This window comes from Bradyrhizobium sp. Mp19 (assembly GCF_029952935.1).
Lineage (GTDB): Bacteria > Pseudomonadota > Alphaproteobacteria > Rhizobiales > Xanthobacteraceae > Bradyrhizobium > Bradyrhizobium elkanii.
In genome coordinates this window covers 1-53,704 of sequence record NZ_JASAUT010000013.1, presented here as the reverse complement: position 1 = coordinate 53,704, position 53,704 = coordinate 1, and the positions used below count along the sequence as shown (strand labels likewise).

General features: G+C 64.5%; 59 protein-coding genes (1 of these 59 cut by a window edge). 28 read left to right on the top strand and 31 right to left on the bottom strand.

Translation table 11 applies throughout. From position 1 onward, the window contains the following. Positions 1 to 220: the 5' portion of a hypothetical protein gene (locus tag QJT82_RS17125; protein WP_155258491.1), read on the bottom strand. The gene continues 137 nt to the left of window position 1, outside the view; the window shows 220 of its 357 coding nt (coding positions 1-220); it begins with the start codon at positions 218 to 220; its stop codon lies off the left edge, out of view. A 240-nt stretch (positions 221 to 460) separates the two neighbouring features. Here QJT82_RS17125 and QJT82_RS17120 point away from each other — a divergent pair, with 240 nt between their 5' ends. Next, positions 461 to 592 (top strand): hypothetical protein, encoded by a 132-nt coding sequence (locus QJT82_RS17120; RefSeq protein ID WP_259243485.1) that lies wholly within the window; start codon positions 461 to 463, stop codon positions 590 to 592. A gap of 366 nt (positions 593 to 958) precedes the next feature. On the opposite strand, the gene QJT82_RS17115 is transcribed toward QJT82_RS17120, so the two are convergent. The 6 genes from QJT82_RS17115 to QJT82_RS17090 form a co-directional block, all read right to left on the bottom strand. Then, positions 959 to 1,264, bottom strand: a complete 306-nt coding sequence (locus tag QJT82_RS17115) for a hypothetical protein (protein ID WP_281446651.1) — start codon at positions 1,262 to 1,264, stop codon at positions 959 to 961. Between the two features lie 76 nt (positions 1,265 to 1,340). Further along, positions 1,341 to 2,246 (bottom strand): ribonuclease Z, encoded by a 906-nt coding sequence (locus QJT82_RS17110; protein WP_028340722.1) that lies wholly within the window; start codon positions 2,244 to 2,246, stop codon positions 1,341 to 1,343. A gap of 215 nt (positions 2,247 to 2,461) precedes the next feature. Beyond that, positions 2,462 to 2,656, bottom strand: coding sequence for a hypothetical protein (locus tag QJT82_RS17105; protein ID WP_016846119.1), 195 nt, complete (start codon positions 2,654 to 2,656; stop codon positions 2,462 to 2,464). 525 nt (positions 2,657 to 3,181) lie between these two features. Further along, positions 3,182 to 3,652 carry a hypothetical protein gene (locus QJT82_RS17100; RefSeq protein ID WP_245288713.1) on the bottom strand — a complete coding sequence of 157 codons (471 nt, stop codon included), beginning with the start codon at positions 3,650 to 3,652 and terminating at the stop codon, positions 3,182 to 3,184. 35 nt (positions 3,653 to 3,687) lie between these two features. Continuing rightward, entirely contained in the window at positions 3,688 to 3,849 is a 162-nt protein-coding gene (locus tag QJT82_RS17095) for a hypothetical protein (RefSeq protein ID WP_196238157.1), read from the bottom strand. A gap of 88 nt (positions 3,850 to 3,937) precedes the next feature. Beyond that, a complete protein-coding gene (locus tag QJT82_RS17090; protein WP_028340725.1) occupies positions 3,938 to 4,198 on the bottom strand; it encodes a DUF3551 domain-containing protein in 261 nt (86 codons plus the stop codon). Positions 4,199 to 4,539: 341 nt separating this feature from the next. Between QJT82_RS17090 and QJT82_RS17085 the strand changes: the two genes are divergently transcribed. Further along, positions 4,540 to 5,331 (top strand): hypothetical protein, encoded by a 792-nt coding sequence (locus QJT82_RS17085; RefSeq protein WP_028340726.1) that lies wholly within the window; start codon positions 4,540 to 4,542, stop codon positions 5,329 to 5,331. Positions 5,332 to 5,486: 155 nt separating this feature from the next. Here the strand turns inward: QJT82_RS17085 and QJT82_RS17080 are convergent, their stop codons facing one another. Beyond that, a complete protein-coding gene (locus QJT82_RS17080) occupies positions 5,487 to 6,338 on the bottom strand; it encodes a 3-hydroxybutyryl-CoA dehydrogenase (RefSeq protein ID WP_018271573.1) in 852 nt (283 codons plus the stop codon). A 935-nt stretch (positions 6,339 to 7,273) separates the two neighbouring features. On the opposite strand from QJT82_RS17080, the gene QJT82_RS17075 reads away from it, so the two are divergent. From QJT82_RS17075 to QJT82_RS17050, 6 genes are all read left to right on the top strand, one after another. Continuing rightward, positions 7,274 to 7,489 carry a hypothetical protein gene (locus QJT82_RS17075; RefSeq protein WP_028340727.1) on the top strand — a complete coding sequence of 72 codons (216 nt, stop codon included), beginning with the start codon at positions 7,274 to 7,276 and terminating at the stop codon, positions 7,487 to 7,489. A gap of 128 nt (positions 7,490 to 7,617) precedes the next feature. Then, complete coding sequence (locus QJT82_RS17070) at positions 7,618 to 7,875, top strand: hypothetical protein (RefSeq protein ID WP_028340728.1); 258 nt, start codon at positions 7,618 to 7,620, stop codon at positions 7,873 to 7,875. A 304-nt stretch (positions 7,876 to 8,179) separates the two neighbouring features. After that, on the top strand, positions 8,180 to 9,469 hold the full coding sequence (locus QJT82_RS17065; RefSeq protein WP_028340729.1) for a hemolysin family protein: 1,290 nt from the start codon (positions 8,180 to 8,182) through the stop codon (positions 9,467 to 9,469). A 132-nt stretch (positions 9,470 to 9,601) separates the two neighbouring features. Next, positions 9,602 to 10,201: a formyltransferase family protein gene (locus tag QJT82_RS17060; protein ID WP_028340730.1), complete on the top strand. Its 600-nt coding sequence runs from the start codon at positions 9,602 to 9,604 to the stop codon at positions 10,199 to 10,201. A gap of 192 nt (positions 10,202 to 10,393) precedes the next feature. After that, positions 10,394 to 10,753, top strand: coding sequence for a hypothetical protein (locus QJT82_RS17055; RefSeq protein WP_245288714.1), 360 nt, complete (start codon positions 10,394 to 10,396; stop codon positions 10,751 to 10,753). A gap of 67 nt (positions 10,754 to 10,820) precedes the next feature. Then, on the top strand, positions 10,821 to 11,252 hold the full coding sequence (locus tag QJT82_RS17050) for a hypothetical protein (protein WP_245288715.1): 432 nt from the start codon (positions 10,821 to 10,823) through the stop codon (positions 11,250 to 11,252). A 70-nt stretch (positions 11,253 to 11,322) separates the two neighbouring features. Here the strand turns inward: QJT82_RS17050 and QJT82_RS17045 are convergent, their stop codons facing one another. Continuing rightward, positions 11,323 to 11,721, bottom strand: a complete 399-nt coding sequence (locus QJT82_RS17045) for a RidA family protein (protein WP_028340732.1) — start codon at positions 11,719 to 11,721, stop codon at positions 11,323 to 11,325. Between the two features lie 232 nt (positions 11,722 to 11,953). Here QJT82_RS17045 and QJT82_RS17040 point away from each other — a divergent pair, with 232 nt between their 5' ends. Then, a complete protein-coding gene (locus tag QJT82_RS17040) occupies positions 11,954 to 12,829 on the top strand; it encodes a DMT family transporter (protein WP_028340733.1) in 876 nt (291 codons plus the stop codon). An 87-nt stretch (positions 12,830 to 12,916) separates the two neighbouring features. On the opposite strand, the gene QJT82_RS17035 is transcribed toward QJT82_RS17040, so the two are convergent. Together QJT82_RS17035 and cysK are read right to left on the bottom strand one after the other, a co-directional pair. Further along, positions 12,917 to 13,156, bottom strand: a complete 240-nt coding sequence (locus QJT82_RS17035; RefSeq protein WP_028340734.1) for a BrnA antitoxin family protein — start codon at positions 13,154 to 13,156, stop codon at positions 12,917 to 12,919. 18 nt (positions 13,157 to 13,174) lie between these two features. After that, a complete protein-coding gene (cysK, locus tag QJT82_RS17030; RefSeq protein WP_028340735.1) occupies positions 13,175 to 14,149 on the bottom strand; it encodes a cysteine synthase A in 975 nt (324 codons plus the stop codon). Positions 14,150 to 14,375: 226 nt separating this feature from the next. Between cysK and QJT82_RS17025 the strand changes: the two genes are divergently transcribed. After that, positions 14,376 to 14,591, top strand: a complete 216-nt coding sequence (locus QJT82_RS17025) for a hypothetical protein (RefSeq protein WP_028332087.1) — start codon at positions 14,376 to 14,378, stop codon at positions 14,589 to 14,591. Positions 14,592 to 14,600: 9 nt separating this feature from the next. On the opposite strand, the gene tgt is transcribed toward QJT82_RS17025, so the two are convergent. Beyond that, complete coding sequence (tgt, locus tag QJT82_RS17020; RefSeq protein WP_028340736.1) at positions 14,601 to 15,734, bottom strand: tRNA guanosine(34) transglycosylase Tgt; 1,134 nt, start codon at positions 15,732 to 15,734, stop codon at positions 14,601 to 14,603. 248 nt (positions 15,735 to 15,982) lie between these two features. Here tgt and QJT82_RS17015 point away from each other — a divergent pair, with 248 nt between their 5' ends. The 4 genes from QJT82_RS17015 (at position 15,983) to QJT82_RS17000 (ending at position 20,211) form a co-directional block, all read left to right on the top strand. Continuing rightward, positions 15,983 to 17,116 carry a patatin-like phospholipase family protein gene (locus QJT82_RS17015; RefSeq protein ID WP_028340737.1) on the top strand — a complete coding sequence of 378 codons (1,134 nt, stop codon included), beginning with the start codon at positions 15,983 to 15,985 and terminating at the stop codon, positions 17,114 to 17,116. Between the two features lie 96 nt (positions 17,117 to 17,212). Beyond that, positions 17,213 to 17,962, top strand: a complete 750-nt coding sequence (locus tag QJT82_RS17010) for a TetR/AcrR family transcriptional regulator (protein WP_028340738.1) — start codon at positions 17,213 to 17,215, stop codon at positions 17,960 to 17,962. Between the two features lie 262 nt (positions 17,963 to 18,224). Continuing rightward, on the top strand, positions 18,225 to 18,842 hold the full coding sequence (locus QJT82_RS17005; protein WP_051447863.1) for a PepSY domain-containing protein: 618 nt from the start codon (positions 18,225 to 18,227) through the stop codon (positions 18,840 to 18,842). A 331-nt stretch (positions 18,843 to 19,173) separates the two neighbouring features. Next, positions 19,174 to 20,211 (top strand): aspartate-semialdehyde dehydrogenase, encoded by a 1,038-nt coding sequence (locus QJT82_RS17000; protein WP_028340740.1) that lies wholly within the window; start codon positions 19,174 to 19,176, stop codon positions 20,209 to 20,211. A 192-nt stretch (positions 20,212 to 20,403) separates the two neighbouring features. Here QJT82_RS17000 and queA read toward each other — a convergent pair whose 3' ends face one another. The 5 genes from queA to coaD form a co-directional block, all read right to left on the bottom strand. After that, positions 20,404 to 21,480 carry a tRNA preQ1(34) S-adenosylmethionine ribosyltransferase-isomerase QueA gene (gene queA, locus QJT82_RS16995; protein WP_028340741.1) on the bottom strand — a complete coding sequence of 359 codons (1,077 nt, stop codon included), beginning with the start codon at positions 21,478 to 21,480 and terminating at the stop codon, positions 20,404 to 20,406. Positions 21,481 to 21,615: 135 nt separating this feature from the next. Next, positions 21,616 to 22,080 (bottom strand): peptidylprolyl isomerase, encoded by a 465-nt coding sequence (locus QJT82_RS16990; RefSeq protein ID WP_028340742.1) that lies wholly within the window; start codon positions 22,078 to 22,080, stop codon positions 21,616 to 21,618. Continuing rightward, positions 22,056 to 22,496: a hypothetical protein gene (locus QJT82_RS16985; RefSeq protein ID WP_028340743.1), complete on the bottom strand. Its 441-nt coding sequence runs from the start codon at positions 22,494 to 22,496 to the stop codon at positions 22,056 to 22,058. The genes QJT82_RS16990 and QJT82_RS16985 overlap by 25 nt, the downstream gene beginning before the upstream one ends. Before the next feature lie 6 nt (positions 22,497 to 22,502). Next, positions 22,503 to 23,066 carry a peptidylprolyl isomerase gene (locus tag QJT82_RS16980; protein ID WP_028340744.1) on the bottom strand — a complete coding sequence of 188 codons (564 nt, stop codon included), beginning with the start codon at positions 23,064 to 23,066 and terminating at the stop codon, positions 22,503 to 22,505. Positions 23,067 to 23,112: 46 nt separating this feature from the next. Then, positions 23,113 to 23,610, bottom strand: a complete 498-nt coding sequence (gene coaD, locus QJT82_RS16975; RefSeq protein ID WP_028340745.1) for a pantetheine-phosphate adenylyltransferase — start codon at positions 23,608 to 23,610, stop codon at positions 23,113 to 23,115. A 267-nt stretch (positions 23,611 to 23,877) separates the two neighbouring features. On the opposite strand from coaD, the gene QJT82_RS16970 reads away from it, so the two are divergent. The 3 genes from QJT82_RS16970 to QJT82_RS16960 all read left to right on the top strand — a co-directional run bounded on the left by QJT82_RS16970 (position 23,878) and on the right by QJT82_RS16960 (position 27,291). Further along, a complete protein-coding gene (locus tag QJT82_RS16970; RefSeq protein ID WP_028340746.1) occupies positions 23,878 to 24,135 on the top strand; it encodes a hypothetical protein in 258 nt (85 codons plus the stop codon). Between the two features lie 199 nt (positions 24,136 to 24,334). Further along, positions 24,335 to 26,200 carry a KUP/HAK/KT family potassium transporter gene (locus tag QJT82_RS16965; RefSeq protein WP_028340747.1) on the top strand — a complete coding sequence of 622 codons (1,866 nt, stop codon included), beginning with the start codon at positions 24,335 to 24,337 and terminating at the stop codon, positions 26,198 to 26,200. A 119-nt stretch (positions 26,201 to 26,319) separates the two neighbouring features. Next, the gene (locus QJT82_RS16960; protein WP_028340748.1) at positions 26,320 to 27,291 is read left to right on the top strand and encodes an aminoglycoside phosphotransferase family protein; all 972 of its coding nucleotides are present in this window, start codon (positions 26,320 to 26,322) and stop codon (positions 27,289 to 27,291) included. A gap of 105 nt (positions 27,292 to 27,396) precedes the next feature. Here the strand turns inward: QJT82_RS16960 and gyrA are convergent, their stop codons facing one another. From gyrA to QJT82_RS16945, 3 genes are all read right to left on the bottom strand, one after another. Beyond that, positions 27,397 to 30,123 (bottom strand): DNA gyrase subunit A, encoded by a 2,727-nt coding sequence (gene gyrA / locus QJT82_RS16955; protein ID WP_028340749.1) that lies wholly within the window; start codon positions 30,121 to 30,123, stop codon positions 27,397 to 27,399. 224 nt (positions 30,124 to 30,347) lie between these two features. Continuing rightward, entirely contained in the window at positions 30,348 to 30,746 is a 399-nt protein-coding gene (locus QJT82_RS16950; protein ID WP_028340750.1) for a DUF2306 domain-containing protein, read from the bottom strand. 243 nt (positions 30,747 to 30,989) lie between these two features. Then, entirely contained in the window at positions 30,990 to 31,481 is a 492-nt protein-coding gene (locus QJT82_RS16945; protein ID WP_028340751.1) for a single-stranded DNA-binding protein, read from the bottom strand. A gap of 448 nt (positions 31,482 to 31,929) precedes the next feature. On the opposite strand from QJT82_RS16945, the gene QJT82_RS16940 reads away from it, so the two are divergent. From QJT82_RS16940 to uvrA, 3 genes are all read left to right on the top strand, one after another. Further along, the gene (locus QJT82_RS16940) at positions 31,930 to 32,676 is read left to right on the top strand and encodes an outer membrane beta-barrel protein (RefSeq protein ID WP_028340752.1); all 747 of its coding nucleotides are present in this window, start codon (positions 31,930 to 31,932) and stop codon (positions 32,674 to 32,676) included. 257 nt (positions 32,677 to 32,933) lie between these two features. Continuing rightward, on the top strand, positions 32,934 to 33,593 hold the full coding sequence (locus QJT82_RS16935) for an outer membrane beta-barrel protein (RefSeq protein ID WP_028340753.1): 660 nt from the start codon (positions 32,934 to 32,936) through the stop codon (positions 33,591 to 33,593). Between the two features lie 371 nt (positions 33,594 to 33,964). Further along, complete coding sequence (uvrA, locus tag QJT82_RS16930) at positions 33,965 to 36,952, top strand: excinuclease ABC subunit UvrA (RefSeq protein ID WP_028340754.1); 2,988 nt, start codon at positions 33,965 to 33,967, stop codon at positions 36,950 to 36,952. A gap of 268 nt (positions 36,953 to 37,220) precedes the next feature. Here uvrA and QJT82_RS16925 read toward each other — a convergent pair whose 3' ends face one another. The 4 genes from QJT82_RS16925 to QJT82_RS16910 all read right to left on the bottom strand — a co-directional run bounded on the left by QJT82_RS16925 (position 37,221) and on the right by QJT82_RS16910 (position 40,216). Next, complete coding sequence (locus QJT82_RS16925) at positions 37,221 to 37,553, bottom strand: PRC-barrel domain-containing protein (RefSeq protein WP_028340755.1); 333 nt, start codon at positions 37,551 to 37,553, stop codon at positions 37,221 to 37,223. 272 nt (positions 37,554 to 37,825) lie between these two features. Continuing rightward, a complete protein-coding gene (locus QJT82_RS16920) occupies positions 37,826 to 38,764 on the bottom strand; it encodes a cytochrome D1 domain-containing protein (protein WP_028340756.1) in 939 nt (312 codons plus the stop codon). A gap of 2 nt (positions 38,765 to 38,766) precedes the next feature. Continuing rightward, entirely contained in the window at positions 38,767 to 39,306 is a 540-nt protein-coding gene (locus QJT82_RS16915) for an SRPBCC family protein (RefSeq protein ID WP_028340757.1), read from the bottom strand. A 157-nt stretch (positions 39,307 to 39,463) separates the two neighbouring features. After that, complete coding sequence (locus tag QJT82_RS16910; RefSeq protein ID WP_028340758.1) at positions 39,464 to 40,216, bottom strand: AAA family ATPase; 753 nt, start codon at positions 40,214 to 40,216, stop codon at positions 39,464 to 39,466. Positions 40,217 to 40,390: 174 nt separating this feature from the next. On the opposite strand from QJT82_RS16910, the gene QJT82_RS16905 reads away from it, so the two are divergent. Then, a complete protein-coding gene (locus QJT82_RS16905) occupies positions 40,391 to 40,714 on the top strand; it encodes a hypothetical protein (protein ID WP_028340759.1) in 324 nt (107 codons plus the stop codon). A gap of 282 nt (positions 40,715 to 40,996) precedes the next feature. On the opposite strand, the gene QJT82_RS16900 is transcribed toward QJT82_RS16905, so the two are convergent. From QJT82_RS16900 to QJT82_RS16885, 4 genes are all read right to left on the bottom strand, one after another. Next, positions 40,997 to 41,872: a DUF296 domain-containing protein gene (locus QJT82_RS16900; protein ID WP_028340760.1), complete on the bottom strand. Its 876-nt coding sequence runs from the start codon at positions 41,870 to 41,872 to the stop codon at positions 40,997 to 40,999. Between the two features lie 4 nt (positions 41,873 to 41,876). Next, the gene (locus tag QJT82_RS16895; protein WP_051447864.1) at positions 41,877 to 43,517 is read right to left on the bottom strand and encodes an acyl-CoA synthetase; all 1,641 of its coding nucleotides are present in this window, start codon (positions 43,515 to 43,517) and stop codon (positions 41,877 to 41,879) included. A 210-nt stretch (positions 43,518 to 43,727) separates the two neighbouring features. Beyond that, complete coding sequence (locus tag QJT82_RS16890) at positions 43,728 to 44,129, bottom strand: SPW repeat protein (protein WP_028340762.1); 402 nt, start codon at positions 44,127 to 44,129, stop codon at positions 43,728 to 43,730. A 180-nt stretch (positions 44,130 to 44,309) separates the two neighbouring features. Next, a complete protein-coding gene (locus tag QJT82_RS16885; RefSeq protein ID WP_028340763.1) occupies positions 44,310 to 45,254 on the bottom strand; it encodes a tetratricopeptide repeat protein in 945 nt (314 codons plus the stop codon). 100 nt (positions 45,255 to 45,354) lie between these two features. Here QJT82_RS16885 and QJT82_RS16880 point away from each other — a divergent pair, with 100 nt between their 5' ends. Continuing rightward, a complete protein-coding gene (locus QJT82_RS16880) occupies positions 45,355 to 45,627 on the top strand; it encodes a GNAT family N-acetyltransferase (RefSeq protein WP_028340764.1) in 273 nt (90 codons plus the stop codon). A 116-nt stretch (positions 45,628 to 45,743) separates the two neighbouring features. On the opposite strand, the gene QJT82_RS16875 is transcribed toward QJT82_RS16880, so the two are convergent. Together QJT82_RS16875 and QJT82_RS16870 are read right to left on the bottom strand one after the other, a co-directional pair. Continuing rightward, the gene (locus tag QJT82_RS16875; RefSeq protein ID WP_028340765.1) at positions 45,744 to 46,535 is read right to left on the bottom strand and encodes a fumarylacetoacetate hydrolase family protein; all 792 of its coding nucleotides are present in this window, start codon (positions 46,533 to 46,535) and stop codon (positions 45,744 to 45,746) included. A 105-nt stretch (positions 46,536 to 46,640) separates the two neighbouring features. Continuing rightward, positions 46,641 to 47,054: a DUF3597 domain-containing protein gene (locus QJT82_RS16870; protein WP_028340766.1), complete on the bottom strand. Its 414-nt coding sequence runs from the start codon at positions 47,052 to 47,054 to the stop codon at positions 46,641 to 46,643. Positions 47,055 to 47,342: 288 nt separating this feature from the next. On the opposite strand from QJT82_RS16870, the gene QJT82_RS16865 reads away from it, so the two are divergent. Further along, positions 47,343 to 48,254 carry a DUF2189 domain-containing protein gene (locus QJT82_RS16865; protein WP_028340767.1) on the top strand — a complete coding sequence of 304 codons (912 nt, stop codon included), beginning with the start codon at positions 47,343 to 47,345 and terminating at the stop codon, positions 48,252 to 48,254. A gap of 231 nt (positions 48,255 to 48,485) precedes the next feature. Then, a complete protein-coding gene (locus tag QJT82_RS16860; protein ID WP_028340768.1) occupies positions 48,486 to 49,301 on the top strand; it encodes a lytic murein transglycosylase in 816 nt (271 codons plus the stop codon). Between the two features lie 134 nt (positions 49,302 to 49,435). Here the strand turns inward: QJT82_RS16860 and QJT82_RS16855 are convergent, their stop codons facing one another. After that, entirely contained in the window at positions 49,436 to 49,720 is a 285-nt protein-coding gene (locus tag QJT82_RS16855; RefSeq protein WP_028332121.1) for a hypothetical protein, read from the bottom strand. Between the two features lie 733 nt (positions 49,721 to 50,453). On the opposite strand from QJT82_RS16855, the gene QJT82_RS16850 reads away from it, so the two are divergent. The 4 genes from QJT82_RS16850 (at position 50,454) to QJT82_RS16835 (ending at position 53,631) form a co-directional block, all read left to right on the top strand. Next, a complete protein-coding gene (locus QJT82_RS16850) occupies positions 50,454 to 50,606 on the top strand; it encodes a DUF1127 domain-containing protein (protein WP_016846063.1) in 153 nt (50 codons plus the stop codon). A 110-nt stretch (positions 50,607 to 50,716) separates the two neighbouring features. After that, on the top strand, positions 50,717 to 52,150 hold the full coding sequence (trmFO, locus tag QJT82_RS16845; protein WP_028340769.1) for a methylenetetrahydrofolate--tRNA-(uracil(54)-C(5))-methyltransferase (FADH(2)-oxidizing) TrmFO: 1,434 nt from the start codon (positions 50,717 to 50,719) through the stop codon (positions 52,148 to 52,150). 5 nt (positions 52,151 to 52,155) lie between these two features. Further along, complete coding sequence (locus QJT82_RS16840; RefSeq protein ID WP_028340770.1) at positions 52,156 to 53,259, top strand: serine/threonine protein kinase; 1,104 nt, start codon at positions 52,156 to 52,158, stop codon at positions 53,257 to 53,259. A gap of 87 nt (positions 53,260 to 53,346) precedes the next feature. After that, positions 53,347 to 53,631: a DUF1488 family protein gene (locus QJT82_RS16835; RefSeq protein WP_028340771.1), complete on the top strand. Its 285-nt coding sequence runs from the start codon at positions 53,347 to 53,349 to the stop codon at positions 53,629 to 53,631. The last annotated feature ends 73 nt before the right edge of the window (positions 53,632 to 53,704 follow it).

Sequence of the window (53,704 nt, the reverse complement as noted above, 5' to 3'; positions counted from 1 at the left end):
ATTTTGTGTGAACCAAGCCACAGTTGTTCAGCGTGATCTTTAGTAGGTTTTCGGCGCTGGGGATTTCAGGGCCCAGAGGCTGGAAGAACAGGGCGCCGCCGGGACAAACCATTTCGGGCCCGGCGGCGTAATTTTTCGGAATGGTCACCGCAACCCCGATGCTCGGATCAGATGCATTCGGACGCCAACGGCTCGTTGCTCTCCCTGTCGCGGTCATCATGCTCGGCGTCGCCCACGTCGAGCCCGCCTCCGGTTCTCCGGACCGGTCGGCGGCGGGTGTATTGCGGCATAAGCCTTGCTCTTTAGGTGGCGCAGGGAATTTCAGTGTCCCGGTTCAGGAACAAGCTGTCGCCGGATGTGTCTTTTGGAGACGGCCAGCTGGATTCATTGGGAGGTATCGTTGAGATACGCAGCGCCCCTACCGTCAAGGTTTATCGTTCGGAGAGGAAGCACCGACTGGATGGTCTATGATCGAGAGCTCAAGGGGCCAGCGCAGTTGAAGAAAGACGGCCGCTTCGCCGAGAAGCTGACGAAGGAACAGGCCGAACACATCAAGCAGGCCTTGACGGACGCCCTGAAGCCCGAGCCATAGGCAGAGCTAGCTCGAATACCCCGATCGGTGGCGACACAAACCACGAACAGATGACATCTGTGTTACCTCGTAAGGTATATGAACAGAGTTGGGCAAAGCGAACGAGGCGCGGCAAAACCGCGGCGCATCAGTGGAGCAAATTAGGCCGTTGCGGAATTCAGCTTTGACTACCGGCCATTTAGTCGAGCCACCGCGCGTCGCCGCGGAGGAACGATCAGTGAACAGCTCAAAGGCATAGCGGAAGCCGCCCGCGCCGGCGAAGACCACCTGCGCACCAAGGGGAGCGCAAACGCAGGATGCCGAAAGCGCACGAAGGTCAGCGGGCAATTCGGAGCGAACATTCGGAGCGCTGCGAGAGTTCAGCCATCAAGCCAACGGCAATTCGCCCTGACCGCCTGTCCAGTCGATGATGTCGATCTGAAGTCCGCGCTTCAGCATCTCTGCCTCGAGACTGCCGGCATGCCGTTTCCATTCGGGCGTTGCGCGGACGCGGAATCTTGGATCTTCGCCGGCCGCCTCGAATTGGTCGTCGGCCTTGAGCGCACCGCGGACGGCTTCATACATCATCTTCAGGCTGGCGTCGGTGAAGGCGCCGTAATCCATCGGTCGTCTCCCTTGGCACTGTGACACGCAAAAGGCCGCCACGTAGTCACTCGTGGCGGCCTTCTGCAAGCGGCCCATCCAGACGGCCTGGGATGACGTTGCGTGAGTCGGGTTAATGAAACGTTGTTCGTGCGGCGGCGCGCACTCAGATCGCGATGCGATCGAAGTCGACGGCTATCCGGCTGTTCGAGAAAATCCTCGTCGCTTCCGCCAGAATGTCCTCGTCCGGGTAGCGGCCGGAGATGTGCGTGAGGATGAGCTGCTTGACCCCGCTCCGCGCCGCGAGCGCGGCGGCTTCGCTGGCGGTCAAATGTCCGTAGTCGCGCGCGATGGCTGCGTCACGCTCGAGAAACGTCGCTTCGATCACCAGCAGGTCGGCGTCCCCGACGTGTTCGGCGAGGCCCTCGGTGGTTTCGGCATCACCGACGATGACGAGCTTCCTTCGCCCCTGGGTGGGACCAAGCACCAGTTCCGGATCGATGGTGCGACCGTCGTCCAACTTCACCTGCCGTCCCTCCGCCAGCTCCCGCCGAACGGGCCCATCGGGCACGCGCAGCGCGAGGAGCCGGTCCGGGAGGAGATGCCGGCGCATCGCGCTCTGAAAGGAGAAAGCGAAGCTGTCCGTATCCCGGTGGCGGACCGGAAAGCAATCGATGGTGAATTCGCCGGCGTCGAGGACTCGCCCCTCGCTCAACGGCACCAGATCAAGCGGGATCGGCGCTCTGCCCTCGCCCCAAAGGCCTGCCAGCATGCGGACGACGACGTCGAGCGTGCCGGGTCCGGCATGAATCGTCATCGCATCCGAGCTTTGCCGCAACCGGAGGGTCGAAAACAGCCCGGGGATACCGAGCACATGATCGAAATGCCCGTGGGTCAGCAGCAGGCGATCAAGCCGTCGAAAGCCGGCGCCACTCCGCAGCAGCTGGCGCTGCGTTCCCTCGCCGCAATCGACCAGAATACGACTGCCGGCTGCCTCGACGAGGATGCCCGGGTGATTGCGCTCGGGAGACGGCACACTTGCCGAGGTTCCCAGAAAAGTCAGCGAGAACATCGCAGCACCTCGCCTTCCGACTGCCGACGGCGCCATGCCGCCGAGACCGCGCAATCTGATGGCAGCGTCGCCCGGTGTGTTCAAGCATTTCGATGCCGACGGCGTGGGACCAAAGCGTCCCGAAGTCGGCGGCTTAAAGGGCAAGCCGCATCTGCGCCATCGGGATCGGTTGTCATGACCGGCGCACGCGGCGCCCTTGTCACGCCCTCAACCGGTCACAGCCTCAAACATCGAAACAGCTGCGCGAGCGCGGTGTTGGCGGATTGCGCGCGCCGTTCGACGATTTCGGCCGCAGCGGCATAATTGCGCGCCAGGATCTGAAGCGCTCGGCGAGCATCCGGCAGCGTGGATTGCTCCGCCATCTCCAGGCACTGATGCTCGAAATATCTGAGCTCCTCAAGTTCGGTCATTCGCGAATCGTCCGATCGGTTCCTGCATTTTCGAACTCAGTGCGCCGGCGACCTAGTGAAAGTTTGGCAAGTTTGTTGCGGGGGTCGGGCAATCTGGTCGGAGTGTTTCTGGACGCATGATTTGATAGTCACCGCTCCGTGACCGATGCGAGGGTGAGCTGCGCGGATCGACAAGCGCGTGCAATCGTTTCACAATGCGGCTGTCTCGCTTGGCGAGCTTTGGAACATGCGCGGTTGATGCGGTATCGAATTGGCTTTGTTGGACCGATGAGGAAACGCGATTGGGCTTTCGTGGCGGCCTGTGTGGCAGGCGCACTGCTGTTCGGCGTCTGGAGTTTCCAGATGGGTATCGCGTTTCATCGATCCCAGCACGGCGCGACCGACCTCTCCAGTTCGCACCGGCGGAGCCAGGACGGCGCTTCCGCGCGCAGCCCGGCCCGGCTCCAGGCGGATGACGGCGATCAGCAGGCCGGACAGCCGCGATAGGCGCCGCGATCGCGTTCGTCACCACCACATCGCGTCGAACTAGGCCCACGCCAAGCTTGCCATGCCGGCGGCGCCATCGTCATCTATCTTGGCATGGGTGAGCCGCCTGCGGCGCGTGCTGTCCTTGGCACGACGGTGACGAACGCCAAATCTGTGCAGCGCCATCGGCACATGCCGCATCACGCCGCGGACGAGATCGATGGCCTGCCTGACAACGGCCACAACCGTCGCAACGCGAGTAAAGAAGCCGATCAGGAAGATCATTGAGAAGATGTCGATATAGGCCAGCACATCGCCAACAAGCATCAACTCGGGAGGGAGCGGAATCCGGTGCCAATAGGCGCCGATCACGATGGCAACCGGGATCAGCGCGATCAGCTTCCGTAACGTCAGCCGATCGAGCAAGGCGGCGAGCTCAACGACCAGGATCTGCCACAGCCAATCGCCAAGCGCGGCCGGCTTGTCGATCGTCCAAGTTTGCCATGACCGCTGCCACAAACGCTGCCACATCGCCGCTCCGCCTCCCCTTGCGCGCATGACCTGCGCTACGGCTTCGACGACGCCTCGCCGCTGCCCTCGTCTGCGGCGCCTTGCGCATCAGCCGGATCGGCCGATGGAAAGATGCGCTCATAGTTCGCACGCGCCTCGCGGATCAGACGCGCGCGCTCGCGTTCGGACTTCGAGATGAACCTGATGATCTCGCCCATGTTCGCTCCAAGGCAAAAAAAATGATCCGACCGTCAGCTATGCAACCATCGTGCCCGACGGTCGCTTGGCCCGACCTCCTCACACCGCTCAGCGGAACGCCCGCGGTGCCATCCGCTGCTGGCTGAAGGCAACGCGCGGATTGATGCCGCAATAGGCGTCACGGCCCGAGGCGGATGCCTGGCACTGCTGATAGGTCTGGTAGCCGCAATAGCCGGGATATCCCTCCTGCCGGCCCTGGATGCACCAGGGATACTCATAGGGATCGGCCGCCGCAGGCGACGCGGAACCGACAATCCAGCTCGTTCCGAGCGCCGCGAACGCCAGAATTGCCCAATTCGTCCTGCGCATGATCGTGTTTCCTTGCTCAATCGGCACCCAGCCGCTGATCTAGGTACGCCGGCACGATCTGCGAGGTTTCCGGGGACCGCCTCAAGAAGCTGTGACGATCGTTCAAAGCCCGCTCGCGGCACGGTGAGCACCGGCTGACCGGTCATCGGCCCTCGCGGCCTCCACACCCCGCTGGCCCGCTGCCCGCCGGGCCATCCCAGCGCATGTAGTTAACCGACGCCTAATCGGGGATACGCGGTTGAAATGTACGACTTAAGCGCGCCGCAAGGCGGCTGCCCTAGTCTCCCGCGCGGCTCAATGGACGACGACACCCGGAGAGGCTCGTCGCACGGGGGATAATCATGCGCAGCGCGCTCATTGCTTCAATGATCCTGTCACTTGCGGTCGGGCCGGCCGTTGCCGGACCACGAACGTCGGGGCCGTCCGAGGCGGCACCGGGCAGCGTCGAGAAATATCGCGGCTACGTCTTCGATCTATCCGAGAACGCCGACCGCAAGGACGTCACCAGCATCGCCGATATGGTCCGCCGCCAGCTCGACGTCGTGGAAACCGCAGGCTTCAGCCCGAAGGTGCTGCAGTTCTTCCATCGCGTGCCGATCGTTGCCAGCGAGATGGCGTGTCTCGACGAAGGCGCGGCAGCGGCCTGCTATGGCCTGACGCCACCGGAATGGGACCGCGGCACGACGCGCGACGTCACCATCTGGGATCACGACAAGCAGCAATGGACCAATTCGGATCCGCTCGCGCTTGCGCTCGATTCCGGCATCGGCATCATCAGGATGCGTCCGAACATGATGCGCTACGCGAAGGAGCCGGTACTGCTGCACGAATTCCTTCATGCCTATCACGCCCGGCTGATGCCGAACGGCTATGAGAACAAGGGCATCAAGGCCTTCCTCAGCCAGGCGAAGTCGAAGGAGCTGTTCGCCAAGGAGGCCTACGCGCTGAAGAACCAGCAGGAGTTCTTCGCGGTGACAGCGAGCATCTTCCTGGCCGGCAAGGATTCCGAGCACGAACCCTATACGCGCGCCACGCTGAAGGAGAAGATGCCGGACTACTACAAGTATCTCGTCGGCCTGTTCGGCGCCGATCCCGAGGAAACCAGCATCACGCCGGTCGCATCGGCCGACTGAGTCCGGTATCCCACAAAAAACGAGGCCCGGTGTGCCTAGGAGACCGGGCCTCGTTTCTGATGTCCCCCGCCTCGTGGCGGATCAGGTCTTGTCGATACGCGACCTTGTCCGCGCGATCCATCCCGGATGATTACGGGGTCAGGCGCGCGCCGGCCTCACTTGCTGTAGCTGTAGAACCCCTGCCCGGTCTTGCGGCCGAGATGGCCGGCATCGACCATCTCCTTCAGCAGCGGCGCCGGCCGGTATTTGGGGTCGTTGAAGCCGGTGTAGAACACCTCCATCACCGACAGCATGGTGTCGAGCCCGATCAGATCGGCAAGCGCGAGCGGGCCGATCGGATGATTGCAGCCGAGCTTCATGCCGGCATCGATCTCCTCGGCGGTCGCAATGCCTTCCTGCAGCGCGAAGATCGCCTCGTTGATCATCGGGCACAGGATGCGGTTCACCGCGAAGCCGGGGCTGTTCTTCGCCGTGATCGCCACCTTGCCGACCCGCTTGGCGAAGGCTTCGGCCTTGGCGACGGTGTCGTCGGAGGTCTGCAAGCCCCGGATCAATTCGAGCAGCGCCATCACCGGCACCGGATTGAAGAAATGCATCCCGATGAAGCGGTCGGGACGATCGGTCGAGGCCGCAAGGCGAGTGATCGAGATCGAGGAGGTGTTGGTTGCGACCAGCGCGCTCGGCTTCAGCCCCGCACAGAGATCCTTCAGGATCTTGATCTTCAGCTCCTCGTTCTCGGTCGCGGCTTCGATCACGAGATCGCAGGCGGCGAGCTTGGCCTTGTCGGTGGTCGCGTTGATGCGCCCGAGCGTCGCGTCGCGGTCGGCCGCGGTCATCTTCTCCTTGGCGACCAGCCGATCGAGACTGCTTCCGACCGTCTTCAGGCCGCGCTGGACCGCCGCGTCGGAGATATCCACCATGGTCACGCCGAGGCCTGCTGCCGCGCAGATCTGCGCGATGCCGTTGCCCATGGTCCCGGCGCCGATAATGCCAACCGTCTCAATCATCGCATTCGTCCCTCGTCGCTTGCGCGGCCGCGCGGCCGCATCGTCAAAAACGGCGGACCGGAGGGGTCCGCGGATGGCGCATGAATAGCAGTCCGGCCGCGCGGCCGATACAGCGGAAGCCGGTATTCCGGTGGGGTCTATTCGGGGCGCGGCGGGACAGGTCGCCGTGGCGGAACGGCTGGCCGCGGCGGCAATTGGGTGCGCGGTGGTTCGGCGGCGCGCGACGGTTCGAGCACGCGGTTAAGTCGTACAATCCACCAGGCCAGCTGTCCGTAGCTGCGGCGCAGCGCCGATCCGAATCCCTCGTCGATGTCCTGATCACGATCCATACCCCTATCATTAACGTGCATCCTTGAAGGAACGGTGAGCGCCATCACGCGCAGCGCCGGCAATCGTTAGCAACCTGGCAACCATCCACGCGCAGGCTGTACGCGGGTGCCGGTAGTCTCCCGGATTGCACCGGGAAGTCTCCGCGCTGCAACATCGCGGTGCCGGTCCGACTCGCATTTTGTTGATCGAATTTTCCGCCGAGCGCCGCGACATAAGGACATTAGACGACGAGGGCTACGCCCATGCTTGCCGAGAAATTCATTCTGTTGCTCGAGACATTGCTTAACGGCCAGACCCATTCCGACGGAAGCCCCCGCGTGGTGAGCACCTCGCCCCACATTCCGGTGAAGCTTCCCGGTGGAAGCCAACCGCAAGGCAGCCTGCCTCGCTAGGCTTCTGCTGCCGGCAGGTTAGGTCGCCGCGAGATTCTCAAGGGCGTCGCAGCCACGTCGCTGCGGAATGCTGGTCGCGACATTTGTCTCCGCCAGTTTTTCCTGTCGTGACGCACGAAGCCATTTGGACGGCGCAACCCCTCGCCCGTGATCCAGCTCATAGGTGGTGAAGCCGAGCCACGCTACACCCTCCGGCAACGACGTGGTGCCGCCGTGGACGATAAGACCGACAGCAAGACCGATTTCGGAAGCATCGCCGTCGCAATCTGCGTCGCCGCCTACATCGCGATCATGCTGGCCTATCTCGCCCAATACGATCTCGGCCTGACCGCCGCGCAGACGCGCCATCTCTCGATGCTGGCAGCGCTGTTCCTCGCGCTGCCGGTCGCGCTGGATTTGCTGCGCACCGGACCCGGCGACGCTCGCTGACGCGGACACGAACGCGCCCGCCGCCGCCGATCTCCCCTGGCGCAAACACGCCTGCGCAACATAGCGCTAGGTGAAGCGACGCGAATCAGCGTTACTTTGCAACTGATCGCTTCGTGGGATTTGGCGGCATGACCCAGCCCGACGTGTTTGATCAGAAGGTTCTGGATCAGAACATTCGCGAACTGCAGGAATGGCTGCGCAGGGCCTGGCAGCAACTCGCGGACCCCTCGCTCACCGCCTTCTCCCGCCGCGAATTGCGCAACCAGATGAAGCAATGCAACGCCGATTTGCGCGTGCAACTGCAAGCCGCCTCCAAACGAATGCTGGTGCAGCCCGCCTCATCGGGCAGGACGTTCGCCAAGCCGGCGCTGCGGATCCTCGCCTAGAGCACGATCCGGAAACGTGCGAAGCGGCTTTCCCTCGCGACAAAGGCAGGGCGTTTGCGCTGAGATCATGCTCAAACAATGGGCTGAAGCGCGATGACGATTCAACCCAATCTCATCGCGCCTCAGCGTTTGTCTGGCTGTCACACATGCCAGCGCGCCAAAATGCCGCGATCTCCTGCTGCATGCTGGCCATACGCACCCTCTGCTTGTGCAGGAACGCCCGACAAGGCACAGCAAAACCGCTCCGGTATGCCTATATTGGGCGTCGTGTAGCGGCCAATGCCGCCAATGTTTAGGGACTCCCGTGTTATATCTGGAACTTGCGATCGTGGCGGTCTTGATCGTCGTCAACGGTCTGTTGTCGATGTCGGAGCTCGCGATCGTCTCCTCCCGTCCGGCGCGCCTTGCGGCGCTGGTCGAACGAGGCGTCAGCGGTTCGCGCCGCGCACTTGCACTGGCCTCCGATCCCGGCAAGTTCCTCTCCACGGTGCAGATCGGCATCACGCTGATCGGCGTGCTGTCGGGCGCCTTCTCGGGCGCAACGCTTGGTCAGCGTCTGACCCAATGGCTGCTTGAGCTCGGGGTGTCCGCAGGCATCGCCGACGCGGCCGGCGTCGGCCTCGTCGTCGGCGTGATCACCTATGCCTCGCTGATCGTCGGCGAGCTGGTGCCGAAGCAGATCGCATTGCGCGATCCCGAGTCGATCGCGGTCAAGGTCGCTCCGGCCATGACCATGATGGCGCGGCTGTCGCTGCCGCTGGTGTGGCTGCTCGACCGTTCCGGCAAGCTGCTGCTGTGGGTGCTCGGCCATCGCGAGGATGCGCAGGACCGCATCAGCGAGGACGAGATCAAGACGCTGGTGGTGGAGGCCGAGAACGCCGGTGTGCTCGAGCCCGGCGAAAAGGAGATGATCGCCGGCGTGATGCGCCTCGGCGATCTGCCGGTCGGCGCGGTGATGACGCCGCGTCACGAGGTCAGCCTGATCGACCTCGCCGCCCCCGCGGCCGAGATCCTGGCGACGCTACAAAAGAGCAGTCACTCGCGCTGCGTGGTGTTCGACGGCAACCGCGATCATGCGCTCGGCATCGTGCAGGCCAAGGACGTGCTCGACGTCTACCTCGCGGGCCAGACGCCCGACATCCGCGCGCTGACGCGCGATGCGCCGATCATTCCGGAGACCGTCGACGCCCGCGACGTGGTTGCGATCCTGCGCGACTCCAGAGTGCATATCGGCCTCGTCCACGACGAGTACGGCACCTTTCAGGGCGTCGTGACCAGCGCCGACATCCTCGAGGCCATCGTCGGCGCCTTCCACACCGAGGAAGGCCCGGCCGAGCCCGCCTATGTCCGGCGCGCCGACGGCTCCTATCTGATCTCGGGCTGGATGCCGGCGCTGGAATTCAGCGAACTGCTCGGCATCACGCTGCCATCGCCGCGGCCGTACCAGACCGCGGCCGGCTTCCTGCTGCATGAATTCGGCGCGATCCCCGATGTCGGCGCGAAAACCACAGCGCAGGGCTGGGAATTTGAGATCGTCGACCTCGACGGCCGGCGCATCGACAAGGTTTTGGCCAGCAAGCAGCCGGCGGCCTGACATTTGCCACCGGGCCGTCCTGTTGATAAGCGGCAAGACAGCGAAACAGGCGGCCGCGGTGTGCTATCGGCATAGCGGCGGCCCGAGCAATCCCCGAGTAAACCCCGAGTAAACCCCACGGAATAGATCCCCATGCGCATTACCCTTGTCGGTTCCCGCCATTTCGGCGTGACGACCCTGAACATGCTGCGCGAACACCACGTCACGCTGGTCAGGGTGGTCGTGCATGACGGCGAGGACCGGCTGGCGGCAGCGGCCAGGGCGGCCGGCATCGAGGTCGTTGTCCAGGCCGATCCCAAGCTGGTGACGGCCGCCGAGATTGCGCCGGATACCGACCTGATCGTGACCGCCCACAGCCACGCCCGGGTCAGCAGGGAGGCGCTTGCCGCGTCCAAGCTCGGCGGCATCGGCTACCACCCGTCGCTGCTGCCGCGCCACCGCGGCATCGCGGCGGTGGAATGGACCATCAAGGAAGGCGATCCGATCGCCGGCGGCAGCATCTATCACCTCGCCGACCGCATGGACGCCGGCGCGATCGCCGCGCAGGACTGGGTGTTCGTCAAGAAAGGCGAGACCGCCCGCGAGCTGTGGGAGCGCGCGCTGGCGCCGCTCGGTTTGCGTCTGCTCGCCCAGGTCATCGACTATGGCAAGGTCAACGGCGCGCTGCCGGCCAAGGTCCAGGATGAGCAGTTTGCGACCAAGGCGCCGAATCTGAGCCCTGGCAAACACTAATCCGAGCTAGAGTATATAAATACCTCGTTCGGAAAAGCCACGCTCGGATTTTCCGTTCCTGATCCGGAACCGAATTCACTATGATGTGTTTGAGTTCACAGGAACATTTGGGGACCCCGCGACGCAGCAAATTTTGAACACATTGTGACAGGATAAGCCGCGTCATCACACGAAATTACAGGGATTTGATTCATGCGTTCGATCCGCATTCGCGACCTGATTTTGGTCACTACGGTCGCCTCGGCCGCCGCCCTCACCGCTGCTCCCGTGTCCGCTCAGCAGCCTTATGACGGCCTTTGGAACGTCACCGTCGTCACCAAGACCGGCAGTTGCGAACCGTCGCAGAGCTCGACCGTGACCGTCGCTGAAGGAAAGATCTCGGCCCAGGGCGCGGCGATCTCCGGCACCGTCGGCAGCGGGGGACTTGTGCGAGTCTCGATCAATGGTGCATATGCGAACGGACAACTCAGTGGCAACTCCGGATCGGGGAAGTGGAATGGGGCATCAGCTGGCGTACCGTGCAGCGGCCGATGGGAAGCGTCCCGTCAGTAAGATCACCAGCCTATCAAGTTTCTTCGCCATCGCGCGGCGGCCAGCATTTGCAGCCGCCGCGTTTTTCGTGACCACACTCGCAAGCACCACGGGCCATGCCCAGTCCGGCCCGTTCGCCGGCATGGCAGGCACCTGGTCGGGCGCCGGCTCGGTCATGCTGGATGACGGCTCCAGCGAGCGCATCCGCTGCCGCGCCACTTATCACGTCGGTGGGCCCCGCATGACCATGAGCCTGACCTGCGCCAGCGACGCCTACAAGTTCAACCTGGCGGCCGATGTGCAGGCCGAAGGCAGCGCGGTCAGCGGCAATTGGAGCGAGTCCAGCCGCAATGTCAGCGGCTCGTTGCAGGGTCGCGGCGGCGGCGGCAACTTCCAAGTCGTTGCAAGCGCTCCCGGCTTCAATGCCGACATCTCGATGCGCACCACCGGCAACAAGCAGGCCGTTACCATCAGGGCCGACAGCCAGTTCCGCGGCGCCAGCATCGTGCTGTCGAAGTAATCGATCCGCGCTCCAACGTGCAAAGCCCTCGGGTCATCCCCGAGGGCTTTTTGTTTACTCCCCAGCGGTGCTATGCCGCAGGCACGAATGCCGTGACCTCGATCTCGACCTTGGCCCGCTGATCGACCAGCCCGCCGATATAGAGTAGCGTCGACGGCGGGAAATTATGCCCGAGCGTCTCCTTCCACGCCGCGCCGATACCGGCGCCCGCGGCCTCATATTCGCTGCGACTGGTCAGGTACCAGGTCAGGCGGACGATGTGCTCGGGGCCGGCACCGGCTTCGTTCAACAGTTTGATGATGCGCTTCAGCGCGGTGCCGACCTGGGCGGCCATGTCGGGGGCGTAGTCGCCCTTCTCGTCGCCGCCGGTCTGCCCCGCCAGCACGATCCACTTGCCGGGCGCGTCGAACGCGACACCGTGCGAGAAGCCGCGGGGTTTCGACCATTCGGCCGGTTGCAAAACACGCATGAGCAGATCCTCCTTTATGGCGTTAGTCATTCCGGGATGGCTCGCAGAGCCAGACCCGGAATCTCGAGATCCCGGGTTCGCCCGTTTCACGTGCGCCCCGGGATGACAGCGTAGTCGATGCTGCTTAGCAGAGATCACGTGGGTGACGCATCACCGCGCAGGCAGAATTGCGCGTTGCAAATTCATGGCAGCTCGCCGATACCGGGCACCCCTCCTCCGCTCGTTCCCCATCATGGATCGCACGCCCTCAAAGACCCGCGCAGCATTGTGGATGTCCGGCTGGCTCGCGCTGATGCTGATCGTGGCGGTGGCCGGCCGCGAGGCGACGCGCGAGGTCAACGTCTTCCAGCTGATGGCCGTTCGCGGCGTGCTCGGCTTCGCGATGCTCTATCCGCTGATCTACATGAATGGCGGGTTTGCGATCGTGAAGACGGCACGGGTGCACGTCCATATCGCGCGCAACCTGATCCATTTTTGCGCGCAGCTCGGCTGGTTCTTTGCGCTGACATTGATCCCGATCGGCCAGGTGGTTGCGATCGAGTTCACGATGCCGATCTGGACCGCGATCCTTGCGGCGAGCTTTCTCGGCGAGCGGATGACGGCGTGGAAGATCGTCGCGATCGTGCTTGGCCTTGTCGGCGTATTCGTGATCGTGCGGCCGGCGGCCGGCGCGATCAATCCGGGCCAGCTGATCGCGCTTGCCGCGGCGGTCGGCTTCGGCATCTCGGTCGCTGTGGTCAAGTCGCTGACGCGGACCGAGCAGACGCTGACGATCATGTTCTGGATGCTGGTGGTGCAATCGCTCGCGAGCATCGGGCCTGCCCTCTACGTTTGGACCTGGCCGCCGCTCTCGACCTGGGGCTGGCTCGTCGTGATCGCGTTCTGCGGCACCTTCTCGCACTATTGCATGGCGCGCGCCCTGCTCCACGCCGACGCGACTGTCGTGATCCCGATGGATTTCGTCCGCGTGCCGCTGACGGCGATCGCCGGCTGGCTGATCTATGCCGAAAGGCTCGACGTCTACACGGTGCTCGGCGCGGCCATGATCCTGGCGGGCAACCTCATGAACCTGAAACCAACCGCAAGGAAGCCGGCGCGCGCAAGGTGACGCCCGCGCCGTGCGCGCGTAGCGCCGCCGCGCCCTGCCAGCCAAATGCCCGGGGATCATCCCGGGCCTCCTGGTTTCGAAAGCGCGTTACTTTCCGGCGGCCTTGCGCAGCGCCGCGTTGATGCGGTCCTGCCACCCGGGGCCGCCCGCCTGGAAATACTCCAGCACGTCCTGATCGATCCGCAGCGTGACTGGCTCGCGGACGCCGGGGACAGCGACGGTCTTTGGCACCGCGTCCGCGACCTTGGTGGTGGCGCGCTTGAACGCCGCCTCGGCTTCGCTGCGGGCATCGCTCAGGGTTCGCGGTCGCCTCGGCTGGTCGGCCATATGTTGGATTCCTGTGTCTCAGATTCCTTCAAACAGTACCGTGGAGAGATAGCGCTCCGAGAATGACGGCACAATCGCCAGAATGGTTTTGCCGGCCGCTTCCGGCCGCTTGCCGATCTGCAAGGCGGCTGCGATCGCGGCGCCCGACGAGATACCGCCGGGGATGCCTTCGTTGCGCGCCAGCTCGCGCGCGGTCTCGATCGCGGTCGCGCTGTTGACCTTGACGATCTCGTCGATCACGGAGCGGTCGAGGATGTCAGGGATGAAGCCTGCGCCGATGCCCTGGATCTTGTGCGGCGTGTGCTGGCCGCCCGACAGCACCGGGCTCTCTTCCGGCTCCACCGCGACGACGCGCAATGACGGCTTGCGCGGCTTCAGCACCTGACCAACGCCGGTGATGGTGCCGCCGGTGCCGACGCCGGCGACGAAGTAATCGATGTTGCCGCCGGTGTCGTTCCAGATCTCCTCGGCGGTGGTGCGGCGATGGATCTCGGGATTGGCGAGGTTCTTGAACTGCTGCGGCATGACAGCGTTGGGCGTCGTGCGCACCAGTTCTTCCGCGGTCGCGATCGAACCCTTCATGCCCTGCGCGGCCGGCGTCAGCACAATCTCCGCGCCGAGAAAGGCGAGCATCCGCCGCCGCTCGATCGACATCGATTCCGGCATGACGAGCTTGAGCCGATAGCCGCGCGAGGCCGCGACATAGGCGAGCGCGATCCCGGTGTTGCCCGAGGTCGGCTCGATCAGCACCGTGTCGGCGTTGATGATGCCGGCCTTCTCCATCGCCACGATCATCGCCGCGCCGATGCGGTCTTTCACGCTGGCCGCTGGATTGAAGTATTCCAGCTTGGCGAGGATCGTCGCGTTGATGCTAGCCGCCTGCGGCAATCTGCGCAGCCGCACGATCGGCGTAGAGCCGATCGCATCGACGATGGAGTCAAAGACGCGGCCGCGTCCGGGTTGCACTGCACTCGTTGTCGACGGCGCGTCCATCAAGCGGCTCCTGTAGCGGGATGTGCTGAAAATATGCGGTCTTGTCTCATTAGAAGCAGCGCATCATGACGCGCAAGTGAGAAACCGCCGTGGCGCGGATTCGTTGCATCGCAAAATAAGAACCTACGCAAATTACGTAAAACCTACGCATTTGTGTTGCGACAAGGTCAAACAAATGCGTCTATATACTTTCGTCAGGTGCAGCTCAGAACGCAAAGGAGGTCACATGCCAGCTCTCGCTGAAGTTCTGTCGACCACAGCGTCCAGGCCCGATCCGCGCGGCTGCGATTTGCCGACCTGTCCGGTGTGTGCTGACTCCATGGTAGCGGCGGAAGCCTCCGCGTACCTGTTCGACAATCTGATCAGCTATCTCTGGACCTGCGACAACTGCGGTTACGGGTTCGTGACCAAGCACGCGGTGAAACCGATCGTGTGCAACTGATCACACAGCTCATCTTGGAGCGATGTCACCGCGCGCCCAACCGGCGCGCGTTTTCGTTCTGAAGTCCTCGAACGTGCCGTTCGCCACCGCATCGCGGATGCCCCGCATCAGCTGCTGGTAATAGGCGACGTTGATTTCGGACAGCAGCATTGCCCCAAGTGTTTCGCCCGATCGCACCAGATGATGCAGATAGGCGCGCGAATAGCCGTTCGCCGCCGGCCACGGACTCTCGTCGTCGAGCGGACGCGGATCGTCGACGTGCCGGGCGTTGCGCAGGTTGATCTGCCCGAAGCGGGTGAACGCCATGCCGTGGCGTCCGTTCCGTGTCGGCATCACACAGTCGAACATGTCGACGCCGCGCGCCACCGCCTCGAGGATGTCCTCCGGCGTGCCGACGCCCATCAGATAACGCGGCCGATCGACCGGGAGCGCCGGCGCGGTCTCCTCGATCATCGCCAGCATCACCGCCTGCGGCTCGCCGACCGCGAGCCCTCCGATCGCGTAACCGTGAAAGCCGATGTCGGTCAGCCCGCGCGCGCTGGCGTGCCGCAGATCCGGGACGTCGCCGCCCTGTACGATGCCGAACAGCATGTAGCCGTCCGGTGCCGCCTCGAAGGCGCGCTTGGAGCGCTCGGCCCAGCGCAGCGACAGCTGCATCGCGCGCTCGATGTCGGCGCGCTCGGCCGGCAGCCGGACGCACTCGTCCATCTGCATGGCGATATCGGAGCCGAGCAGCCGCTGCACCTCGATCGAGCGCTCCGGCGACAGCTCGACCTTGGTGCCGTCGATATGCGAGCGGAAGGTCACGGCCTTCTCGGTCACCTTGCGCAGCTCCGACAGCGACATCACCTGGAAGCCGCCGGAATCCGTCAACATCGGGCCGCCCCAGCCGGTGAAGCGCTGCAGGCCGCCAAGCCCGGCAATGCGCTCGGCGCCGGGCCGCAGCATCAGGTGATAGGTGTTGCCGAGCACGATATCGGCGCCGGCATCGCGCACCTCGCGCCAATGCATGCCCTTCATCGCGCCCGCGGTGCCGACCGGCATGAAGGCCGGCGTCCGCACGAGGCCGTGCGGCGTGGTCAGGCGCCCGGTGCGGGCGGCGCCGTCGGTTGCCAGCAGTTCGAAATGATTGGGAAGATTCATGCGGCTGCTTATTGCGTGTCGCCGGTGCCCGATCAACCCGTCGGATAACGGCCCTCGCGCGACTTCGTGAACACGGGCAACCGGCCGGACGCTTGCCTTGCATCGTCCGCCCCGCTAAACAAAACGAAACAGTGTCGTTTTATTACGACAATATGGCAACCGGCTTCCGCAGCGACGTCAATCCGCGAACGTGACTGGCAGAGATGGTCTCACCCCCTAGCGCCCGGCCCGCCGGCGCCGGCCCTCGGATGACGGCCGCCCGCACGATCCGGCAAGCGGTCCTGCTGTGCGGCCTCGCCTTGGCGCTGGCGGCCTGCAGCTCGCTGCCGCGGATGCCCTACACGGCCGCCGATGCCGCCAATGCGCGGGTGCTCGACCTCGACGGGCTGCGCCGCTATGCCGACGAGCCGGCGTCAAAATTCAAGCTCGAGAAGAGCGACCTCGCCCCGATCAAGACCTATCTCGCCCTCTCCGGCGGCGGCGCCGACGGGGCCTATGGCGTGGGCGTCCTCAACGGATGGACTGCGGCCGGCAACCGCCCGGCCTTTTCGGTTGTTTCCGGCGTCAGCACCGGCGGGCTGATTGCGCCCTTTGCCTTCCTTGGCCCGCGCTACGACGACACGCTGAAAGAGGTCTACACCTCGGGCGTCGCGGAAAGCCTGCTGCAGGATCCGAGCCTGATGCAGGTGCTGTTCGGCTCCGGCCTGTTCGGCAACAAGCGGCTGCGCGAACTGGTGGCGCGCTACGTCGGGCCGGAGATCCTGAGCGAGGTGGCGCGCGAAAACGCCAAGGGCCGAAAGCTCCTGATCGTCACCACCGATCTCGACACCCAGCGCACGGTGATCTGGGACATGGGACGGATCGCCGCGGTCGGAACGCCCGAGGCGCTGCAGCTGTTTCGCGACGTGATGGCCGCCTCCGCCAGCATCCCGCTGGTGTTTCCGCCGATCATGATCGACGCCGAGGGCCAGGGCCGCCGCTTCCAGGAGATGCATGTCGACGGCGGCGTGACCGCGCCGGTGCTGACGCTGCCAGACGCGCTGCTGTTCCGCGAGCGTAGCTGGCCCGCCAACGGCCGCATGAACATCTACATCCTCGTCAACAAGAAGCTCGAGGGCAACTTCGAGCTGGTGTCGAACTCGACGATCGACGTCGCCTCGCGCAGCATTTCGGCGATCACGCAGGCGCAGACGCGCTCCGTCATCCTCTCGACCTATGATTTCGCCCGGCGCAACCGGCTGGGTTTCCATCTGTCCTACATCGAACGCGACTATCCGGCGCCGGAAACGCAGGGCTTCGACACCGCCTATATGCGCGCGCTTTACCAGTACGGATACGACAAGGCCGCCGCCGGGCAGGCCTGGACCGCGACGCCCCCGTAAGCGGCCTGCTACCGGTACCGCCGAATGGACGAATCCGCTCCGCGCGGGTTATAGACCGGACAGACCCGTCCGACGCACAACGAGATCAATGGGCAAATGGGATTGACGGCAACCAAGGCCAAAGCGGCCAAGCGCAGCGTGATCAAGTCACGCGGCGGCCGGCCGACGCGGGACGCCGCGATCGAGCGCGACCAGCGGCTGATCGAGGTCGCCACCCGCTTGTTCCTCGAGCGCGGCTTCGATGCGACGTCGATCGACGCGGTGGCCGAGGCCGCCCGCGTCAGCAAGCCCACCGTCTACGGTCAGTATGGCGACAAGCGCGGCCTGTTCGCCGCGGTGCTCCGCCGCGAGATCGCCCGCTGGCTGGCCCCGCTCGCCGCCGCGGCGGCCGAAGCGCAGACCGGCGGCAACTGCGACGGTTCGGTCGAGGAACGGCTGACCGAGCTCGGACGCCAGCTACTGGTGCTGAATTGCAGCGCCGACTCCATCGCCTTCAGCCGGATCCTGACCGCGCAGGCGATCAATTTCCCCGAGGTCGCCAAGCTTGCCGTCGACGAGGGCTGGTCGAAGGCGGTTTCCACCACGGCGGATTTCTTCGACCATCTGGTCGATAAAGGCGTTCTCGACCTCGAGGACACCACGATCGCGGCCGAGACATTCCTCAACATGGTGGTCGGCCACACCCACCGGATGGCGACATTCGGAATTCCGATCGACATGAAGACCGCCGAGACCCGGATGGAAGTCTCGATCCGGCTGTTTCTCGCCGGCGCCGTCGGGCCGCAGGACCGGCTTCGCGAGGCGGCCAAGGAAGCGACGAAGGCGCGCCGCCGCCCGGCCCGCTAACAGTTTTAGGATCGTTGCATCGCCTCACACGTTGTCGTGATGAGCCTTGAAGGAAACAGAACGAAACCGTATTGTTTAGTTGCAATGAGACGCGGAACCCAAGTTCAGCCCCCCAACGGTTTCGTGTCGCCTTGTAACTTCGATCGTCACGACGGAGCTGCCGCCATCGCTCCGTCTGAACGTTCGGCGGCCGACCTCTGACTAACAAAGGTCGGCCGCACTTTCTCTGCCCGGGCGGCGGTTCGACGCGACGGATGCGACCATGACGACGGGACGATTACACGCACTGCGGCATTGGGCATTCGGCACGCGGCTGCTGGCAGCCGCACTCATTGCCCTGCCCTTCGCGACGCCGGCCTACGCGATCACGAGCTCAACTGCCACGGCGCTCACCCCGCAGGACAACGACACCGCGCTCGACGTGCACGCGGTTCGCCGCGAGCTCGACAGCTTCCAGGCCGCCCAGATCTCGCTGCGCAGGGCGATGGCGATTGCGGAGGCGCTGCACTCCGGCTCGATCACCGCCGACATCAGCTTCGACGGCGCGTCGGAGCCCGCGGTCTACCGGGTCAAGACCATGCAGCAGGACCGCATCTGGCGGCACGCCATTGACGCGGCGACCGGCGAAGTGGTGGGTGGCGAGGCCGCCGCGCCGCTGAAATCGCTCGGCGCCGAAGACCGTGACAACCTCGCCGTGCTCAGGGCGCTCCGGCATCGCCTCGCCGACGCCGTGCGGGTGGCCGAGCGCACGACCTCGGGAAAGGCGATCAGCGGTGGCCTGATGCGCGAACGCGGCAAGCTCAATTTCGTCATCGTCGTGCTCGCCGGCAGCGATCTGAAAGAGGTGATCCTCGAACCGCCCGGCGCGCGCAGGCGCTGAGGCCGGCGCGGGACTTGCCAAGCTTTCCCTTTCCAAGCTTTCTCTTGCCAAGCCTTCCGTCGCCAAGTTTTCGCCCAAAAGCCGTTGACGGACGCCGATCTGTCCCGCATAAGTCCGAGCCATGATCACCGCGACCAAACGCACCAGCAAAACCACCAAGCCCTCCGGGGCCTCGGGAGGCGTGCGCGCGTAGTCGGTCGAACCGCATCATCTCTACCCGAAGCCCCGCCTGATGAAGGTCCGGGGCTTTTTTATTGCCTGCAGCACAACAGCATGATCCGGAAAAGTGGGAACCGGTTTTCCGATCAGATCATGCTCAACCGAGACTGAAATGGAGGACAAAGTGAGTAACGATCCCGTCGTCGCGATTGTCGGCGTCACCGGCGCCGTCGGCGCCGAATTCATCGCCACCATGGACAAGCGCGGCTTCCGCGTCGGCAAGCTGAAGGCGCTGGCGAGCGCCCGCTCGGCCGGCAAGACCGTCAGCTTCCGCGGCAAGCCGGTCGTGATCGAGGAGCTGACCGAGCGCGCCTTCGAGGGCGTCGACATCGCGTTGTTCTCGGCCGGCAGCGGCATCTCCAGGAAGTTCGCGCCGCTTGCGGTGAAGTCCGGCGCCGTCGTGGTCGACAACTCCTCAGCGTTCCGGATGGATCCGAACGTGCCGCTGGTGATCCCCGAGATCAACGCCAACCGCATCCGCGACCACAAGGGCATCATCGCCAACCCGAACTGCGCCGCCATCACCGCGCTGGTGCCGCTGTGGCCAATCCACCAGAAGAACCGCATCAAGCGCGTGATCATCTCGACTTACCAGGCCGCGAGCGGTGCCGGCGCAGCCGCGATGGAGGAGCTCGTCGAATCGACCCGCGCCAATCTCAACGGACAGGTCTACACCCCGAAGGTGATGCCGCACCCCTACGCCTTCAACCTGTTCAACCACAACACCGCTGTCGATCCGGAGACCGGCTACAACGACGAGGAGACCAAGGTCATCAAGGAGACCCACAAGATCTTCGAGGACGAGAAGATCGCGGTCGGCGTCACCTGCGTGCGGGTGCCGGTGCTGCGCGCGCATTGCGAGGCGATCACCTTCGAATGCGAGAAGCCGATCACCGAGGACCAGGTGCGCGCGATCATGGCGCGGGCGCCGGGCGTCAAGGTCGTGGACGATCGCGCCAAGAACTACTTCCCGATGCCGATCGACGCCTCCGGCCAGGACGACGTGCTCGTCGGCCGCATCCGCAAGGATCTCAGCGATCCCAGCGGCCACTCGATCTCGATGTTCGTCGCGGCCGATCAGCTGCTGAAGGGCGCGGCCCTCAATGCGGTGCAGATCGCCGAGCTGCTGCCCGAACGCGCCATGGCGTGAATGCAAGAACCGTCATCCCCGCGCAATGGCGCAGCCATTGTCGCTGGAGGAGCCCGCGCGGCGGGCGTCTCGAAGGATGCATCGACCCCAGTCGGGCGTCGCCCTTCGAGGGCCGCTGAAGAAGCGGCCGCCTCAGCGACAAAGGCGAAGCCTTTGCGCGGGGGTGACGGTGAAGCAGCCGTGCTTGCGGAGCTAGCCTCGCGCGCGAAACAGCAAACACGCATCGCCGTACGAATAGAACCGGTAGCCGTCCCTGATCGCGTGGGCGTAGGCGCGTTGCATCGTCTCGAGGCCGGAGAAGGCCGAAACCAGCATGAACAGCGTCGAGCGCGGCAGATGGAAGTTGGTCAGCAAAATATCGACCGCGCGGAAGCGGTAGCCCGGCGTGATGAAGATCGAGGTTTCCGCCGCAAACGGCTCGATAGTGCCGTCGGCATTTGCCGCACTTTCGAGGAGCCGTAGCGACGTGGTACCGATCGCGACGATCCGGCCGCCTCTTGCGCGCGCGGCATTCAAGGCGGACGCGGTCTCGGCGGTGATGCAGCCCCATTCGGCGTGCATCTTGTGCTCCGAGGTCTCCTCGGTCTTCACCGGCAGGAACGTTCCTGCCCCGACATGCAGCGTCAGGCGGTGCAGCTCGACGCCGCGGCTCTTCAGCGCGGCCTCGAGCGCCGGCGTGAAATGCAGCCCCGCCGTGGGCGCTGCGACCGCGCCTTCATTGGCGGCGAACATGGTCTGGTAGTCGCTGACGTCCTGGTCGTCAGGCGTGCGCTTGGAAGCGATGTAGGGCGGCAGCGGGGTGGCGCCGACATCGGCGATCGCCTGGTCGAGCACCGGACCATGGAACGAGAATGACAGCGTCACCTCGCCCTCCTGCCCCTTGGCCTCGACCTGTGCATCGAGATTGCCGAGCAGGCAGACCCTGCCCTCATTGCCGAAGCGGATGGTGTCGCCGAGGCTGAGCTTCTTCGCCGGCTTCACCAGCGCCTGCCAGCGCGAGCCGTCGAGCCGCTTGATCAAGGTCGCCTCGATCTTCGGCTCGGTGTCGCGCCCGATCCGGCGGCCCTTGAGTTGCGCCGCGATCACCTTGGTGTCGTTGACGACGACCTGATCACCCGGCTCCAGCCACTGCGGCAGGTCGGCGATCGCAGCGTCGCGCAGCACGCCGTCCGGATGCACCACCAGCATCCGCGCGGCATCGCGCGGGCTCGCGGGGCGAAGCGCGATGCTTTCCGGGGGGAGTTCGAAGTCGAAGAGATCGGTGCGCATGGCGGTGACTAATACTTCAGCGCCGTCATTCCGGGGCACGCGAAGCGTGAACCCGGAATCTCGAGATTCCACAATGCGCAATTGCGCATTGGGGTTCGATGCTGCGCATCGCCGCGGAATGACGGGGTGTTTAACTTACGCCGCGTCGACGGCCATGCGCGCCTTGACGATCTTGTCCGGATCCTTCACCGGCTCGCCGCGTTTGATCTTGTCGACGTTCTCCATGCCCTCGGTGACCTTGCCCCAGACGGTGTACTGGCCGTTGAGGAACGAGGCGTCGTCGAAGCAGATGAAGAACTGGCTGTCGCCGGAATCCGGATTGGCGGCGCGGGCCATCGAGGCGGTGCCGCGGACATGCGGCTCCTTGTTGAATTCGGCCTTCAGCTTCTTGCCGGAGCCGCCCATGCCGGTGCCCTGCGGACAGCCGGTCTGCGCCATGAAGCCGTCGATCACGCGGTGGAACACGATGCCGTCGTAGAAGCCCTCGCGCACCAGTTCCTTGATCCGCGCGACGTGGCCCGGCGCGAGATCCGGGCGCATCTCGATCGTGACCGGGCCCTGGGTGGTTTCGAGGATCAGAGTATTTTCGGTAGCAGCCATGCTCGCTTCTCCTGGCTTCGGGGTGGATACTTCTTATTCCTGAACGGGATTGCGAATGGGCGGCCGGCCACCGCGCCGCCTAGGCTCTCGGTAAATGGCAACGGCGTGCAGCGTTGCAACGTCTCCATCACCGCGATCCGGTATGCAATCCGGTCGTTGTCGGTCGCCTCCTGCGATTCATAGCTGATCCTGGGATGTCCGAGGATCGCGCCCTCGCGGTTGAAGCTGACAATGACGGTGATGTCGATCGGGCCGGCCTTGTCTGCCGGCGGCGGCCGCCAGCAGCGGTGGATGGCAAGAACAACGTCCTTGATCGTATTGAGTTGCTCCGGCTCGGCCGCCGCTGATCCGGTCAGCGCGAGCCACACCAGCAGCGGCGCGGCGAACCAGGCACGTGGTTTGCTGCGCGCCGCCATCGCGGATCACTTGATGTCGGATGCGACCTGCACCTTCACCATCTTGTCGGGATCGGTGACGGCTCCGCCAGGCGAGCCCGCAGATGCCTTCTTCAGCTTGTCGACCACGTCCATGCCCTGCACCACCTCGCCGATCACGGTGTACTGGCCATTCAGGCTCGATCCGTCGGCGAACATGATGAAGAACTGCGAATTGGCGCTGTCGACGCTGTCGCCGCGCCGGGCCATGCCGACGATGCCGCGCTTGAACGGGACCTGGGAGAATTCCTGCTTCAGGTTCGGATATTTCGAGCCGCCGGTGCCGTTGAAGTTCTGGCCGTCGCCGGTCTGCGCCATGAAGCCGTCCATCACGCGATGGAACGGCACGTTGTTGTAGAAGCCCTCGCGCGCCAGCTGCTTGATGCGCTCGGCATGCTTGGGCGCGATGTCGGTGCGCAGCTTGATGACGATGCGGCCCTTGGTGGTGTCGATCACGATCGCATCGGCCTTGTCGAGATTGGCCGGCAGCGGCTGCGCGACCGCGGGCACGACGCAGAGCAGCGCGGCAACGAATGCGAGAATGCGGATCATGGCAACTCCGGAGCTTTAACGTTCGGGGTGTGGCAGGCCGCCGGGGTCAGCCGGCGAACTTGGCCTTCAGGCTAGCGGCGACCGATGACGGCACGAATGAAGAGAAGTCGCCGCCCATCTGGGCGATTTGGCGCACCAGTGTGGCGGTGATCGGGCGGACCGCAACCGACGCCGGAACGAACACGGTATGCACCTCGGGCGCCATGGCCTCGTTCATGCCGGCCAGCTGCATCTCGTAATCGAGATCGGTGCCGTCGCGCAGGCCGCGAATCATCAGCGTGGCCTTGGACGCACGCGCCGCCGCGACCGTGAGATTGTCATAGGTCGCGCTCTCGAAGGCGCAGCCCGCCTGCTGGGCGATGGGGCCGAACACCTCATGGACCATGGCCAGCCGCTCCTCGGTGGAAAACAGCGGCTTCTTGCCGGGATGGACGCCAATGGCGACGATCAGGCGGTCGCAGAGGAAGACGGCCTGTTTCACCACGTCCAGATGGCCGTTGGTGACAGGATCGAAGGAGCCGGGATAGATCGCGATACGGGACATGGTCCCTCCTAACCCGCCCGGCTCTCCCCGGCAAGCCGCCCGGGTTCCGCCCGTCGCGCGAAATAAATCTCCCCTCGTCCAGTGAACGAGTCCTGGGATGCCAGCGTCTACGGGGATGAATGTTTCGTCGGCCGTTGGCGGACGAAACAAAACCGGCCCGCGACGAAACCATTTCCCGCGGTGGCGAAGACATCAGGAAACTGGCGGCCGGTAGACATTGGACAACGAAACGACGGGCCCGGGCGGCCCGATCAACTGGGGACCGTCATGATCAAGGCACTTTCCGCCATCGCTGTTGCCGCGTTCATTGCCGCCGCGCTCACCGTGCTGCCGGGCTTTGCGCCGCAGGTCGAAGCTTCCACCCCGCAGCCGCTGGCCAAGAGCGACCGTCTCGACGTCCACCCGGTCGGCAAGGACTGCTCGCAGCAGGCCTGGCCGAATTTCGAGGCCTCGTGCCTGCGCAGCGCCGGCAACAAGACGGTGGTTCGCGAAGCCCGCCTGGTCACCGCCGACCGTACCCCGTAGCGAGCATTCAAGCGAAGTCGATCGTCAGCCTGGCGTAAGGCCAGGCCGTCACACAAAACCCAATGGTAATTTGCGACGTCCCGTCGCAGACTATCGTCTAAGGCGCCCGGCCGGATGATCCGTCGGGCGCAGCCATCGGGGGATTGCCGTGACGAGTACGCCCGCCATCGTTTCTTCTGGCCACCCCCCGTCCAGTCCGATCCCGGTTGCCGTCACGCTCGGTGCCCTCGGCGTCGTCTATGGCGACATCGGCACCAGCCCCCTCTACGCCCTGAAGGAAGCCGCCAAGGCCGCCACCCATGGCGGTCCGCTCACCGAGAGCGCGGTGCTCGGCGTGGTCTCGCTGATCCTGTGGGCGCTGATCCTCATCATCTCGATCAAATATGCGATGCTGATCCTGCGCGCGGACAACCGCGGCGAAGGCGGCATCGTCGCGCTGTTGGCGCTGCTCTCGGCGCGCAACGCGGCGCCCGGCACCTGGCGCGCCCACCTTCTGGTGGTCGGCCTGATCGGCGCCGCCCTGCTCTATGGCGACGGCGCGATCACGCCGGCCATCTCGGTGCTGTCGGCGATCGAGGGCCTCAAGGTCGACGCGCCCTCACTGACCCCTGCGGTGGTGCCGATCACCGTCGTCATCCTGATCGGCCTGTTCATGATGCAGAAGCAGGGCACCGGCTTCATCGGGAGGATCTTTGGCCCGGTGATGCTGTTCTGGTTCGCCGTGCTGGCAGCGCTCGGCATTCACGGCATCGTCAAGGCGCCCGGCGTGCTGGTTGCGCTGAGCCCGCTCTATGCATTCGATTTCCTGATCCATCAGGATTTTCACGTCAGCTTCGCCATCCTCGGCGCCGCCTTCCTCGCGGTGACCGGCGGTGAGGCGATGTACGCCGACATGGGACATTTCGGCCGCTTTCCGATCCGGCTCGCCTGGTTCGCCGTCTGCCTGCCCGCCTTGGTGCTGAACTATTTCGGCCAGGCCGCGCTGTTGATCACCGACCCGACCGCGATCGAGAACCCGTTCTTCCAGCTCTCGCCGGACTGGTCGCATTACCCGCTCGTCTTCCTTGCGACCATTGCCACGGTGATCGCCTCGCAGGCCATCATCTCGGGTGTGTTCTCGCTGACCCAGCAATCGATCCAGCTCGGCTTCCTGCCGCGCATGCACATCGAGCACACCACGAGCGATGCGATCGGGCAGATCTACGTGCCGCTGGTGAACTGGCTGCTCGCCGCCGGGACACTCGGCGCGGTGCTGGCCTTCGGCAGCTCCGACGCACTCGCCGGCGCCTACGGCATCGCGGTGTCGCTGTTGATGGCGATCACCACGCTGCTTGCAGCGCTGGTCGCGATCCAGTGGGGCTATTCGCCGATCATCGTGATCGCGGTGAACGGGTTCTTCTTCGTGATCGACGCGATCTTCTTTGCGGCGAACTCGACCAAGCTGTTCGAAGGCGGCTGGTTCCCGCTGCTGCTCGCCGCTGCGGTGGCCTTCCTGATGCTGACCTGGCGCGGCGGCGTGAAACTGGTCGAGACGGCGCGCAGCAAGCTGCGTCAACCGGAAGAAGATCTGATCGAGACCGCGGTCAACAAGTGCCACAGCCGGCTGCCGGGCACCGCCATATTCCTCGCCTCCGCCCCTAACGGCGTGCCGCTCGCCTTGACCCAGTTCGTCAAGCACAATCACGTGCTGCACCAGCGCGTGCTGCTGGTCACCGTACAGATCGAGGAATCCCCGCGCATCTCGGACGAGGATCGCGTTGTGGTTCACGACGTCACCCCGGGCATCATCCGGGTCATCCTGCGTTACGGCTTCATGCAATATCCGACCGTTTACGAAGGGCTGAAGCTCGCCTGCCGTCAGGGCAAACTGCCCGGTCTCCGGCTGACCGATGTGACCTACTACATCGGCCGCGAGACCATCATTCCGCGGGAAGACATTCCGGGCATGTGGGTATGGCGGGAATCGCTGTTCGCCTTCCTGCAGCGCAACGCCGAGCGGTCGGCGGCGTTCTTCGGCGTGCCGACCGGACAGGTCGTGGAGTTCGGGACGGAGATCGAGATTTGATCTCGCCGCCTGCGTAGCTGCGTAGCCCGGATGGAGCGAAGCGCAATCCGGGACAATCGAAACCGCAACCGCAAGCTCCCGGATTTCGCTTCGCTCCATCCGGGCTACGGCATTTGCAAATGTCCGACGATCCGCCTCTTCAGCTGAAGCCGCGCCTGGCGATTTCGATCGACCAGGCGCAGGCGATCGTCGATCGGGTTGCGCCGGGCTCGCGCGTGGCGGCTATCACCGAACTGCGCGGCGGCGAGATCAGCACGATCCTCGAGATCACGCGGGCGGACGCGCCAAGCTGCATCCTCAAGGTCTACCCCGCCCAGCTGCAATGGAAGATGGCGAAGGAGGTCCATGTCCTTGGACTTCTGCGCGACGCCGGCATTGCCATTCCGCGCATCCTCATAGCCGACGACAGCCGCGCGCTGATCGACTTCAATTTTTTGCTGATGAGCGAGCTCGACGGCGTCGTGCTCGGCAACCGAGAGGCGGGGCTGACGGATCAGGAGCTGTTTTCGATCTACGCCGCCATGGGCGCGGCGCTCCGCCATATCAATGGCATCACGCTCGACAGCTTCGGCTATATCGGCCCGCACGGCGTCTGGACGTCGCACCCGACCAACCGCGCTTACATGTCCGCACAGTTCGAGCGGAAGCTGACCGAGTTTTGCACGCGCGGCGGGGACGAAGCGCTGGCCGCGCGGCTGCGGGCCGGCATCCTGGCGCGCAGCGTCCTACTCGACGCAGCCGACACGCCCCGCCTCTGCCACTATGACTTCCACGCCGGCAACGTGCTGGTGACACCGGAGGGGCAGCCGCGTCTCACCGGCATCGTCGATTTCGAGAATGCCACCGCCGGCGATCCGCTGATGGACATCGCCAAGGCGCTCTATTACTTCACGCCGAAGGACGCGCCGAAGCGCGACGGATTGCTCGCGGGTTATGGCGCGCTTGACCGCTCTGATTGGGAAGCCACGATCGCGCTCTACCGGCTTGCCTCGACGCTCGAGCTGTGGTGCTGGTTCGCGCAGATCGGGAAGATGGACGCGCTCCCGAAGATCACCGAGGAGCTGGAGAGCGCCGCGGTACTCTTAGCGTAGCCCGGATGGACCGAAGCGCAATCCGGGACGACCGACGCCGCGTCAACAGCCCCGGATTTCGCTTCGCTCCATCCGGGCTACAGGAAATTCAACGGCCCGGCGGCGCTAGCCGCCGTTTCCGCTCTCGCCGTTTTCCTCTTCCGGAATGTGCTCGACCGAGACCACGTGCTCGTCCTCGGCGGTGTCGAACACGATCACGCCCTGGGTCGAGCGGCCGGCGACGCGGATGTCGGCGACCGGGCAGCGGATCAGCTGGCCCTTGTCGGTGACCAGCATGATCTGGTCGGCGTCCTCGACCGGGAACGACGCCACCAGGTTGCCGTTGCGGTTGTTGACGCTCATGGCGACGATGCCTTTGCCGCCGCGGCCGGTGGTGCGGTACTCGTAGGACGAGGTCCGCTTGCCGTAGCCGTTGACGGAGACGGTCAGCACCACCTGTTCGGCCGCCGACAGTTCGGCATAGCGCTCCTGCGACAGCTGGATCGCATTCGCGGTCTCCTCGCCCTCGGCCTCGACCGGCTCCTCGGCCGCGGCCTCGCCGGCCACGGCGCGGCGCATCTTCAGGTAGGCCGAGCGCTCGTCCGAGGTGGTCTCGACATGGCGCAGGATCGCCAGCGAGATCAGCTTGTCGGCCTCGGCCAGCGCAATGCCGCGCACGCCCATCGAGGTGCGGCCGGTGAAGACGCGCACATCGGTGACGGGGAAACGGATGCACTGGCCGCCGGCGGCGGTCAGCAGCACGTCGTCATGCTCGGTGCAGATCTGGACGTCGACGATCGCCTCGCCTTCCCCAAGCTTCATGGCGATGATGCCGGAGCGGCGCACGTCGACGAAGTCGGACAGCTTGTTGCGGCGAACGGTGCCGCCGGTCGTTGCGAACATCACGTCGAGATTGGCCCAGGAGGATTCATCCTCCGGCAGCGGCATGATCGTGGTGATACGCTCTCCCTGCTCCAGCGGCAGGATATTGATGAGCGCCTTGCCGCGCGCGTTCGGCGCCGCCATCGGCAGCCGCCAGACCTTCTCCTTGTAGACCTGGCCGCGCGACGAGAAGAACAGCACCGGCGTGTGCGTGGACGCCACGAACAGGCGCGAGACGAAATCTTCGTCACGGGTCTGCATGCCGGCGCGACCCTTGCCGCCGCGGCGCTGCGCCCGGTAGGTCGACAGCGGCACGCGCTTGACGTAGCCCGCATGTGACACGGTGACGACCATGTCCTCGCGCTGGATCAGGTCCTCGTCCTCGACCTCGCCTTCCTGCTCGATGATCACGGTCTTGCGCGCCGTCGCGAACTGCTGCTTCACCTCCGCCAGCTCGGTCTTGACGATGCCCTGTACGCGGGCACGCGAGCGCAGGATGTCGAGATAGTCGGCGATCTCGGCCGCCAGCTTGTCGAGCTCTTCGGAAATCTCGTCGCGCCCCAGCGCGGTCAGGCGCTGCAGCCGGAGATCGAGGATGGCCCTGGCCTGCTCCATCGACAGCCGCAGCGTGCCATCCTCGTTGATGCGATGCCGGGGATCGTCGATCAGCGTGATCATCGCCTCGACGTCGCGGGCCGCCCAGTCGCGCGACATCAGGGCCTCGCGCGCGGTGTTCGGATCGGGCGAGGTCCGGATGACACGGATGATCTCATCGATATTGGCGACCGCTATCGCGAGCCCGACCAGGATGTGGGCGCGATCGCGCGCCTTGCCGAGCAGGAACTTGGTCCGCCGGGTCACCACCTGCTCGCGGAACGCGACGAAGATGGTGAGCAGGTCCTTCAGATTCATCGTCTGCGGACGGCCGGAATCCAGCGCCAGCATGTTGGCCGGGAAATTGGTCTGCAGCGGCGTGAACCGGTAGAGCTGGTTGAGCACCACGTCGGGCACTGCTTCGCGCTTCAGCTCGATGACGACGCGATAGCCGTCACGGTCCGACTCGTCGCGCAGGTCGCCGATGCCCTCGATCTTCTTCTCCTTCACCAGGTCGGCGATGCGCTCGACCATGGTCGCCTTGTTCACCTGATAGGGAATTTCGGTGATGATGATGGCTTCACGATCTTTCCTGATCGTGTCGATAGTCACCTTGCCGCGCATCACGATCGAGCCGCGGCCGAGGTGGTAGGCGCTGCGGATGCCCTGACGGCCGAGGATCACGCCGCCGGTCGGGAAGTCCGGTCCGGGAATGATGTCGATCAGCTCGTCGATCGTGAGCGCCGGATTATCGATCAGCGCCACGCAGGCGTCGACGACCTCGCCGAGATTGTGCGGCGGAATGTTGGTCGCCATGCCGACGGCGATGCCGCCGGCGCCATTGACCAGAAGGTTCGGGAACCGGGCCGGCAGAACCGACGGCTCTTTCTCGGAGTTGTCGTAGTTCGGCTGGAAATCGACGGTCTCCATGTCGATGTCGGCCAGCACGGCCAGCGCCGCCTTGGTCAGCCGCGCTTCGGTATATCGATAGGCAGCCGGCGGATCGCCGTCGACCGAACCGAAATTGCCCTGCCCGTCGATCAGCGGCACGCGCAGCGAGAAATCCTGCGCCATGCGGACCATCGCATCGTAAATCGACTGGTCGCCATGCGGGTGATATTTACCGATCACGTCGCCGACGACGCGGGCGGATTTCACGTATTTCTTGTCCGGCGTATGTCCCTGCTCATGCATCGAATAGAGGATGCGCCGGTGCACCGGCTTGAGCCCGTCGCGCGCATCGGGCAGCGCACGCGACACGATCACGCTCATCGCGTAATCGAGGTAGGACTTCTTCATCTCGTCGAGAATGGAAACGGGACGAATATCTGAGGGTCCCGGCGGCTCGCCGGGCTTGTGGTCGTCGTTATCGGACAAAGGGGAAATCCGGTCAGTTCTACTGGGGAATCATATAGACCATCGAAGGCCTGATAACCACCCTTGCGCGGCTCCGGCAAGCCGTTTTTCCCTTCGTTTTTTCATGCACTTACGGGTGGAGCGCCGAGGTTCCGGCTGCTTGGTCGGGAAGCGCGTAGCGAATGGCGAATAGCGAATGGAAAAATCCCTGTTCGCCACTCGCCATTCGCTACTCGCCTCTCCCGTCAATGACCGAAAACCACCGCGTGCATGATCCGCCCGGGCATGAAGGTGAACAGTCCTGCGATGAGCAGTGCGCCGAAGAAGATGCCGATCATCGTGAACCTGTGGCGGCGGACATCGTGGCTCCGCGCCGCCGTCACGCCGAGCACCAGCATGGCGAGCGAGAAGATCGACAGCAGGTGGATCGGGCTCCAGGGACCGACCAGCTGGATCTGATGGATCCAGAACGAGCTTCCGGCGACCACCAGCATCAGGATCACCCAGATCCAACCCAGGGTCCGGTGCGGCAGCGTGCCCTTGGGGGCGGCGAGCTGGATGGAGCCGAGCACGAAGGCGGCCATCGCGGCAAAGGCATGAAGCGGGATCGCAGGCGCGGCGTCGAGCAATGGCGCGAGGCTCATGATGGCGGCCCTCGAGTGAATCTCGCGGCCAGACATCAAATGCCGCAGGTCAATGTAAATATCATTTACATCGACCTGTGTCAAAGTTCAGGGAACCCGCATCCCTGCACGTCGGATCGCCGCCATTCTAGCAGATGGTTACGGGGTTATCCTCATAGTCCACACGAAGAGATTGCCACTCCGGATCGCAACGACCGTTCCGGGAAATGATCTTCACGGCATCGATGGAAGCGCGACCGCTCCTCAGAACGGGATGTCGTCGTCCATGTCGCTGTTGCGGCTACCGCCGCCCGCGGCGACGGCGCGGCGCGGCGCCGAACTGACCGGTCCGGACGAGCCGAAATCGCTGCCGCCATCATCGGAGAAGCTGCTGCCTCCGCCGCCGCGCCCGTCGAGCATGGTGAGGTTGGAGTTGAAGCCCTGCAGCACGACTTCGGTCGAGTACTTCTCGACGCCGCTCTGGTCGGTCCATTTGCGGGTCTGCAGCTGACCCTCGATGTACACCTTGGCGCCCTTCTTCAGATACTGCTCGGCGACCTTGCAGAGGCCCTCGTTGAAGATCACGACGCGGTGCCACTCGGTCTTTTCCTTGCGCTCGCCGGTGCCCTTGTCGCGCCAGGTTTCCGAGGTGGCGATGGAAAGGTTTGCGATCGGACGGCCGTCCTGCGTCCGCCGGATTTCCGGATCCTTGCCGAGATTTCCCACCAGGATCACCTTGTTCACGCTTCCTGCCATCGCATCATCTCCACTCAAAACCGGGCGTCCGGACATCGGCCGCCACTCTCAACCTTCGCCACTTACGTCGCAGGCGTCGTGGATGACCCTATACGCCGGTGCCGGCTCGCCGCCTTTGCCGTCGCGCCGGTTATCCACGATATTCGAGATATAGCATCGCATCCGGAATTGTTCCAGTTTTGTTCGCCACAACCAGCCGTAGAAGCGGCCAATGCCGACAGAGCGGCAGTCGATCTCGATGCCGGCCGACGCCGGGCAGCGAGATTTAGAAAAACAACAAACAAATCAGTGGCTTGCCTTATCATTACTTCTTCCGCGAGTGTTGCATTTGGGAGACGGCGTTTCCGGTTGAATCAGCGTATAGCTACCAACCATGGCGCGGGCGCTCGCGTCTGGGATCGTGCTTCGGGACCGTTTGGAAGCCGATCGGGGAGTTGGGGGACTGATAATGAAGAAGTTTTTGCTCGGTACGGTTGCTCTGATTGCGTTCGCTGCGCCTGCCGCGGCCGCCGACCTCGCTGCGCGCCCCTACACCAAGGCGCCGCCGCCCGTGGTTGCCCCGATCTATGACTGGACCGGTTTCTACATCGGCGCCAACGGCGGCTGGGGCTCGAGCCACAATTGCTGGGACCAGCTCCCGGCCGGCATCTTCCTCGCCGCGGACGGTTGCCATGACGCAACGGGCGGCGTCGCTGGTGGCCAGATCGGCTATCGCTGGCAGGCCGGCGCCTGGGTGTTCGGCCTTGAAGCGCAGGGCGACTGGGCTGACCTGAAGGGCAGCAACGGCAGCGCGATCTTCCCGGGCCTGTTCACCAACCAGTCCAAGATCGACGCGTTCGGCCTGTTCACCGGCCAGATCGGTTATGCCGTCAACAACGTGCTGCTCTACGCCAAGGGCGGCGCGGCGCTGACCGACAACCGCTTCAACACCTACTTCACCCCGACCGGCGTGCTGGTCGGCAGCGCAAGCGACACCCGCTGGGGCGGCACCGTCGGCGCCGGCATCGAAGTTGGCTTCGCGCCGAACTGGACCGCGGGCATCGAATACGACCACCTGTTCATGCAGGACAAGACCTACAACCTGATCGCCCCCAACGGCACGCTGAACAGCACCATCCGTGATCGCCAAGACGTCGACCTCGTCACCGTCCGCGTGAACTACAAGTGGGGTGGCCCGGTCGTTGCGCGCTACTGAACGCGCGAAGCCGATTGATCCAGACGAAAGGCCGGCCTCGCGCCGGCCTTTTTGTTTGTGCGCCGGCTTTTCGTTGCGTGTGCGCGTGCGCCTCACCGCGGCCGTTTTCGGTGCGTTGTGGTTTCGCGGATACACAACTTCCGGCATTTCTCTGTAGAAGCACCGGCACGTCACGCGACACTGCTGTGACGCTCTCTTCAAAAGTTTGAAGGGACAACAAGAAAATGGGCAAGAAAAACGGGACTCGGACTTTGAAAATGAGGACTGTTTTGCTGGCATCGGCCGGCATGCTTGTACTGAACGCTTTTGCACCGGCGATGGCCGCCGACATGGCGGCTCGCGCCCCCTACGTGAAGGCTCCGCCGCCGGCCGCGATCTACAACTGGACCGGCTTCTACGTCGGTGGCTTCGGCGGCTACGCCAGCGAGAACTCCGGCACCCCGAGCATGGAAGGCGGCTTCGGCGGCGGCACCATCGGCTACAACTGGCAGGCCGGCAACATCGTGTACGGCCTCGAGGTCGACGCTGCAGGCGCTGACATCGACGCGTCGGTCTCCGCCCTTGGCGTCACGGCCCGCAGCAAGATCGACTCGCTCGGCACCGTGCGCGGCCGCCTCGGCTTCGCCGTCGACAAGGTGCTGTTCTATGGCACCGGCGGCTACGCCTGGGCCAACAACGAGGTCAGCGTCACCGCGCTCGGCGTGACCGCCTCGCAGAGCAACTTCCACTCCGGCTGGACCGTCGGCGCCGGCGTCGAGGCGTTCATCGCCCCGCAGTGGTCGATCAAGGGCGAATACCTGTATCGCAGCCTCGACAGCGAGAACTATTTCGGCGTGCCGTCCGGTACGCTCGAACTGCACAGCGCCCAGTTCGGCGTGAACTATCACTTCGGCGGCCCGATCGTCGCCAAGTACTGATCCAGGTACTAAGCGAATTGCTGACCGCCATTCGCGGTCAGATCGCACCGAAAGGCCGGCCTCGCGCCGGCCTTTTTGCGTAAGAGCGTTTCGAGCGAAGTGGATTCCGGTTCGCGTCAAGAAAACGCGTCAAAGCAGGAATCTGGAGCCCCCGTTCCGATTCTATCGGAACGGGAAGGCTCTAGAGGAACCGGCGCTGCTGACGGCTGCTGCCATCAGGCAAACTATCCGTTGATGGACGCGACTCAGCACTGGAAATTGTCGACCGTTCTTCCTACGTTCCAGTCTTCACACCCCATCGGCGCAAGGTCCCGGCATCACCGGCGATGCGCGCCCAAAAGGCGCCCAAGCATGCGCCCGGAACTGTCGCTATGGATGAAGTGCTCAAGGCGAAGCGCCAACAGAACGCCGGCTCCTCATCGCGCGCCATCACGATCCGTGGCGCGCGCGAACACAATCTGAAGAACATCGACGTCGAGATTCCCCGCGACAAGCTCGTGGTGTTCACCGGCCTGTCTGGCTCCGGCAAGTCGTCGCTCGCGTTCGACACCATCTATGCCGAGGGCCAGCGCCGCTACGTCGAATCGCTGTCGGCCTATGCGCGCCAGTTCCTCGAGATGATGCAGAAACCGGATGTTGACCAGATCGACGGCCTGTCGCCGGCGATCTCGATCGAGCAGAAGACCACATCGAAGAACCCGCGCTCGACCGTCGGCACCGTCACCGAGATCTACGACTACATGCGCCTGCTGTGGGCCCGCGTCGGCGTGCCCTATTCGCCGGCCACCGGCCTGCCGATCGAGAGCCAGATCGTCTCGCAGATGGTCGACCGCGTGCTGGCGCTGCCGGAAGGCACCCGCCTCTACCTGCTGGCGCCGGTCGTGCGCGGCCGCAAGGGCGAGTACAAGAAGGAGCTCGCCGAGTATCTCAAGAAGGGCTTTCAGCGCGTCAAGATCGACGGCACCTTCTACGAACTGTCCGAGGCGCCCGCGCTCGACAAGAAATTCCCGCACGACATCGACGTCGTGGTCGACCGCATCGTGGTGCGTCCCGACCTCGCGCAGCGCCTCGCGGAAAGCTTTGAGACTGCGCTGAAGCTCGCCGAGGGCCTCGCCGTGATCGAATACGCCGATGCGCCGGCGGCGGCCGCCCAGGACGACAAGAAAGAGGACAAGAAGAAGACCGCGAAGATCCATGACAAGAGCGGGCCCGAGCGCATCCTGTTCTCGGAGAAGTTCGCCTGTCCGGTCTCCGGCTTCACGATCCCCGAGATCGAGCCGCGCCTGTTCTCGTTCAACAACCCCTATGGTGCCTGCCCGGCCTGCGGCGGCCTCGGCGTCGAGCAGCATATCGACGAGGATCTGGTCATCCCCGACAAGGAGCTGACCTTGCGCAAGGGCGCGATCGCGCCCTGGGCGAAATCGTCCTCGCCCTATTACATCCAGACCCTGACCGCGCTCGGCAAGCACTACAAGTTCACGCTCGACACCAAGTGGAAGGACCTGACCAAGAAGGTCCAGAACGCGCTGCTGCACGGCTCCGGCGACGACGAGATCAAGTTCTCCTATGAGGACGGCGTCCGCTCCTACGACACCAAGAAGCCGTTCGAGGGCGTCATCACCAACATCAACCGCCGCTACCGCGAGACCGAGAGCGAGTGGGCGCGTGAGGAGCTCGGCAAGTATTTCTCCGACGTACCCTGCGCCGGCTGCAACGGCCACCGGCTGAAGCCTGAGGCGCTGTGCGTCAAGATCGGCGGCAAGCACATCGGCGAGATCTCGGAGCTCTCGGTGAAGCGCGCCGGCGAATGGTTCGAGACGGTGCCGGAGGCGCTGAACGCGCAGCAGAACGAGATCGCGACACGCATCCTGAAGGAGATCCGCGAGCGCCTGACCTTCCTGCTCGACGTCGGCCTGAACTACCTGACGCTGTCGCGCTCGTCCGGCACGCTGTCCGGCGGCGAGAGCCAGCGCATCCGCCTCGCCTCGCAGATCGGCTCCGGCCTCACCGGCGTGCTCTACGTGCTGGACGAGCCGTCGATCGGCCTGCACCAGCGCGACAATGCCCGGCTGCTCGACACGCTGAAGCGGCTGCGCGACCTCGGCAACACCGTGGTCGTGGTCGAGCATGACGAGGACGCCATCCGCCTCGCCGATTACGTGCTCGATATCGGGCCCGGCGCCGGCATGCATGGCGGCCACATCGTCGCCGAGGGCACGCCCGACCAGATCATGCGCAACCCGAAATCGCTGACCGGCAAGTATCTGACCGGCGAGCTTTCGGTTCCCGTGCCCGACCGGCGGCCACCGAACCACCGGCGCACCATCAAGGTCGTCAACGCCCGCGGCAATAACCTCAAGAACGTCTCCGCCGAGATTCCGCTCGGCCTGTTCACCTGCGTCACCGGCGTCTCCGGCGGCGGCAAGTCGACGCTGCTGATCGACACGCTGTACCGCGCCATCGCCCGCAAACTGAACAATGCCAGCGAGGGCGCGGCGCCGCACGACCGCATCGAGGGACTCGAGCACATCGACAAGATCATCGACATCGACCAGTCGCCGATCGGCCGCACGCCGCGCTCCAACCCCGCGACCTATACCGGCGCCTTCACGCCGATCCGCGAATGGTTCGCCGGTCTGCCCGAAGCGAAAGCGCGCGGCTACGAGCCCGGGCGCTTCTCCTTCAACGTCAAGGGCGGCCGCTGCGAGGCCTGCCAGGGCGACGGCGTCATCAAGATCGAGATGCACTTCCTGCCCGACGTCTACGTCACCTGCGACACCTGCAAGGGCAAGCGCTACAACCGCGAGACGCTGGAGGTGCTGTTCAAGGGTAAGAGCATCGCCGACGTGCTCGACATGACCGTCGAGGAAGCCGCCGAGTTCTTCAAGGCGGTGCCGCGCGTGCGCGAGACCTTCCAGACCCTGCACCGCGTCGGCCTCGACTATATCCATGTCGGCCAGCAGGCGACGACGCTGTCCGGCGGCGAAGCCCAGCGCGTCAAGCTGGCCAAGGAGCTGTCCAAGCGCGCCACCGGCCGCACGCTCTACATCCTGGACGAGCCGACCACCGGCCTGCACTTCCACGACGTCGCAAAGCTCTTAGAGGTGCTGCACGAACTGGTCGCCCAGGGCAACACGGTTGTCGTGATCGAGCACAATCTCGAGGTCATCAAGACCGCCGACTGGGTGATCGACCTCGGCCCCGAAGGCGGCGACGGCGGCGGCGAGATCGTCGCCTGGGGCCCGCCGGAGGACATCGTCAAGGCGCCGCGCAGCTACACCGGCAAGTTTTTGGCGCCAGTGCTGAAGAAAGCGAACAGCAAGCCGAGGAAGAGCAGCGCGAGCGAGGCGGCGGAGTAGCGGCATCGCTCGTCGGTGCGAGTTACCGCAACATGCAAGTAGGATGGGTAGAGCGAAGCGAAACCCATCAACTCACCCCGCGGCCCGAATGATGGGTATCGCTGCGCTCCACCCATCCTACGGATTGCTGCGATAGGTAGCGATCTGCCAGACGCAGGAGCAAGTAGCCCGGATGAGCGAAGCGACATCCGGGGAGCTCTGGCAGTCGCCAACGTCAGCCCCGCATGTCGCTTCGCTCATGCGGGCTACAAAAACCACCTCGCCTGCGCTACACCGCCCAATAATTCGGGTGCGTATACGATTGCGAGCGGTCGCCCCAGTCGAACTCGTCACCGTCGAACTCGGACGGGCCGGACCGCAGGTCGTCCAGCGTCACCTCGGCCTCGAAGGCCTGGCGCACAGGGTCAAAGCGCAGTGCGGCCCATCTGACGGGATAGTGGTGGTGGGTGCTCAGCACGCCGCCGGTCTTGATGATGGCGTAGGCCACCGTTCCGCTCACCTTGTCGAGCATCAGCCGCTCGATCGACCCAAGTTTTGCGCCGTCGCGCCCGTAGACGCAGACGTGCTCGACCCGGTCGCTGGGCACCAAGGTATGATGCATGGCATCCTCCCTGTTTCCTGGTGTTTGCCTGATAATATAGGCCTGTCGTCCCGAGGAGCCAACAGGGCGCTGAGCCGCGGGGCGGAGAGGATGGGTAGAGCGAAGCGAAACCCATTAGCCCATGCCGCGGCCCGAATGATGGGTATCGCTTCGCTCCACCCATTCTGCGGTGGTCCGCAAGTGGCAAGTAGCCCGGATGAGCGAAGCGACATCCGGGACTCTCTCGTCAAATCGCCCCGCATATCGCTTCGCTCATGCGGGCTACAGGCCGCCTACTCCGTCCGCCTGAGAAATGCCCCGAACGCCCGCGGGCCGTCGCCGACCTTGACCTCGCCAATCACCTTCATCTCGGCGGCGTCGATCACGCTCAGCGTGTTGCTCTCCCAGTTCGCGACCAACACCTGCTTGCCGTCGGCGGTCGCCTCGATGCCTTCGGGGTAATCGCCGACCGTGATGCGCTTCACGGGCTGCAACGTCGCGAGGTCGAACACGCTGACCTTGCCGTCATACTGGTCGGTGACGAAACCGCGGCCCTGCGCCAGCGCCACCGCGTAGGGGCGCAGGCCGACATGGACGCGGCCGATCTCGCGGGCGGTCGCGATGTCGATCACCGAGACGTCGTTGGTGCCGACATTGGCGGTGTAGGCGCGCCTGCCATCGGCATCGATGGTGACGCCGAACGGCCGCGTCCCGACCTTCACGATCCCCCTCCGCTCGCGCGAGGCGGTGTCGATGATGGAGACGCTGTCATCGTCGCGATCCGCCGACAGCAGCAGCAGCCCATCCGGCGTCACCGCCAGCCCGGACGGCGATGCCCCGACCGCGATACTTGCGGCGACACGCCGCTCTCTGGCGTCGATCACCCGCACCGCGGCGGCGTACCAGTCGGCGACATAGACCGTGGCGCCGTCGGGCGCGACCGCGATGCCGAGCGGCCCCCCGCCGACATCGACCCGGCCCACCACCTTTCGCGCCGACGCGTCGACCACCGTGACCGCCTTTGCATCCGGGCTGGTCACATAGGCGAAGCGGCCGTCATTGCTGACGGCAACGCCGGCGGGCTTGCCGCCGATCGCGATGGTCGCGACCGGCTTCGAGGTCGCGAGATCGACCACCGTGAGGTCGTCGCTGAGCTGGTTGGTGACGAACGCCTCCTCGGCGCGCGCGGCGCCGAGGCTGGCAAGCAGCGCGACGAGCGCAATCGCGCGCACGCTCAGGTCCCGCTCTCGATCTTCTTCTTCAGCGCTTCGAGCCCGGCCTTGTAGAGCCCGCTCACAGCCTTCACCGCGGCCTCGTCGCTCAGTTCCGGCGGCGGATCATTGTTCGGAAATCCGCGATAGAACGCGCCGGCCCATTCCAGCTTCGACTTGCCGTCGGGCGCCGGCGACACCGTCAGCGTCGAGGAATAATTGGTGACCGGCAGCACCTTCACGTCGACCGCGGTGATCCGGTACGAATAGCTCATCATCTCCGGTTCGTATTTGTAGAGTTCCTCGTCCACGGTGGCGCCGGGGCCCAGCGTCAGCCGCCGCGTGGCGCCGATCTCGTTGCCCTTCTCGCCCTCGGTCTTGGTGACGCCGGCGAGCCAGCTCATGTCCTGGAAATTGCCGATCACCGCCCACACCTTGGCCTGCGGCGCGTCGATCTCGATCGATTCCCGCACCTTCTGGCGGGTCGGCCCGTGGGCCCAGGCGGCCCCTAACACAGCCAATGCCGCCACCACGACGCAAGCTCGCGCGATCGTTCGCCTCATCCTTGTTCTCTCCCGATATGTGTCGGCCATCCGCCGCCTGGCGCATGCCGCAGTTTATGGTCCGGGTTCTAGACTAGATCGGGGACCGGCTTCTTGCACCAGAGCGAAGTCGCGGCCGGCGGCTTCCCCGGGAGGCAAGCCGGCCCGGGCGGTGGGGTCACCCCTCGATCGCCGCCTCGACGAACCCTTTGGGATCGTCGCAGAACTCGCGCATGACCTTGTAATGATCGGTGTCCCTCAAGTTCACCGGCTCCAGCCCGTATTTCGTCAGCCGCAGCAGCGTCGCATTCGGATAGGCCATCAGCACCGGTGAATGCGTGGCCATGATCACCTGGCAGTGACCGGTGCCGTTCATCCGGTGCAGCAGCTTGAGGAATTCAATCTGGCGCGACGGCGACAGCGCGGATTCCGGCTCGTCGAAGATGAAGATACCTTGCCGCTGGCAGCGCTCCTCGAAGAAGCGCAAAAAGCCTTCGCCATGCGAATGCGACAGGAAGTCAGCATAGGGGCTGGCGACGGAGTCGAGATATCTGGCGACCGAGAAGAAGCTCTCGGCGCGGAAGAACCAGCCATTGGTGATTTTCGGCAGCCAGCTCGCACGGAGCGCGGTCGCAAGCGAGCCGCCCATTTCCTCGACCGCATTGCTGTGATCGACCGGCATGTAGCCCTTGCCGCCGCCGGCGTCATCATAGCCGGCCATCACGGCGATCCCCTCGAGCAGCGTCGACTTGCCGGTGCCGTTCTCGCCGACAATGATGGTGATTGCCTTGTCGAAGCTCAGCTCGAAATCGTCGCGCAGCAGCGGCAGCACGAACGGGTAAGCCTCGCGGTCCGGGATCCGCGCAGGCTCGAGCCAGACCCGCCGCAGGTACGGCGCGGGCATGTTGATCGGGCGGTTTCGTCTGGCCATCGGTCCAACCTTTGGGGCTCGCGCCTCGGAAGGTACAATCCCAGATCGATATGGACCCGTCAAGAACGTAACAAGAACAACAAACCCAGGCCAGAAGCGTTGTCGATGCATCATGCTAACTGATGCGCAAGCGCCCGCTGCCGCCACCAGCCTTCAACCGAGACCCGCGCCGCGATGCCCAGCCGCAGCTATGACCTCTTCCGCAAGGCGATCCTCACCGAGCAGCAGGTCGTCTGCATCTATGACGGACGGCCGCGCGAGCTCTGCCCGCACATCATCGGCCACAACAAGAGCGGTAAAGAGGTCGTGCTGGCCTGGCAGTTCGCCGGCGAGAGCTCGGGCAAGCTGCCGCAGTGGCGCTGCCTGCGGCTCGCCAATGTCAGCGACATCAGCCTGCGCAAGGGCCGTTGGCACGAGGGCGGATCGCACCGCACCGAGCAGACCTGCGTCAGCGAGATCGACCTCGACATCAACATCGATGTTCGCAAGCGGCGGTGAGCGGCCCATACATCTGAGTTGCCTGACGGCGCAAGCACCGCTTTCCCTGCGCCCTCCGCTCAAGCGAGGGCGGAGCGAAATGCAAAGCTCGGGCAAACATGTCGCGAGAATGCGGATGTGGCATTACACACTCCCTGTCGTCCCGGCGAAGGCCGGGACCCATAACCACGAATGACTATTGTTGCTCGACGCTGGAGCGACGAGTCCCTCTCACAACAACTGCTGCGGAGTATGGGTCCCGGCCTTCGCCGGGACGACGCGGGGATGGGGTATGCCATGCCCCTACGGCTGCTCCGCCTCCGCCAGCACCTCCAGCGCCAGCTCCATCGTCATCAGCACCGGGTTGTCGCCGCGCACCAGGCGTCCCTCGGCGATGCCGCCGAGATAGTCGACCAGCGCGATGTCGAGTTCGGCATGCAGCCGGCCATCGGCGTCCGGTGCGATCTCGCCTGCGGTCACCGCGAGTTCGGTCGCGAACGGCACGACGCTGTGGCCGTCGGTGAAGACGGCGCCGATGGTCGAGCCGACGCCGCCATGCAGCCGCGCGCGCAGGATGCCGTGCTGGTGGCAGAAGCCTTCCAGCGCGCAGGCAAAATCCTGGTTCGGCCGCAGCCGCAGCGCGTAGGCATGGCTCGTGGTCCTGGCCCCGCGCGGCGCGCTGGCGACAGGACCGAACAGCTTGAAATTGGTCTCGCTGTCCGCTTCGGCCTTGAACGTCGCGCCGTCGATCCCGAACGCGTTGACCTCGAACGGCACGGCGACAATGGTTTCATCCGGCAGCATGTGGCCGCCGTTGAAGCGGCCGTCGGCCTCGGTCCACAAGCCGTGGCAATGAAAGAACGGCGCGCCGTCGCGTTCGCCGAAGGTCAGCGCCGCCAGCTTGAGTCGCGTCACGCCGTCGGGACGGAACGTGTCGCTGTAGAATGCGGCGTTGACGCCGTCCTTCGACAGCGCCGGCATCACATAGGCGAACGGCCCGAGCGCCCCGCTTTTCGCACTGAGCACGCCGCCGGAAAACCCCTCCGCCGCAAAGCCGCGGCGCACGGCTTCGAGCAACGGAATGTCGGCCTCGAGCACGAATGAAAAGGCGCGGCCGCGCGCGCTGACCCATTGGATGCGCTCTGGATGCGGAGCGCCGGGCTGGGCGATGCTGCGCATCGCCTCACGCGCCCGTCGATTTGGCGATCACCTCGAGCAGCCCGCGCGCCTCGAGCTCGTCGCGGATCAGTCGCTTCGGCACCTTGCCGTAGCCGGACTTCGGCAACGCCTTCCAGAAGAAGAAGCGCTTCGGCATCTTGTAGCGCGGCACTTTTGGCGCGAGATAGGCGGCAAGCTCCGCCTCCGCGACCGCCTCGGTGCCCTCGCGCGCGACGCAGACGGCGACGCCGACCTCGCCCCAGAACGGATCGGGCACGCCGAGCACCGCGACCTCGCCGACCGCGGGATGCGTCAAGAGCTTCTCCTCGATCTCGCGCGGATAGATGTTGGAGCCGCCCGAGATGTACATGTCGGAGGCGCGGCCGGTGATGTAGACGAAGCCCTCATCGTCCATGTGGCCGAGGTCGCCGGTGCGGAACCAGCCGTCGCGAAACGCCTTCGCATTGGCGTCGGGATTGTCGTAGTAGCCGGCGAACACGCCGGGACCGATCACGCAGATCTCGCCGGTCTCGTGCGCCTTCAGCTCGCTTCCATCGTCGCCCTGGATCGAGACCTGCATCCCGGTGCGCTCGAAGCCGCAGGTGCCGATCCGCGCATGCGGGCCGTCCTCGGGATCGTGCAGACCGGGCGGCAGCACGGTGATGTTGCCGGTGACCTCGCCGAGACCGAAATACTGCACCAGCACGCCGCCGAGCTTGCTCAGCGCCGCCTTCTGATCCTCTCGATACATCGGCGCACCGGCGTAGATGATGTAGCGCAGCGAGGAATGGTCGTGCTGGTCGGCGGCGGGATGCTCGACCATCATCTTCAGGATGGTCGGCACCGTGAACATGTTGCTGACGCGATGCTTGGCGATCAGCCGGAAGGCTTCGCCGATGTCGAACTTCTCCGACGGCAGCAGGATGGTCGGCACGCCGCGCGCGGTCTGCACCAATTGATGCACACCGGCGCCATGCGACAGCGGCGCCACCACCAGCGAGGCGTCCTGTTCCGTCGTGCCGGGCATCAAGTCGGCGAGATGGTTGGTGATGACGAAGGCCATCTGGCCATGGGTCAAGACAGCTGCCTTGGAACGGCCGGTTGTGCCGGAGGTGAAGAAGAACCAGCAGGGATCGTCGTAGTCGACGGCAACGTTCTCGACCACAGCGCTTGCGTGTTTGGCGATGACGTCACCGACGATCGCCTCGCCGAACGTGCCCTCCTCCCCGATCCGCCAGACGAATTCGAGCGCGGGGTTGGCGGCCGCCTTGGCATGCTCGGGGAAGTCGGCGTGGCAGAGAAACGCCTTGGCGCCGGAGGCCGCCGCGAGATAGGCGACCTCGTCCGGCATCAGGCGAAAATTGGTCGGCACCCAGACCGCGCCGAGCCGGAAGGCCGCGAACATCGACCAGAACATCTCGTCGCAGTTCTTGGAATGCACCAGGATGCGGTCGCCCTTGACGATGCCGCGCGCGGCCAGTGCCGCGGCCAACGCCGAGACGTTCTGGTCGATATGACGCCAGGACCAGGCCTTCTCGTTCCAGATGAAGCCGGGGCGATCGCCATGGCGGCGGGCGTTCTGGGTCAGGATGTAGGCGAGGTTCATCACCCGGCGCGACACCCGCGCGATCCCGCCGCGCGGCGCGGCAGCAGCCGTCCCGCTCATTGCCGCCCCGCCGATACGCACAACAGACAGGGCAAGGTCAGGACGGTCATCGGGTATTTCCTCGGTCAGAACCGGGCGTCTTCAAGCGCCGCAAGGGGTCGGTACCACCCGGTTTATCGCCAAGCCGCCGCCTTCGGCAAGGCCCGCCGGACGCAGCGCGATGATACCGCGCGCCGGCGGCGGCCAGCCCGTTGTTTTCTGCCCAGGCCGCTACTGCGGGTGCTTGGCGAGTTCCTGCTCGCTCAGGTTCCAGTCCTGCCACAGCTGCAACGCGCCTATAAAGGCGACCACCGCGCCGAGCAGGATGTGCCAGAACTGCAGCCAGTGGTCCTCGGCGTAACCGAAGACCAGGGGCGATGCCATCAGCCAGAGGCCGAGCAGGATGCTGGCCACCTCCTCCCAGCGGTGCAGCGCGACATATTCGAGCTGGGCGATGCCGAGCACCAGCATGCCCACCATGAAGCTGTTGAGGACGAGGTGGCTGCGCTCGATGTCGACGGCGCCGCTCACCTGCATCGGAAACCAGGGCGAGACCATGATCAGCACGCCGAGCAGCATGCCGAGCCAGTCCTCCCAGGGACGGTGTGTGTTGAAGAAACGATTGTCCGACATGACGAACCTCCTCCGACAAGAGGCATACGTCGGCGGCCGGCTCCGCCACTCCGTACCAGACGACCATCCAGCCGCATCAGGGGCGTATGTCTGTCATCAAACGTAAACGAACTGCATCCATCCGCAAGGCCTATCCCCCGTGCGTGCGACGCGACGGGAGCGATCGTGCCCGGCAGGATGTCACCGCGCTCCGCCGAGCCGCGCCAGCGCTCCCTTGGCGCTCTGCAAATCGGGCTGCAGCTCGAGCGCCTTGCGGAAATCGGCCGCCGCGCCCTTCTTGTCGCCGAGCCGCAGCTTGGCCTGGCCGCGATTATTCCAGGAATAGACGTCGTTCGGATCGTATTGCAGCGCCTTGTCGTAATCGGCGAGCCCGCCCTTGTTGTCCCCTTGAAAGAGACGGATCATGCCGCGGTTGCGCCAGCCGCGCGCATCGGTCGGCGCGATCCTCGCCGCCTCGCCGTAATCGGCGGCTGCGCGATCGAGCTGCTCGGTATCGCGATAGACATTGCCGCGGTTGATGTAGGCGAGCACGTTGGGATCGAGCCTGATCTCGGTGGTGAAGTCGGCGATCGCATGCGCTGCGTCGCGCTTGCGATAGTAGACGAAGCCGCGATTGCCGTAGGCGGTGGCGAGCTGCGGATTGAATTTGATGGCGAGGCTGAGATCGGCCAGCGCGCGGTCGAGATCGCCCTTGTTGAGCCAGGCATCGCCGCGGTTGTTGTAGGCCAGCGCGAACGCCGGATCGATGCGGATCGCTTCGTCGTAATCGGCAATCGCATGATCGAGATCGCGCTTGAAGGCGTAGACGCGGCCGCGATTGGTGTAGGCGCAGGCATAGGCGGGATCGAGCTTGATGGCCTCGTTGAGGTCGGCGAGCGCAGCGTCGAGCTCGCGCTTCTCGGTCAGCCCATGGCCGCGATTGCAATAGGCGCCCGCCAGCCGCTTGCCGCTCTCGGTCTTGCCGTCGATCACCGTGGTGCAGGCGGCTACGCGGTCGCCGGGTGCTGTCGTCAGGCCGACGCAGGTCTGCCAGCTCGGATCGTCGGCGGCAGCGGCTATCGGCGGGTCTGGAAGCGTCAGGGCGGCGCCGAGCAACACGGCGGTCAGGCAGGCCAAAATGCGCATATCGTCAATCCACAAATGCCAATTTGCGGGTTGGTCGCGGCTTTGCACAGGCGGGTTCACACGCTTACATCAGGGCAGTGAATCAACCGGGATTTTTGCGATGGCCGCCGTCCGCGACAACAGGGACCAAAACCGCTTCGAACTCAACACCGAGGGCGGCCTCGCTTTTGCGAACTACCGGCGGACGCCCGCGGCCGTGATCATCACCCATACCGAGACACCGCGCGCCCTGCGCGGCCGCGGCATCGCATCGGAGTTGGTCAAGGGTGCGCTGGAGCTGATCCGCGCCGACGGCCGCAAGGTGATCGCCGGCTGCGGTTTCGTGGTGGATTACCTCGACAAGCATCCGGAATACGCGGACCTTGCCGGCTAGAGCCCTTTCCGTTCCGATGGAATCGGAGCGGGGCTCCAGCTGCTTCTTTTGACGCGTTTTCCTTACGCGAACCGGTACCCACTTCGTTCGAAAACGCTATTGCGCTTCACGCGGCGTCAGACGATCTTGATCGACATGTCGGGCAGGCCCTCGAGCTTGCACAGCAGCACGTCGCCCTTGACGACCGGGCCGACGTTCTCCGGCGTACCGGAATAGATGATGTCGCCGGCCTTCAGCTCGAATGCCTCGGACAGCTTTGCGATCTGCTCGGCGACGCTCCAGATCATGTTCTTCAGATCCGAGCTCTGTCGCACCGTGCCGTTGATCGCGAGCGAGATGGCGCCTTGCGTGAAGTGGCCGATCTTATCAGCCGGATGGATCGGCCCGAGCACCGCGGCATGGTCAAAGCTCTTGCCGATCTCCCAGGGCTTCTTCTCCGCGGCCATGCCGTTCTGCAGATCACGCCGCGTCATGTCGAGGCCGAGCGCGTAGCCATAGACGTGATCGAGCGCCTTGTCGGCCGGAATATTGGTGCCGCCGGACTTCAGCGCGGCAACCAGCTCGACCTCGTGGTGATAGTTCTTGGTCAGCGACGGATAGGGATGATCGGCGACGGTGCCGATCGCGACATTCTGGATCGCATCCGTCGGCTTCTGGAAGAAGAACGGAGGCTCGCGCGTCGGGTCCGAGCCGCGCTCGATCGCGTGCGCTGCGTAGTTGCGGCCGATGCAGTAGATGCGGCGAACCTGAAACACCTCGCTGGCGCCGACGATCGGGATCGTCACGGCCGCGACCGGAAACATCGCCTTCGGCGCGGCCTCGGCATGGGCCGGCGCGGATTGCGCGGCGGCACCGGCCAGTGCAAGGGCGCCGGTCGCAAGCATCGTCCGGCGATCGAGATCAGTCATGGGCGTTCTCCTCGTTGTTGTTGGGCGATCTATAGATGTTCGCCGGTCGATAAAAAAGGGCCCGCGCTGGCGCGGGCCCTGGCTATGCGCGGGAGGATGATCCCGTCAGTGCTTGATGTCGGGGGGCAGCTTGCCGCCATTGGCCGCGAGCTTGGTCATCACCTGCTTGTGCAGCCAGATGTTCATGCTGGCGGAATCGTTGGTGTCGCCGGTGTAGCCGAGCTCCTTGGCGAGCTCCTTGCGGGCCGACAGGCTGGAGTCGATGTCGAGCGCCTTCATCAGGTCGACGATCGAGGTCCGCCACTCGAGCTTCTCGCCCTTCGCGGCAACCGCCTTGTCGAGAATCGGGGCGACGTCAACCGACTGCGCCGGCGCCGCGCCGGCGGGCACCGCGGCAGGAGACGACGATGCGCTGCCGGATCCACCGGCGGGAGCTGCGCTTGTGGCCGATCCGCCGGCGGGCGCGGCGCTGGCGCTGCTGCCGAAGATCGCGCCCATGATTTTTCCGAAAATGCTCATCGTTCGCTCCCAAGAGAGTTGAGATGTGAAGGCCAGACGGCCTTGGCGCGCCTGACCGAGGTCGCAGTTCAAGTCTATCGCCCCCTCCATAGCTTGCCAATGCGACATTCACTTAAGCGTGAGTGCTTTTGGCACAGTTTGGGAGTACCTTCATTCTACAGTTCGCGACACGGCCAGTTCCCTGCTCTGTCTTTCGCGTCTGGCTTGATCGTGATCGTTTCGAGAGGCGGTACGTTTGTGCCCGCGTGCCGGGCGCTGAATGCGACCGCCCAGAGGGAGACAACGACCATGGCCACGTCATACCAAGGCAATGTCACATCGATGACGCAGAGCGGACAAGGCGCCGCGTCTGCGCCTGTTATCCGCACCATCGGCCTGTCCGACTTGCATCATGCGCTGCGTCTCGGCTGGGAAGACTTCAAGGCGGTGCCAAGTCACGCCATCATCCTCTGCCTGATCTATCCGGTGCTCGGCCTCGTGCTCGCGCGCACCGTGCACGGCTATTCCGTGCTGCCCCTGCTGTTTCCGCTGGCCGCGGGCTTTGCCCTGCTCGGCCCGTTTGCCGCCATCGGCCTCTACGAGATGAGCCGCCGCCGCGAAGATGGCGGGGAAGCATCTGCATGGGATGCCATGGAGGTATTCCGCTCGCCGTCATTCGGCGCGATGCTTGGGGTCGGAACGCTGCTGTTCGCGCTGTTCGTGACCTGGATCGCGACCGCCCAGGCGATCTACACGGCGGTGTTCGGCTATGAGACCGCAGCCAACATTCCCGATTTCGCCGCGCGCGTGCTGACCACTCCGCAAGGCTGGTGGCTCATCGTGGTCGGCTGCAGCGTCGGCTTCCTGTTCGCGCTCGTCGCACTTTGCATCAGCGTGATCGCCTTCCCCATGATGCTCGACCGCCAGGCAACCGCCGGCGAAGCCATGGTGACGTCGATGCGTGCCGTCGCACAGAACCCGGTGCCGATGGCGGCCTGGGGCCTGATCGTCGCGGTGCTGCTGGTGCTGGGCACGATCCCGTTCTTCCTCGGGCTTGCCGTGGTGATCCCGCTGCTCGGTCACGCCACCTGGCATCTCTATCGCGAGGTCATCGTCAAGGATCCGAATGCGCGGCCGGTAACCCCCGAACCGCGCGAGCGCAAGCCCGCCGCGGACTTCCCGGCCAATCTGTTTCCGTGGCGGCGCAGCGATCGCGGCTAAGCGCCGCTAACCCGGATTCGTAAACGTCAAAGCAACCGCCGGCCGATATGTTCGGCCGGCGGTTTGTCGTCCCGGACCGTCAAGAGGATGTGAAATTGGCGTGGCACTTGCAGCGCGGCCTGAGAAAAAGCGGCTCGGTCGCGAGCCTTGTTTTGGCCGCTGTTGCCGCGAACATACCCGCCGCCCTTCGCGACCAATCGACGACATCGCAGACTCCGGAGTGAATTGCCTATGACCTCTCGCTTTTGCTTTCGCACGCTCGCCATCGGCGCGTGGCTGTTGACCTCGACGGCGTCGGTGCTGGCTGCCCAATGCGGCACGGGCACGTTCGAATCCTGGCTCGACGATTTCAAGAAAGAGGCTGCGACGAAGGGCATTTCGCAGAACGCGATCCAGGCCGGGTTGACCGGCGTCACGCAGGACAAGGCGATCCTCGCCCGCGACCATTCGCAGCGGGTATTCAGCCAGACGTTTGAGCAGTTCTCGGGCCGCATGGTGCCGCCGCGCCTCAATCGCGGCGCCGACATGATGAAGCGCTACGGCTCCGTGCTGTCGCGGATCGAGGAGGCCTACGGCGTACCGGGCGAGATTCTGGTTGCGATCTGGGGACTGGAGACCGATTTCGGCGTCAACACCGGCAAGTTTCCGACCATACGTTCGCTGGCGACGCTCGCCTATGACTGCCGCCGCTCCGACATGTTCAAGGCCGAGTTGATGGATGCCTTGCGCATCGTCGAGCGCGGCGATCTGCCGCCGCAGGAGATGCGCGGCGCCTGGGCCGGCGAGATCGGCCAGACTCAATTCATGCCGTCGTCCTACATCAAGTTCGCGGTCGACTTTGACGGCAACGGCAAGCGCGACCTCCTGCACAACGTGCCCGACGTGCTGGCGTCGACGGCAAACTACCTGAAGAGCTATGGCTGGAAGAAGGGCAAGGGCTGGGAGCCCGGCAGCGAGAATTTTGCGGTGATCCAGCAGTGGAACAAGAGCGAGGTGTACGCCAAGACGATCGGCTACTTCGCCACCCAACTCGCCAAGGCTCCATAGCGCCTTCACGCCAGATTGCGTGGCGCAGCGAGGCCAACCTTCCGCTCTGACTCGATCAACGCTGCTCCAGCTACGGGTGAATCAAAAAGGGCCGATCGCCCCAGGCAATCGGCCCTTATCGCAATGATCAAAGCTTACTTCGCCATGCTGGCTTCGGCAGCCTTGCTGAGGTGCGCGCCGCATGCGCCCCACTTGTTGTTCAGCATCGCGTCCTGGGCGAGCGAGACTTCCTTCTCCGCCGCGAATTTGACCTCATTGTCAGCCATAGCTTCGACTGCAGCTTCGGTCTTGCCGAGATTTGCACCGCTGCAGCCGAGGCCCGCATGATGACGATGCGCAGCCTGAGCGGGAGCGACAGCGTAGGCAACGGCAGCCACGGTGGCTGCTGCGATCAATGTCTTAATCATGGGATGATCCATCTGTTGTTCTTGGACAGATCCCAGCGTGATTGCGGAATCTGCGGAACGATTATTCGCTGTTCCCGGCACCGTTCAGAATGAACTTCGCGCGATACAAATGTGATGAGCGCTGCGCGCGTATCGCGCATGCGTTGCATAGTGTTTTGATTACAAGGCAGTAAGGAAGCAGCGCCGCAATAGCTTTGCTCGACGCGTTCACTTCAATCGAGACTCACTTCCGATAATCAGCAGCACATTCCGCGCGACATGCGACCCCGCGACGGAAATCCGTTTCGGCACAGGATCGAATTACCTCTTACGTCAATGCGACTGATTGACGCGACACTATCTCCTGTCCGAGATCGCAATGGAGTGAATATGAGATCATTTTAACGACAGCCGCTTGCATGCGAATCACGCATGGAACACATCGCTGTGATCCCTCCCGTAACGAGGGACCTCGGCTTGAACAAACGGTCTGTAATTACCACGTAAATGACGCAACTACGCCTGCCAAGATTTCAATAACCGACTGATTTCAGGAACGTTTTGTTGGAATACTCGGCCTTGATGGAACTTCCATCTACGGGGCAGTTCTCGATGTGCCAAACGGTTAACCGGAACTTACCATCGCTATGCGTTTTGAGCTTAGCTGCATCGCAACATCGGAGCTACCGCACTGCACTATATCATCTATATTCACTTCAACGATGAGGCTTTGGAAAAGCTGAATCTGAACTACTAGGAGACTACCATGTTGCTCTCGCTCATCCGCATGATCCAGGCTTTCCGGGATTATCAGCGCAATGTCAGCGAACTGTCCCAGCTCAGCGATCGTGAACTCGCCGATATCGGCCTCGACCGCTCGGACATTCCGCGCGTTGCCGCCGGCACCTACAACGGCTAATCGGCCGCAGGCCATCTGCTGAACGGATAACGCCCGCTTCCACAGCGGGCGTTGTCGTTTGTGGTGCGGTTTCAGATGCATATGAGATCAAAACGCGCTAACGCTGCGCGATGACACCGCATCAATCCTCTTCCCAACCCGTGCACATCGTGGGCGCGGGGCTCGCCGGCTCGGAAGCCGCCTGGCAGATCGCCAATGCCGGCGTCCGCGCCGTGCTGCATGAAATGCGCCCGCACCGGATGACCGAGGCGCACCGGACCGACGGCTGCGCCGAACTGGTCTGCTCGAACTCCTTCCGCTCCGACGATGCGGCCAATAACGCGGTCGGGCTGCTGCACGCCGAGATGCGGCGGCTGGGCTCCCTGATCATGCGCTCGGCCGACGCCAACCAGGTGCCCGCCGGCGGCGCGCTGGCGGTCGACCGCGACGGCTTTTCGGCCGCCGTCACCAAGGCGCTCAACGAACATCCGCTGATCGAGATCAGCCGGGAGGAAGTCGCAGGGGTGCCGCCGGCCGACTGGAGCAACGTCATCGTCGCGACCGGTCCCCTCACCTCGGCACCGCTTGCCGACGCCATCAGGCAGCTGACCGACGAGAGCGCGCTGGCATTCTTCGACGCGATCGCGCCGATCGTGCACAAGGATTCCATCGACATGTCGGTGGCCTGGTTTCAGTCGCGCTATGACAAGGTCGGCCCCGGCGGCACCGGCGCGGACTACATCAACTGCCCGATGACGAAGGAGCAGTATGACGCCTTCGTCGCGGCGCTGCTCGACGGCGAGAAGGTCGACTTCAAGGACTGGGAGACCAACACGCCCTATTTCGACGGCTGCCTGCCCGTCGAGGTGATGGCCGAACGCGGTCACGAGACGCTGCGCCACGGGCCGATGAAGCCGGTGGGATTGACCAATCCGCACAACCCGACCGTCAAGCCGTATGCGATCGTCCAGCTGCGGCAGGACAACAAGCTCGGCACGCTCTACAACATCGTCGGCTTCCAGACCAAGCTGAAGCACGGCGCGCAGCAGCGCGTGTTCCGGACCATCCCGGGCCTTGAGAACGCAGAGTTCGCCCGCCTCGGCGGCCTGCATCGCAACACCTTCCTGAACTCGCCAAAGCTGCTCGACGGTCAGCTGCGTCTGCGCGCGCAGCCGCGGCTGCGCTTCGCCGGGCAGATGACGGGCTGCGAGGGTTACGTCGAGTCGGCCAGCGTCGGCCTGATCGCCGGCCTCTGCGCCGCCGCCGACATGCGCGGTGCCGCGCTGGCGCCGCCGCCCGCGACGACCGCGCTCGGCGCGCTGCTCGGCCACATCACCGGTGGCCACATCGAAACGATCGAGGCCGGTTCGCGCTCGTTCCAGCCGATGAACATCAATTTCGGTCTGTTCCCGCCGCTGGCCAGCGCGCCGACCAAGAAGCCGGACGGCTCGCGGCTGCGCGGCAACGAGAAGACCGTCGCCAAGAAGCAGGCGATCAGCGCGCGCGCTCTCGCCGATCTCGACCACTGGATCGCAGAGCATCTGCGCGTTGCGGCAGCGGCCTGACAGTCATGAGCTTGCCGAAAGACGATGACGCCACCCTGTCGGTGCGGTGGAGCCAGGGCGTGCTGCTCAAGCGCGACGTGTTCTCGACCGTCGAGCGCGGCCGCTTCCGCGCCGATGACGGCGAGGTCGACGGCGTGCTGCGCCGGCTCGATCAGGTGCCGTTCTGGTCGTTCGGCCTGGCGCTGCATCTGTTCTCGCGCGAGCGCCGCGCGCTGACCTTGGCGCGCGACCTCGACGTCGGGCCAAAGCTGTTGTGGGCCGGCCGGCGCGCGCTGGTGCGCGGTTTCATCGACGGCGCGGCGCTGCATCTGGCGAAGCCGCATGGCGACGTCGCCTATTTCCGCTCCGCCAAGGCCGCGTTGCGCAAGCTGCATCGCGCCGGCATCTGCCACAACGATCTCGCCAAGGAGCAGAACTGGCTGGTCGGCCGCGATGGCCGCGCCTACCTCACTGACTTCCAGCTTGCTGCCTGCTTCAAGACCCGGAGCCGGCTGTTCCGCATCGCCGCCTATGAGGATCTGCGGCATCTGTTGAAGCACAAGCGCAGCTACGCGCCGGAGGCGTTGACGCCGAAAGAGCGCAAGGTACTCGCAAAGAAATCCGCGGTCGCCAGCATCTGGCTCCAGACCGGCAAGAAGGTCTATCAGGCGATCACGCGCGGCATCTTCAATTTCACCGACCGCGAAGGCGGCGGCCGGAGGCTGGTCAACGACGCCCCGGTATTGATCGATCTGATCCGCAGGAATCCGCAGGTGCGCGACACCGCGATCGTCGCCTTTGCCGACCGGCGCGTCGGCGTCGGACTCTACGCCTTCGTCGAGGCGGACCAGTCCGCGCTGGAAAAGACGCTGCGCAACGAGCTTACCGCGGCCAAAGGCGTCAAGCCGCCCGAACACATCCAGGTCGTGCACGCGCTGCCGCGCGATGCCGCCGGCAAGCCGCGCACCGAAATCCTGCAGCTCGTCGCCATGAATCAGATCGACCTGATCGAGCCGATGATGCGCAGCGACGCCGATCGCGAGTTCCTCAAGGATATCCTCGAGCAACGCAAGAATCTGCGCGACCGCTTCAATTTTGAAGTCGCCGAGATGGACCGGCCGGCAGGTTAGAGCGCGCTTCTCGGCGCGTGGCCCTCGACAAACGCGGCGCGAAGCTTCACTCTTTGCGAGGGGTAGCGCGCTCAAGGGACAAGTTTAATGCCACTCACCCGTGGCCGGATCGGGGGATACGATTCCGAACGACTGGCGTTCGGATTCACCATGATGAACGGCGACCAGGAAATCGAATGCCAGATCAGCGACGCCGCGTTGGACGAGCTGGCCGGCACGCGCGGAACGGCGAGCATGGCGCGGCAAGCCCAGTTCGTTGCGCTGCGCGACGCCGTGGAGCAGATCGCATCCGACATCTATGACAGCGGCCCGATGGTCAGGGGCACAACGATCCGGATCTTCACCAAGCATATCCAGAAAGAGCAGAGCTAGTGTCCTGAACCAGAAGTTCGCAACATCGCGTCGTGTTTTGGCGGGGCATTGTAGCGGCAGAAGCGCTCGATGG

What these genes read in the sequence shown, in the direction of transcription:
- QJT82_RS16910 (WP_028340758.1), bottom strand. Translation starts at nt 40,216, where the DNA reads ATGGCCAGACGAAACCGCCCGATCAACATGCCCGCGCCGTACCTGCGG.
- QJT82_RS16985 (WP_028340743.1), bottom strand. Translation starts at nt 22,496, where the DNA reads ATGGCGGCGCGCAGCAAACCACGTGCCTGGTTCGCCGCGCCGCTGCTG.
- QJT82_RS16885 (WP_028340763.1), bottom strand. Translation starts at nt 45,254, where the DNA reads ATGCGCATTTTGGCCTGCCTGACCGCCGTGTTGCTCGGCGCCGCCCTG.
- QJT82_RS17015 (WP_028340737.1), top strand. Translation starts at nt 15,983, where the DNA reads ATGACGGCCGCCCGCACGATCCGGCAAGCGGTCCTGCTGTGCGGCCTC.
- QJT82_RS16850 (WP_016846063.1), top strand. Translation starts at nt 50,454, where the DNA reads ATGTTGCTCTCGCTCATCCGCATGATCCAGGCTTTCCGGGATTATCAG.
- cysK (WP_028340735.1), bottom strand. Translation starts at nt 14,149, where the DNA reads ATGGACGCGCCGTCGACAACGAGTGCAGTGCAACCCGGACGCGGCCGC.
- QJT82_RS17025 (WP_028332087.1), top strand. Translation starts at nt 14,376, where the DNA reads ATGCCAGCTCTCGCTGAAGTTCTGTCGACCACAGCGTCCAGGCCCGAT.
- QJT82_RS17055 (WP_245288714.1), top strand. Translation starts at nt 10,394, where the DNA reads ATGCGTTCGATCCGCATTCGCGACCTGATTTTGGTCACTACGGTCGCC.
- QJT82_RS16865 (WP_028340767.1), top strand. Translation starts at nt 47,343, where the DNA reads ATGGCCACGTCATACCAAGGCAATGTCACATCGATGACGCAGAGCGGA.
- QJT82_RS16840 (WP_028340770.1), top strand. Translation starts at nt 52,156, where the DNA reads ATGAGCTTGCCGAAAGACGATGACGCCACCCTGTCGGTGCGGTGGAGC.
- QJT82_RS16980 (WP_028340744.1), bottom strand. Translation starts at nt 23,066, where the DNA reads ATGATCCGCATTCTCGCATTCGTTGCCGCGCTGCTCTGCGTCGTGCCC.
- QJT82_RS17070 (WP_028340728.1), top strand. Translation starts at nt 7,618, where the DNA reads ATGACCCAGCCCGACGTGTTTGATCAGAAGGTTCTGGATCAGAACATT.
- QJT82_RS17120 (WP_259243485.1), top strand. Translation starts at nt 461, where the DNA reads ATGGTCTATGATCGAGAGCTCAAGGGGCCAGCGCAGTTGAAGAAAGAC.
- QJT82_RS17095 (WP_196238157.1), bottom strand. Translation starts at nt 3,849, where the DNA reads ATGGGCGAGATCATCAGGTTCATCTCGAAGTCCGAACGCGAGCGCGCG.
- QJT82_RS16905 (WP_028340759.1), top strand. Translation starts at nt 40,391, where the DNA reads ATGCCCAGCCGCAGCTATGACCTCTTCCGCAAGGCGATCCTCACCGAG.
- QJT82_RS16950 (WP_028340750.1), bottom strand. Translation starts at nt 30,746, where the DNA reads ATGAGCCTCGCGCCATTGCTCGACGCCGCGCCTGCGATCCCGCTTCAT.
- QJT82_RS16860 (WP_028340768.1), top strand. Translation starts at nt 48,486, where the DNA reads ATGACCTCTCGCTTTTGCTTTCGCACGCTCGCCATCGGCGCGTGGCTG.
- QJT82_RS17105 (WP_016846119.1), bottom strand. Translation starts at nt 2,656, where the DNA reads ATGACCGAACTTGAGGAGCTCAGATATTTCGAGCATCAGTGCCTGGAG.
- QJT82_RS16940 (WP_028340752.1), top strand. Translation starts at nt 31,930, where the DNA reads ATGAAGAAGTTTTTGCTCGGTACGGTTGCTCTGATTGCGTTCGCTGCG.
- QJT82_RS16960 (WP_028340748.1), top strand. Translation starts at nt 26,320, where the DNA reads ATGTCCGACGATCCGCCTCTTCAGCTGAAGCCGCGCCTGGCGATTTCG.
- QJT82_RS17005 (WP_051447863.1), top strand. Translation starts at nt 18,225, where the DNA reads ATGACGACGGGACGATTACACGCACTGCGGCATTGGGCATTCGGCACG.
- QJT82_RS17060 (WP_028340730.1), top strand. Translation starts at nt 9,602, where the DNA reads ATGCGCATTACCCTTGTCGGTTCCCGCCATTTCGGCGTGACGACCCTG.
- coaD (WP_028340745.1), bottom strand. Translation starts at nt 23,610, where the DNA reads ATGTCCCGTATCGCGATCTATCCCGGCTCCTTCGATCCTGTCACCAAC.
- trmFO (WP_028340769.1), top strand. Translation starts at nt 50,717, where the DNA reads ATGACACCGCATCAATCCTCTTCCCAACCCGTGCACATCGTGGGCGCG.
- QJT82_RS16895 (WP_051447864.1), bottom strand. Translation starts at nt 43,517, where the DNA reads ATGAGCGGGACGGCTGCTGCCGCGCCGCGCGGCGGGATCGCGCGGGTG.
- QJT82_RS16900 (WP_028340760.1), bottom strand. Translation starts at nt 41,872, where the DNA reads ATGCGCAGCATCGCCCAGCCCGGCGCTCCGCATCCAGAGCGCATCCAA.
- QJT82_RS17010 (WP_028340738.1), top strand. Translation starts at nt 17,213, where the DNA reads ATGGGATTGACGGCAACCAAGGCCAAAGCGGCCAAGCGCAGCGTGATC.
- QJT82_RS16870 (WP_028340766.1), bottom strand. Translation starts at nt 47,054, where the DNA reads ATGAGCATTTTCGGAAAAATCATGGGCGCGATCTTCGGCAGCAGCGCC.
- QJT82_RS17035 (WP_028340734.1), bottom strand. Translation starts at nt 13,156, where the DNA reads ATGGCCGACCAGCCGAGGCGACCGCGAACCCTGAGCGATGCCCGCAGC.
- QJT82_RS16945 (WP_028340751.1), bottom strand. Translation starts at nt 31,481, where the DNA reads ATGGCAGGAAGCGTGAACAAGGTGATCCTGGTGGGAAATCTCGGCAAG.
- queA (WP_028340741.1), bottom strand. Translation starts at nt 21,480, where the DNA reads ATGCGCACCGATCTCTTCGACTTCGAACTCCCCCCGGAAAGCATCGCG.
- uvrA (WP_028340754.1), top strand. Translation starts at nt 33,965, where the DNA reads ATGGATGAAGTGCTCAAGGCGAAGCGCCAACAGAACGCCGGCTCCTCA.
- QJT82_RS17040 (WP_028340733.1), top strand. Translation starts at nt 11,954, where the DNA reads ATGGATCGCACGCCCTCAAAGACCCGCGCAGCATTGTGGATGTCCGGC.
- QJT82_RS16990 (WP_028340742.1), bottom strand. Translation starts at nt 22,080, where the DNA reads ATGGCTGCTACCGAAAATACTCTGATCCTCGAAACCACCCAGGGCCCG.
- QJT82_RS16970 (WP_028340746.1), top strand. Translation starts at nt 23,878, where the DNA reads ATGATCAAGGCACTTTCCGCCATCGCTGTTGCCGCGTTCATTGCCGCC.
- QJT82_RS16935 (WP_028340753.1), top strand. Translation starts at nt 32,934, where the DNA reads ATGAGGACTGTTTTGCTGGCATCGGCCGGCATGCTTGTACTGAACGCT.
- QJT82_RS16835 (WP_028340771.1), top strand. Translation starts at nt 53,347, where the DNA reads ATGCCACTCACCCGTGGCCGGATCGGGGGATACGATTCCGAACGACTG.
- QJT82_RS16855 (WP_028332121.1), bottom strand. Translation starts at nt 49,720, where the DNA reads ATGGATCATCCCATGATTAAGACATTGATCGCAGCAGCCACCGTGGCT.
- QJT82_RS17100 (WP_245288713.1), bottom strand. Translation starts at nt 3,652, where the DNA reads ATGTGGCAGCGTTTGTGGCAGCGGTCATGGCAAACTTGGACGATCGAC.
- QJT82_RS17085 (WP_028340726.1), top strand. Translation starts at nt 4,540, where the DNA reads ATGCGCAGCGCGCTCATTGCTTCAATGATCCTGTCACTTGCGGTCGGG.
- QJT82_RS17090 (WP_028340725.1), bottom strand. Translation starts at nt 4,198, where the DNA reads ATGCGCAGGACGAATTGGGCAATTCTGGCGTTCGCGGCGCTCGGAACG.
- QJT82_RS16925 (WP_028340755.1), bottom strand. Translation starts at nt 37,553, where the DNA reads ATGCATCATACCTTGGTGCCCAGCGACCGGGTCGAGCACGTCTGCGTC.
- QJT82_RS16880 (WP_028340764.1), top strand. Translation starts at nt 45,355, where the DNA reads ATGGCCGCCGTCCGCGACAACAGGGACCAAAACCGCTTCGAACTCAAC.
- QJT82_RS16915 (WP_028340757.1), bottom strand. Translation starts at nt 39,306, where the DNA reads ATGAGGCGAACGATCGCGCGAGCTTGCGTCGTGGTGGCGGCATTGGCT.
- QJT82_RS17080 (WP_018271573.1), bottom strand. Translation starts at nt 6,338, where the DNA reads ATGATTGAGACGGTTGGCATTATCGGCGCCGGGACCATGGGCAACGGC.
- tgt (WP_028340736.1), bottom strand. Translation starts at nt 15,734, where the DNA reads ATGAATCTTCCCAATCATTTCGAACTGCTGGCAACCGACGGCGCCGCC.
- QJT82_RS16890 (WP_028340762.1), bottom strand. Translation starts at nt 44,129, where the DNA reads ATGTCGGACAATCGTTTCTTCAACACACACCGTCCCTGGGAGGACTGG.
- QJT82_RS17000 (WP_028340740.1), top strand. Translation starts at nt 19,174, where the DNA reads ATGGAGGACAAAGTGAGTAACGATCCCGTCGTCGCGATTGTCGGCGTC.
- QJT82_RS17110 (WP_028340722.1), bottom strand. Translation starts at nt 2,246, where the DNA reads ATGTTCTCGCTGACTTTTCTGGGAACCTCGGCAAGTGTGCCGTCTCCC.
- QJT82_RS16875 (WP_028340765.1), bottom strand. Translation starts at nt 46,535, where the DNA reads ATGACTGATCTCGATCGCCGGACGATGCTTGCGACCGGCGCCCTTGCA.
- QJT82_RS17045 (WP_028340732.1), bottom strand. Translation starts at nt 11,721, where the DNA reads ATGCGTGTTTTGCAACCGGCCGAATGGTCGAAACCCCGCGGCTTCTCG.